Source organism: Sphingomonas sp. S1-29 (assembly GCF_026167545.1).
GTDB lineage: Bacteria > Pseudomonadota > Alphaproteobacteria > Sphingomonadales > Sphingomonadaceae > Sphingomonas.
The window spans coordinates 2519766-2576443 of record NZ_CP110678.1 but is presented as its reverse complement, the minus strand read 5'-3'; the positions used below and the strand labels follow the sequence as shown (position 1 = coordinate 2576443).

Annotated in this window: 55 protein-coding genes and 1 tRNA gene (2 of these 56 cut by a window edge); 29 read left to right on the top strand and 27 right to left on the bottom strand. The window is 61.4% G+C overall.

Going from position 1 to position 56678, the window contains the following annotated elements; translation table 11 throughout:
• On the top strand, positions 1-983 hold the 3' portion of the coding sequence (locus OKW76_RS12285) for a rod shape-determining protein (protein WP_265549166.1). 40 nt of this gene lie to the left of the window's left edge; only the last 983 of its 1023 coding nucleotides appear in the window; the start codon falls outside the window, past its left edge; it ends in the stop codon at positions 981-983.
• Between the two features lie 266 nt (positions 984-1249).
• Here the strand turns inward: OKW76_RS12285 and OKW76_RS12280 are convergent, their stop codons facing one another.
• Positions 1250-2662: a porin gene (locus tag OKW76_RS12280; RefSeq protein ID WP_416221814.1), complete on the bottom strand. Its 1413-nt coding sequence runs from the start codon at positions 2660-2662 to the stop codon at positions 1250-1252.
• A 626-nt stretch (positions 2663-3288) separates the two neighbouring features.
• Between OKW76_RS12280 and OKW76_RS12275 the strand changes: the two genes are divergently transcribed.
• Positions 3289-4887, top strand: coding sequence for an FMN-binding glutamate synthase family protein (locus tag OKW76_RS12275; protein WP_416221864.1), 1599 nt, complete (start codon positions 3289-3291; stop codon positions 4885-4887).
• A gap of 14 nt (positions 4888-4901) precedes the next feature.
• Here OKW76_RS12275 and OKW76_RS12270 read toward each other — a convergent pair whose 3' ends face one another.
• The 6 genes from OKW76_RS12270 to OKW76_RS12245 form a co-directional block, all read right to left on the bottom strand.
• Positions 4902-5306: a hypothetical protein gene (locus OKW76_RS12270; protein WP_265549163.1), complete on the bottom strand. Its 405-nt coding sequence runs from the start codon at positions 5304-5306 to the stop codon at positions 4902-4904.
• A 55-nt stretch (positions 5307-5361) separates the two neighbouring features.
• Positions 5362-6204: a uroporphyrinogen-III synthase gene (locus OKW76_RS12265; RefSeq protein WP_265549161.1), complete on the bottom strand. Its 843-nt coding sequence runs from the start codon at positions 6202-6204 to the stop codon at positions 5362-5364.
• 12 nt (positions 6205-6216) lie between these two features.
• Complete coding sequence (locus OKW76_RS12260; protein ID WP_265549160.1) at positions 6217-6867, bottom strand: hypothetical protein; 651 nt, start codon at positions 6865-6867, stop codon at positions 6217-6219.
• A gap of 153 nt (positions 6868-7020) precedes the next feature.
• Positions 7021-7326, bottom strand: a complete 306-nt coding sequence (locus OKW76_RS12255; protein WP_265549159.1) for a hypothetical protein — start codon at positions 7324-7326, stop codon at positions 7021-7023.
• A gap of 425 nt (positions 7327-7751) precedes the next feature.
• A complete protein-coding gene (gene rnk, locus OKW76_RS12250) occupies positions 7752-8171 on the bottom strand; it encodes a nucleoside diphosphate kinase regulator (RefSeq protein WP_265549158.1) in 420 nt (139 codons plus the stop codon).
• 301 nt (positions 8172-8472) lie between these two features.
• On the bottom strand, positions 8473-8922 hold the full coding sequence (locus tag OKW76_RS12245; RefSeq protein ID WP_265549157.1) for an Lrp/AsnC family transcriptional regulator: 450 nt from the start codon (positions 8920-8922) through the stop codon (positions 8473-8475).
• A 123-nt stretch (positions 8923-9045) separates the two neighbouring features.
• Between OKW76_RS12245 and OKW76_RS12240 the strand changes: the two genes are divergently transcribed.
• From OKW76_RS12240 to OKW76_RS12225, 4 genes are read left to right on the top strand one after another with little or no spacing between them, the layout of a single operon-like run.
• Complete coding sequence (locus OKW76_RS12240) at positions 9046-9900, top strand: alanine racemase (protein WP_265549156.1); 855 nt, start codon at positions 9046-9048, stop codon at positions 9898-9900.
• Entirely contained in the window at positions 9798-10178 is a 381-nt protein-coding gene (locus OKW76_RS12235) for an alanine racemase (protein WP_265549155.1), read from the top strand. Before OKW76_RS12240 ends, OKW76_RS12235 begins: the two co-directional genes overlap by 103 nt.
• Positions 10175-11431 carry a D-amino acid dehydrogenase gene (locus OKW76_RS12230; RefSeq protein WP_265549154.1) on the top strand — a complete coding sequence of 419 codons (1257 nt, stop codon included), beginning with the start codon at positions 10175-10177 and terminating at the stop codon, positions 11429-11431. The genes OKW76_RS12235 and OKW76_RS12230 overlap by 4 nt, the downstream gene beginning before the upstream one ends.
• Before the next feature lie 21 nt (positions 11432-11452).
• Entirely contained in the window at positions 11453-11803 is a 351-nt protein-coding gene (locus OKW76_RS12225) for a RidA family protein (protein ID WP_265549153.1), read from the top strand.
• Between the two features lie 512 nt (positions 11804-12315).
• On the opposite strand, the gene OKW76_RS12220 is transcribed toward OKW76_RS12225, so the two are convergent.
• Entirely contained in the window at positions 12316-13290 is a 975-nt protein-coding gene (locus tag OKW76_RS12220; RefSeq protein WP_265549152.1) for a glucokinase, read from the bottom strand.
• A gap of 300 nt (positions 13291-13590) precedes the next feature.
• On the opposite strand from OKW76_RS12220, the gene OKW76_RS12215 reads away from it, so the two are divergent.
• The 5 genes from OKW76_RS12215 (at position 13591) to OKW76_RS16210 (ending at position 16656) form a co-directional block, all read left to right on the top strand.
• A complete protein-coding gene (locus OKW76_RS12215; RefSeq protein ID WP_265549151.1) occupies positions 13591-13824 on the top strand; it encodes a hypothetical protein in 234 nt (77 codons plus the stop codon).
• 89 nt (positions 13825-13913) lie between these two features.
• Positions 13914-14471 carry a translesion error-prone DNA polymerase V autoproteolytic subunit gene (locus OKW76_RS12210; RefSeq protein WP_322740089.1) on the top strand — a complete coding sequence of 186 codons (558 nt, stop codon included), beginning with the start codon at positions 13914-13916 and terminating at the stop codon, positions 14469-14471.
• Complete coding sequence (locus tag OKW76_RS12205) at positions 14468-15736, top strand: Y-family DNA polymerase (protein ID WP_265549149.1); 1269 nt, start codon at positions 14468-14470, stop codon at positions 15734-15736. The genes OKW76_RS12210 and OKW76_RS12205 overlap by 4 nt, the downstream gene beginning before the upstream one ends.
• Before the next feature lie 465 nt (positions 15737-16201).
• Positions 16202-16471 carry a hypothetical protein gene (locus OKW76_RS12195; RefSeq protein ID WP_265553091.1) on the top strand — a complete coding sequence of 90 codons (270 nt, stop codon included), beginning with the start codon at positions 16202-16204 and terminating at the stop codon, positions 16469-16471.
• Positions 16471-16656, top strand: coding sequence for a DUF6961 family protein (locus tag OKW76_RS16210; protein WP_416221813.1), 186 nt, complete (start codon positions 16471-16473; stop codon positions 16654-16656). The genes OKW76_RS12195 and OKW76_RS16210 overlap by 1 nt, the downstream gene beginning before the upstream one ends.
• A gap of 24 nt (positions 16657-16680) precedes the next feature.
• Here the strand turns inward: OKW76_RS16210 and OKW76_RS12190 are convergent, their stop codons facing one another.
• Positions 16681-16974: an excalibur calcium-binding domain-containing protein gene (locus OKW76_RS12190; protein ID WP_265552953.1), complete on the bottom strand. Its 294-nt coding sequence runs from the start codon at positions 16972-16974 to the stop codon at positions 16681-16683.
• 418 nt (positions 16975-17392) lie between these two features.
• On the opposite strand from OKW76_RS12190, the gene OKW76_RS12185 reads away from it, so the two are divergent.
• Entirely contained in the window at positions 17393-17671 is a 279-nt protein-coding gene (locus OKW76_RS12185; RefSeq protein WP_265549147.1) for a hypothetical protein, read from the top strand.
• A 250-nt stretch (positions 17672-17921) separates the two neighbouring features.
• Here the strand turns inward: OKW76_RS12185 and OKW76_RS12180 are convergent, their stop codons facing one another.
• The 5 genes from OKW76_RS12180 to OKW76_RS12160 all read right to left on the bottom strand — a co-directional run bounded on the left by OKW76_RS12180 (position 17922) and on the right by OKW76_RS12160 (position 24969).
• The gene (locus OKW76_RS12180; protein WP_265549146.1) at positions 17922-20450 is read right to left on the bottom strand and encodes a DEAD/DEAH box helicase; all 2529 of its coding nucleotides are present in this window, start codon (positions 20448-20450) and stop codon (positions 17922-17924) included.
• Positions 20451-20581: 131 nt separating this feature from the next.
• The gene (locus OKW76_RS12175; RefSeq protein WP_265549145.1) at positions 20582-21214 is read right to left on the bottom strand and encodes a hypothetical protein; all 633 of its coding nucleotides are present in this window, start codon (positions 21212-21214) and stop codon (positions 20582-20584) included.
• Between the two features lie 100 nt (positions 21215-21314).
• On the bottom strand, positions 21315-23276 hold the full coding sequence (locus OKW76_RS12170) for a DUF3732 domain-containing protein (RefSeq protein WP_265549144.1): 1962 nt from the start codon (positions 23274-23276) through the stop codon (positions 21315-21317).
• Positions 23273-23758, bottom strand: a complete 486-nt coding sequence (locus tag OKW76_RS12165; protein ID WP_265549143.1) for a three component ABC system middle component — start codon at positions 23756-23758, stop codon at positions 23273-23275. The genes OKW76_RS12170 and OKW76_RS12165 overlap by 4 nt, the downstream gene beginning before the upstream one ends.
• Positions 23755-24969: an ABC-three component system protein gene (locus OKW76_RS12160; RefSeq protein WP_265549142.1), complete on the bottom strand. Its 1215-nt coding sequence runs from the start codon at positions 24967-24969 to the stop codon at positions 23755-23757. Before OKW76_RS12160 ends, OKW76_RS12165 begins: the two co-directional genes overlap by 4 nt.
• A 645-nt stretch (positions 24970-25614) precedes the next feature.
• On the opposite strand from OKW76_RS12160, the gene OKW76_RS12155 reads away from it, so the two are divergent.
• From OKW76_RS12155 to OKW76_RS12135, 5 genes are all read left to right on the top strand, one after another.
• Positions 25615-25983 (top strand): hypothetical protein, encoded by a 369-nt coding sequence (locus OKW76_RS12155; RefSeq protein WP_265549141.1) that lies wholly within the window; start codon positions 25615-25617, stop codon positions 25981-25983.
• Positions 25980-26189 (top strand): helix-turn-helix transcriptional regulator, encoded by a 210-nt coding sequence (locus tag OKW76_RS12150; RefSeq protein WP_265549140.1) that lies wholly within the window; start codon positions 25980-25982, stop codon positions 26187-26189. Before OKW76_RS12155 ends, OKW76_RS12150 begins: the two co-directional genes overlap by 4 nt.
• A complete protein-coding gene (locus OKW76_RS12145; RefSeq protein WP_265549139.1) occupies positions 26186-27079 on the top strand; it encodes an alpha/beta fold hydrolase in 894 nt (297 codons plus the stop codon). The genes OKW76_RS12150 and OKW76_RS12145 overlap by 4 nt, the downstream gene beginning before the upstream one ends.
• 364 nt (positions 27080-27443) lie before the next feature.
• Positions 27444-28079, top strand: a complete 636-nt coding sequence (locus OKW76_RS12140) for a LuxR C-terminal-related transcriptional regulator (RefSeq protein ID WP_265549138.1) — start codon at positions 27444-27446, stop codon at positions 28077-28079.
• A 112-nt stretch (positions 28080-28191) separates the two neighbouring features.
• A complete protein-coding gene (locus OKW76_RS12135; protein ID WP_265549137.1) occupies positions 28192-30510 on the top strand; it encodes a PAS domain S-box protein in 2319 nt (772 codons plus the stop codon).
• A gap of 248 nt (positions 30511-30758) precedes the next feature.
• Here OKW76_RS12135 and OKW76_RS12130 read toward each other — a convergent pair whose 3' ends face one another.
• Positions 30759-31658 (bottom strand): hypothetical protein, encoded by a 900-nt coding sequence (locus OKW76_RS12130; protein WP_265549136.1) that lies wholly within the window; start codon positions 31656-31658, stop codon positions 30759-30761.
• Positions 31659-31772: 114 nt separating this feature from the next.
• Here OKW76_RS12130 and OKW76_RS12125 point away from each other — a divergent pair, with 114 nt between their 5' ends.
• Positions 31773-33434, top strand: a complete 1662-nt coding sequence (locus OKW76_RS12125; RefSeq protein WP_265549135.1) for a carboxylesterase/lipase family protein — start codon at positions 31773-31775, stop codon at positions 33432-33434.
• Positions 33435-33621: 187 nt separating this feature from the next.
• On the opposite strand, the gene OKW76_RS12120 is transcribed toward OKW76_RS12125, so the two are convergent.
• From OKW76_RS12120 to rpsU, 3 genes are all read right to left on the bottom strand, one after another.
• Positions 33622-34164 (bottom strand): DUF1697 domain-containing protein, encoded by a 543-nt coding sequence (locus OKW76_RS12120; protein ID WP_265549134.1) that lies wholly within the window; start codon positions 34162-34164, stop codon positions 33622-33624.
• 270 nt (positions 34165-34434) lie between these two features.
• The gene (locus tag OKW76_RS12115) at positions 34435-34599 is read right to left on the bottom strand and encodes a DUF5818 domain-containing protein (RefSeq protein ID WP_416221812.1); all 165 of its coding nucleotides are present in this window, start codon (positions 34597-34599) and stop codon (positions 34435-34437) included.
• Positions 34600-34674: 75 nt separating this feature from the next.
• Positions 34675-34875, bottom strand: a complete 201-nt coding sequence (gene rpsU, locus OKW76_RS12110; protein WP_265549132.1) for a 30S ribosomal protein S21 — start codon at positions 34873-34875, stop codon at positions 34675-34677.
• Between the two features lie 556 nt (positions 34876-35431).
• Here rpsU and OKW76_RS12105 point away from each other — a divergent pair.
• On the top strand, positions 35432-36349 hold the full coding sequence (locus OKW76_RS12105; RefSeq protein WP_265549131.1) for a hypothetical protein: 918 nt from the start codon (positions 35432-35434) through the stop codon (positions 36347-36349).
• Here OKW76_RS12105 and OKW76_RS12100 read toward each other — a convergent pair.
• Positions 36346-37599 (bottom strand): hypothetical protein, encoded by a 1254-nt coding sequence (locus tag OKW76_RS12100; protein WP_265549130.1) that lies wholly within the window; start codon positions 37597-37599, stop codon positions 36346-36348. The two genes, OKW76_RS12105 and OKW76_RS12100, sit on opposite strands and share 4 nt — an antisense overlap.
• Before the next feature lie 186 nt (positions 37600-37785).
• Between OKW76_RS12100 and OKW76_RS12095 the strand changes: the two genes are divergently transcribed.
• The 5 genes from OKW76_RS12095 to OKW76_RS12075 all read left to right on the top strand — a co-directional run bounded on the left by OKW76_RS12095 (position 37786) and on the right by OKW76_RS12075 (position 44508).
• Positions 37786-38658: a hypothetical protein gene (locus tag OKW76_RS12095; RefSeq protein WP_265549129.1), complete on the top strand. Its 873-nt coding sequence runs from the start codon at positions 37786-37788 to the stop codon at positions 38656-38658.
• Between the two features lie 157 nt (positions 38659-38815).
• Entirely contained in the window at positions 38816-39076 is a 261-nt protein-coding gene (locus tag OKW76_RS12090; RefSeq protein ID WP_265549128.1) for a hypothetical protein, read from the top strand.
• A gap of 156 nt (positions 39077-39232) precedes the next feature.
• Positions 39233-41584: a hypothetical protein gene (locus tag OKW76_RS12085; RefSeq protein ID WP_265549127.1), complete on the top strand. Its 2352-nt coding sequence runs from the start codon at positions 39233-39235 to the stop codon at positions 41582-41584.
• The gene (locus tag OKW76_RS12080) at positions 41577-42632 is read left to right on the top strand and encodes a TniB family NTP-binding protein (RefSeq protein ID WP_265549126.1); all 1056 of its coding nucleotides are present in this window, start codon (positions 41577-41579) and stop codon (positions 42630-42632) included. Before OKW76_RS12085 ends, OKW76_RS12080 begins: the two co-directional genes overlap by 8 nt.
• 76 nt (positions 42633-42708) lie before the next feature.
• Positions 42709-44508: a hypothetical protein gene (locus OKW76_RS12075; RefSeq protein WP_265549125.1), complete on the top strand. Its 1800-nt coding sequence runs from the start codon at positions 42709-42711 to the stop codon at positions 44506-44508.
• Positions 44509-44631: 123 nt separating this feature from the next.
• Here OKW76_RS12075 and OKW76_RS12070 read toward each other — a convergent pair whose 3' ends face one another.
• The 4 genes from OKW76_RS12070 to OKW76_RS12055 all read right to left on the bottom strand — a co-directional run bounded on the left by OKW76_RS12070 (position 44632) and on the right by OKW76_RS12055 (position 47615).
• Entirely contained in the window at positions 44632-45222 is a 591-nt protein-coding gene (locus OKW76_RS12070; RefSeq protein ID WP_265549124.1) for a hypothetical protein, read from the bottom strand.
• A gap of 831 nt (positions 45223-46053) precedes the next feature.
• Positions 46054-46365, bottom strand: coding sequence for a hypothetical protein (locus OKW76_RS12065; protein ID WP_265549123.1), 312 nt, complete (start codon positions 46363-46365; stop codon positions 46054-46056).
• Positions 46362-47408 carry a hypothetical protein gene (locus tag OKW76_RS12060; protein WP_265549122.1) on the bottom strand — a complete coding sequence of 349 codons (1047 nt, stop codon included), beginning with the start codon at positions 47406-47408 and terminating at the stop codon, positions 46362-46364. The genes OKW76_RS12065 and OKW76_RS12060 overlap by 4 nt, the downstream gene beginning before the upstream one ends.
• Before the next feature lie 121 nt (positions 47409-47529).
• Positions 47530-47615, bottom strand: a tRNA-Leu gene (locus OKW76_RS12055).
• Positions 47616-47745: 130 nt separating this feature from the next.
• Here OKW76_RS12055 and OKW76_RS12050 point away from each other — a divergent pair.
• Entirely contained in the window at positions 47746-49134 is a 1389-nt protein-coding gene (locus tag OKW76_RS12050; protein ID WP_416221811.1) for an MATE family efflux transporter, read from the top strand.
• On the opposite strand, the gene OKW76_RS12045 is transcribed toward OKW76_RS12050, so the two are convergent.
• Entirely contained in the window at positions 49106-49927 is an 822-nt protein-coding gene (locus OKW76_RS12045) for an MJ0042-type zinc finger domain-containing protein (protein ID WP_322740088.1), read from the bottom strand. The two genes, OKW76_RS12050 and OKW76_RS12045, sit on opposite strands and share 29 nt — an antisense overlap.
• Before the next feature lie 167 nt (positions 49928-50094).
• On the opposite strand from OKW76_RS12045, the gene ftsE reads away from it, so the two are divergent.
• Genes ftsE through OKW76_RS12025 form a run of 4 tightly spaced genes read left to right on the top strand, consistent with a single transcriptional unit; the run spans position 50095 to position 52962 of the window.
• Positions 50095-50802: a cell division ATP-binding protein FtsE gene (ftsE, locus tag OKW76_RS12040; protein WP_265549121.1), complete on the top strand. Its 708-nt coding sequence runs from the start codon at positions 50095-50097 to the stop codon at positions 50800-50802.
• Positions 50799-51683, top strand: a complete 885-nt coding sequence (locus tag OKW76_RS12035) for a cell division protein FtsX (RefSeq protein WP_265549120.1) — start codon at positions 50799-50801, stop codon at positions 51681-51683. Before ftsE ends, OKW76_RS12035 begins: the two co-directional genes overlap by 4 nt.
• Positions 51680-52216: a YdcF family protein gene (locus OKW76_RS12030; protein WP_256506011.1), complete on the top strand. Its 537-nt coding sequence runs from the start codon at positions 51680-51682 to the stop codon at positions 52214-52216. Before OKW76_RS12035 ends, OKW76_RS12030 begins: the two co-directional genes overlap by 4 nt.
• On the top strand, positions 52213-52962 hold the full coding sequence (locus OKW76_RS12025) for a lysophospholipid acyltransferase family protein (RefSeq protein WP_265549119.1): 750 nt from the start codon (positions 52213-52215) through the stop codon (positions 52960-52962). The genes OKW76_RS12030 and OKW76_RS12025 overlap by 4 nt, the downstream gene beginning before the upstream one ends.
• 360 nt (positions 52963-53322) lie before the next feature.
• Here the strand turns inward: OKW76_RS12025 and OKW76_RS12020 are convergent, their stop codons facing one another.
• From OKW76_RS12020 to hisC, 3 genes are all read right to left on the bottom strand, one after another.
• Positions 53323-55287: a hypothetical protein gene (locus OKW76_RS12020; protein ID WP_265549118.1), complete on the bottom strand. Its 1965-nt coding sequence runs from the start codon at positions 55285-55287 to the stop codon at positions 53323-53325.
• Between the two features lie 116 nt (positions 55288-55403).
• Positions 55404-56312: a prephenate/arogenate dehydrogenase family protein gene (locus tag OKW76_RS12015; RefSeq protein WP_256506006.1), complete on the bottom strand. Its 909-nt coding sequence runs from the start codon at positions 56310-56312 to the stop codon at positions 55404-55406.
• On the bottom strand, positions 56312-56678 hold the 3' portion of the coding sequence (gene hisC, locus OKW76_RS12010) for a histidinol-phosphate transaminase (protein ID WP_265549117.1). Its footprint extends 728 nt past the window's final position; 367 of the gene's 1095 nt are visible here — the last part of the coding sequence; the start codon falls outside the window, past its right edge; it ends in the stop codon at positions 56312-56314. Before hisC ends, OKW76_RS12015 begins: the two co-directional genes overlap by 1 nt.

Genomic DNA, 56678 nt, shown 5'->3' with positions numbered 1-56678 from the left:
ACATCGCCATCGACTTCGGCACCTCGCAGACGACGATCGTCGATCAGGATGGAACGATCGTTTTCAACGAACCGTCCATTTGCTGCTTCAACGGAAACCATCGGGGATCGGCACTTGTTGCCGCAGGGACCGAAGCAAAACGATACCTCGGGCGCGTAGAAAGCGGGCTAACGGTTTCCCGCCCGATGCGGAATGGGGTGCTGAGCGACATTCGCGCCGCAAGCGAGCTTCTGAAATACGCTACGCGCGATCTCGGTCCTTCCTGGACCCTTCGGCGTTTACGCTCACTCATCGGTGTGCCCGCCGATGCCACACAAGCTGAACGGAGAGCCCTCGAGAATGCTGCGCTTGACGCTGGAATGGCGAAGCCCATCCTAATTGCAGAGCCTCTCGTTGCAGCGATTGGCGCCAGCCTCGAGGTTGAAGATGCACACGGTAGAATGGTCGTTGAGTGCGGCGCTGGCATTACAGAGGCAGTCGTGATTTCCCTCGGCGGCATCTGCGTTCGTCGTTCGTCGCGGGGCGGAGGGGAGGAACTTGATCGCGCATTGGCCGACCATCTTCGATCCAAACACAGGTTTAGGATCGGTCCGGCCTCAGCCGAAAGGCTAAAGGTAGCGGTCTCGACGGCTTTCACCGTCGGTGGGGAATGCGTCGTGCGCATCAGCGGCCTGGATTTGGCTTCTGGCCGGCCCAAAACCTTCGAATTTTCGGTATCCGACGCTCTACCCATATGGACAAAATATGTCGATCGCGTCGTCGGCATCGTAAAAGCTGCCATGCGGGACACACCGCCTGAGCTCTCCCGCGATATCCTTAAAGATGGATTGATCTTGACAGGAGGGGCAGCGTTCACCGGTCGCCTTCGCGAAACACTTGCCGCTGCTGTTGGGGTGACAGTGCATGTCGCCCCCCAAGCAACGAGCGCCACTGGTCTCGGCTTAGGACTGGCCCTCAATACCAACCGGTATAAGGCCCTTTGAGCTATCAACGCATAATGGCCCATATCATTCAAACTACCGAAAAACTGCAGCCAGCCTCCAGCTGGGGCAATATGGGCCTCTGACCCGTCATAGGTCTCAGTGCTATACGAACGCGGAAAGCGTCCGGTGATCCCTGCCTTGCGGACAGAGTAGCTGGCAGGCCACAGGTGCGGTACTGGACTGTTAGAAAATCGACAAAGCCGGAGGATGGCAACGGACAGCGGACCATCCACATACCGCGATCGATAGCGCGCCGCTCGCCTGGTCTAATAGCTCCATTGAAGCTGCGTGCGGACCAGATCACCTTCGGCCCGCCCCATCCGACGCTCGTCGGCTTCACGTCGATGCATATTTGCATAAGCGACCGTAAGTTCGAGCGCTTCCATAAACTGCCATTCGAAGCCAATTTCCAACTCATCGGTTTCAAGCTGGGGTGCGTTGACATTCGCTTTCCAGCCACCGCGATAGCGTTGCCAGCGTCCATAGGGGACCAGCCTCCCGCCGCCTGTCTCGCCAAGATCGGCCATCACCTGAACGTAACCGCCGCTCAGTCGCTGTTCAGTGATTGCTTCGAGCGCTGCATCGAACTGCGGCCCGCGACCCCAGGTCCATTCTGCCTGCACCCCGAATGGCTGAGGATACAATATGCCGTGCAGGCCGATCCTATTATCACTGTAGGAATCGGTTGTGGTCCCGCCCCCGCGGACTTCGGGGCTGACTTCGTTGAGCAGCACGGATCCGCCAAGCTCAAGGACCTGACCGCGCAATCCCAAGGCATCGAGCGCAAATGGCCACGTCGCCATAGCCACTTTCATTCGACCGGCATTCTGTTCGGTGCGGTTGATCCCTTGACCGTTGTAGATCCCGACGCCGAAAGCCCCGTAATTACCAAACAGCTTTTGCCCCCGTGCCTCTAACCGGTCCCAGATCGCCTGAACCTGAGAGGGCGTGTAATACGCGACGATCCCGATCTCGCGCTCGCCCGGGACCGCACTGTTGATCGCATCCGAGCGGTCGAGCGTTAGCCGGTCGGATGACGATTGGAGGTTTTCCCATCCGACGGGCACCTTGGACTGTCCAACACGCAGCCGAAATTCCCGATCGGGCGAGAAAATGTCGACATACGCATCGCGTAGCTGGCCGAAATTCTCGCGGCGCTCGGTGCTCGACTGGTTGTTCACAGCGGTGCCGAAATCGTGCTGCAGGTAGAGCTGAATATGATCGGTCACATCGCCCTGCAGAACGAGACGCACGCGCCGAAGCAAGAAGCCGCCATTCTCGTTGATCGAAGCATCATGGACTGAGCGCAACCGTGACACGCCGTCAGGCGCGGTTTCGTCACCAGCAACCACTGCATTGTAACGCATCTGCGTATAGCCACGAAAACGCAGCCGATCGTACCAAGCCGCCTCGTTCAAAGGTAAGCTGGCAACGGGCATGGTCGCCGGCGGCAGCGACGCGACCTGTGGTACGTTCGGCGTACTAACATCGGCTGCAGAGGGCATGGTGGCAGGTGCAGCCAGCGGGGGGATCGCGGCCTTTGCCTGGGTTAGCGCCTGGAGTTGAGCTTTCAGTTCGTCGATCTGGCGCTGAAGCTCTTGCACCGTCTGCGCGCTCGCCGCAGCCGGATGTATCAACACCAATGCTGCTGAAGCCAGCCACATGCATCGTGATGTCATCGTGCTTTTAGCCCTGTCGTAACCGATAGCGTGGAAGCGACGCGCAAGCTCCGCCGCGCGCTCCGTCTACCAGATATCCCCCCGAAGCCTAGACGTCGCACTCCGCAACTCGGTGCGACGAGCCTATTAGCGTCATTCCGTTGGCTTCAGAGCCGTTCTGAGGATGGGTCGAATTACACCACCCTGTTTCAATCCATTCTAAATGGTCTTTAGCAACCGGGATAGCCGAGGCGCGGGCAGAATGGCTCACCGTGCTCGGTCGCTCGTCCGGTGGCGGACTGTTTTATAGGCGTCCAGAGGCCTCGTCACCCGGGCTCGGCCTTGGCTCTCCTCGTCTGGCCAACCAAAGGTATAACAAGTGAGAATAACAGGGTTCGGCGATTTTCGCCGCCTGCAATCCATGCCTTGAATATGGAGCTCGGCAGGCTCATCATACTATTATGCACATGGCCGCATCATCACTAGGCGCTGCTGTACCGTCCGGCAGCAGTACGGCACGCCTGCACCCCTAGGTCGTCAAACGACCTAGGCCCGCGATGCGTGTAGCGTCGCCTTGATGAATGCATCTTCGCCGGTCAGCCGCCATTGCTGCTGCATCCGGCTTCGCCCTGCACCTGGAGATAATTTTGTTTTTTACCCGGTTCACCGCGTTGGCGTTAAGCCTCGCGCTTATTGCTGTTGCCAGCTTTTACCTCCCAAACGCGTGGGCCATTCTCTTCTTTTTCGCAGGCACCGCTTTGTCGACCGTCGGATTGTACGACTTGGCCCAACCCGTCCACTCTGTGCGGCGCAACTATCCTATCCTTGGGCGCCTGCGATGGTTTTTCGAGGAGATACGGCCGGAAATCCGCCAATACCTGATAGAGAATGATCACGAAAAGACGCCATTCTCGCGCAGCCAGAGATCGCTTGTTTATGCGCGGGCTAAGAACGAGAGCAGCGATCGCGCCTTTGGGACCCTCGTCGATGTCTACGAGAATGGATATGAGTTCATTGCGCACTCTACCCGGCCAGCTCCGGTAGCCGACCCGGCCACGTTCCGCATTCCGATTGGTGGCAAGAATGGCACCACTGCCTACATGGCCTCCATTTTTAACATCTCTGCCATGAGCTTTGGCTCCCTGAGCGCAAATGCCATCTTAGCGCTTAACCACGGAGCCCGGCTGGGCGGCTTTGCACACGACACAGGTGAAGGCAGCATCAGTCCGTACCACCGTGTTCACGGAGGCGACCTGATTTGGGAAATAGGCAGCGGCTACTTTGGCTGCCGAACCGCCGACGGAAGATTCGATCCGATCCGGTTTGCGGATCAGGCTGCTGATCCCCAGATCAAAATGATCGAACTGAAGCTTAGCCAAGGGGCAAAGCCAGGCCATGGCGGCATTTTGCCCGGCGAGAAGGTGACGCCTGAAATAGCGGCAACCCGAGACGTGCCGGTCGGCGTCGACTGCATCTCGCCTTCTAGACACCGTGAATTCTCGACCCCGATCGAACTTATGCAATTCCTAGGGGAACTCCGGCGCCTTTCCGGCGGAAAACCGGTAGGCCTAAAACTTTGCGTGGGCCAACCGTGGGAGTTTATGGGCATGGTCAAGGCTATGCTCGAAACCGGCATCGTGCCGGACTTCATTGTCGTCGATGGAGCGGAGGGCGGTACAGGAGCCGCACCAGTGGAATTCGCAGACAACCTTGGCATGCCCATGCGCGAAAGCCTTCTGTTCGTTCATAACACCCTTGTTGGTGCAAATCTTCGCAACCAGATCAAAATTGGCGCTGCGGGAAAAATTGTCAGCGCGTTCGATATAGCTGCGGTTCTTGCGCTAGGGGCCGATTGGACCAACGCGGGACGCGGTTTCATGTTTGCGTTGGGATGCATCCAGTCGCTGACATGCCACACCAACCGCTGTCCAGTGGGTGTTGCCACCCAAGACCCGATGCGGCAACGGGCACTGGTCGTCGCAGATAAATCGGAACGGGTACATAACTTTCATCGCAATACCATGAAGGCCTTGGCGGAGATGACGGCGGCTGCTGGCCTTGATCATCCTTCCCAGTTGGGCCCTCACCACTTGGTACGGCGCGTTTCCCTGACCGACATACGCCTATTCTCTCAGCTCCACATCTTTCTCGAAGATGGCGAGTTGCTTAGAGGGGCGCATAACCGAGATTTTTATAGTGCCGCATGGCGTCTCGCTCGTGCAGAAAGTTTCGAGTTGCCAAATTAAACGGTTCCCAATGCCTACCGCGACGCCGATTGAAGGTGCCAGCTGGCCAGCACTTTCTCCAATGCCATGATTTGGTCTCTGGTCAAAGATGTCTGAAAGCTATTGCCATATTCTTCACCGACTGACTTCAGTCCTTCGACGGGTACATGGACATAGTGGTTTGCCAATATACCGGATACCTTAATAAGAAGAAATGCAGCGGCACCGTCTGCATCAGGCACAATGCCCTCGACATCGCCTAGCTTCGTCCCGGCCAAATCAATCAAATCAGCACGTAATATCTCTTTCTCGGCTAGTCCGAGCACGTCATGTACTTCAACAGGGCTTGCCTCTTGAAAGGTCATGTTTCCGCATGCGCCCGGATGGATATTGCACCCGCCAACCGCGAAAATGCTAACCAATAGTAGATACTGTTTCATGCTATTTTCATCATGACGTTAATAACGGCCATTTATGCACCTATGCGATCCCGACTTATGCCGCGGGCGGATCAAAATCGTTGGTGCCGCCATTCGAGGGTGGCACCGACGGATCAGCATTATCGTTCGCCGACATCTCCGGCGCCGCGTCGAGGTTCCTGCGGATCTCGTTGTGATCGCGGCCTATCGCTAGCGGCGCCCTGAGCGGCACGACGCCATGCCAATGGATCAGTTTAATCAGGTCTTCTTCAGTCGGCCTTCGCGCGATCAGCGATTTTAAATGGGTAAGATCCGCCAGCTCGTGCGCGCAGGCTGCGGAGATGCACCAAGCCCGCCCTGCCCACCCAGTGCCTGTAAGAATGACTGCTACTTGGTGGGCTGCGCGGGGCGAATGAATTACAATCCCGTCCACTGCGTCGAACCGTTTGCGAATATCCAAAAATGACGAGGCGGGTGATGTGTACGACGAATATACAACCTGATGATTCACCGAATATCCGCCCCTCGCCAGGAAACCTTTCATATCGCCCGCCAACTCCTCGGCCCCGAAATGTACGATACGGGCCGGCGGCGGGAGCCTGTCGAGAATGAGGCGCTGCAAGTCGGTGACATCGCCGTCGGCCGAGCAAACATGGAGATAACCTGCTCGCATCGCGGCCTCAGCCGTACTGGTTCCGACGGCGAACACGGGCCGTGACACCAACGCGAGATCCACGCTGTGATGTGCAACACCATTCACGCTGGTGAATACGATAGCGTCGGGAGCAGAACGCAAAGGGTTAGCCTTCACGCCACGCACTGCGAGAACGGGAGCCACCAACACTTGGTGCCCCAGCGCTACTAGCCGCTTCGCAGTTGCGCGGTTTTGCGGAGCCGTTCGGGTTACCCAGATCAGCATGGCTGCACCAAATTACGCATGACGGCGTACTCGTTCCGAGATCGTCGTCACCCTCAACAGGTGTACTTCCACCAACCGACCATCATCATTCGGCCACAGAACCGTCTGCCCCGCCCGCAATCCTAGCAACGCGGTGCCTAATCTAGTTCCAACACCCAGCAGGCCGTCACCTGCCGTGAAGCCGTGAACAAGCCGAGCTTTCCGGGTTTTTTCTTCGGTGAAGTACCATATTTCGGAGCCAGGGCGTGCAAGGCCGCGAATGGAGCCGCGATTTGGAACGCGAGCTATGCCAAGCTTGGCACTGAGCAATCGTGACAGAAGGTCATCTTCTATCTCTAGAACGAGACTGCTGAGGTAACGCGCCTCCGCAGCGTCGATCTGGATATCCAGCCCTTTGTGCAGAGCCAACCAGATGCCGATTAAAGCATCGATGGACGACGGGCAAATCGAATGGGCTGCCGCGACTTCGGTTTCGCTGCCGTTTGTCATCCGAGTAACGTTGAATAATAGCGAGTTGCCGTTCGTTCGCGCACCGGCTTGTCGGAAGGTTCTGCCGTCCATGGTTTTGAGCGCAGCGTTTGCGCGAAGACAGCTCACGCTTCCTCGAACTCGAACCGCAACACCGACCACGCGATTCACGGCTTCGACCGCCAATCGATTCATATCAATTCTCCGCCCCACCGGGCTGAAGCGGCCTTCACGCTTATGCGCCGTCGAAGGCGCTTTAAGTGGGAAGGCCGCTGCGCAGTTGGCGCAATTCAGAGCTTGGACCCGGAGTGCGCCCGGGTGACTGCACCAGCGATCTTTCCGCGGCGCCTACCCAGGAAACGACAGTACGCCGTATACGAGGATTGGTATGCCGACGAAAAAAATCAGCAGTAGCGTTTGCAGATCGATGAAGCCGGTTGGCTTAAAATAAATCTCGTCTTCGCGAGCCAAGCGGGGAAGTTCTGACTGAACAGTCACGCCATTCGACTCAGCATCTTCAAATTCCAATTGGTATTCATTTGAGAAAAAGCTTTTTGGCCGCATTACCAGCGTCCGGTTTATACCCGCATCGCTATCGAGCAAGACGAACGTTTCCGAACGGCGATTCGCCGTTTCAGACTTCGGATCCAACATTAAAAATCTTCCGCATATTCGAGATCACGAGCGCCTTGAACGCTCTTTAAAGATTAAGTCGAATAAGCCCCGAGCCCGATCGGCAAGCCGCCGAACTCGGGCTATTTACGTGCGGCGAGTTGGCCGGCGTGGTCGCGGAAGCGCAAAAATGTAGCGAATGCATACATGAGCCTTAGATGGCCATATAGCGACAGGCTGTCAAGCCGTAGGGCGCGAAGGTTATCTTTCGAGCAACCCCGCTAGATTTCTTTCGCCTGCTGCCTGGCATTCGACGAAACGGGTGATCCGGTGTGCCAAGGGCGACGCCGGGGAAAGGCTTGTTGTCGAAGTGCTAGAATCACTTCCGCAGCAAAAGGGTTACGAGCAAGCGCGCATGCGCCTGCTCGCAGCCAATAGTTCTGCTTCTTTGTTGAACGCATCCTGCCTTAGGCGGCGCGCATTACCCGCTGCTCGACCTTAACAATCACCAATTTGCGTTCATGGCCCTCCCGGTCGGGCCAAAGAATCGATTGCCCCTCACGCAGGCCGATCAGCCCGGCGCCGACGGGCGTAAGGATTGATATCCGTCCCGCAGAAATGTCTGCGTCCGGCGGAAAGACGAGCTGAACCGTCCGACGGGTCCCAGCCCCCTCATCCACGAATTCAACGAATGACTGCATGGTGACGACGTCCGGTGGTATGCTCGCTGCTGTATGCAGCTTTGCCCGCGACGTCTCCCGGATGAGCAGCTCGCTAACCTGTGGAAACCGGCTCTGCATAGTAAGCGCCAGGTCGGAGAGGTTATCGGCCTCTTCCTCAATCATATGAATTTGGGGCCGTGTTGCGGCGGATTTGGTCGTGCTCATCTTCATCTCCTAAGGCTACCGCCCCCGCCGATCCGGCAACCGGGCTGGTCTGATCAATACGAATGCCCCAAGCTCTTCGGGACATGCCGTAGGAGAGCCTGGGGCTAAACGCCCGCGACGAGTCGCCCCGCACGAAGGAGGCTTCGAAAATGAGAACTGCGAATCTGCATCCTCCTAAGATGTGCCTCGGAGCTGCCCGTGTCAAACACGTCGGTCATAATGTCGCCGGTGGCACAAAGCGCCGTTGGCCGAACGTCGTCTGACCCCGGTACGGGTTGGAGTACCTGAAGGGGCCACACGGTCAGGCCTTACGATGACTGCGCATTGCAAAGCTGGACGTGATACGAGTGACGCCCGGCAACCGGGAAAGGACGTCGCGATGAAAATTCGCGTAATCCTCCATGCCTGCCACCTCGAGTCGCAGCAAATAGTCTCCAGCGCCAGTAAGCAAATACCAAGCACGTATCTCTGAGTGCTTTCGCATCGCCGCTTCAAAACGGGCGAGATACTCCTCGCTCTGTCGTTCTAACTCGACCTGCACAATAGCCACCGTGCCTTCATCAGGATCTCCCCCTGAAATGATGGCCGTATACCCTCGGATGACTCTTGATCGTTCAAGAAGCTTCAAACGCCTTAAACAGGCTGATTCCGAAAGACCGACTTCCCGGGCTAGAGCGCTGTTTGTGATGCGCGCATTCAAGCGCATCTGGTTCACGATCCGCCGATCAAGAGCATCAAGGGTGTTTAGCACGTTCTTCCTTCGCATCGCAGATCCTGCCGTTTATCCCAACCGATAGCATTTTCTGACTCAGAACCAGTCGCAAATGCTCACAGGCTTCGCCCATCATGTTGAGGGAGAAGTTTCAGGGCTACGTTGGACTGTCACAGCTATTCGAGCGAACTAGTCATCGATCTGGACGCGATTCGCGCAAATTATAGGTCAATCCAGCGCCATGTAGCAGCGTCGGACTGCGCCGCAGTGGTGAAGGCTGATGCGTACGGCCTTGGAGCGCCCGATGTCGCCAAGGCTCTGTACAATGAAGGATGCCGCATATTTTTCGTCGCTCAGCTGTGCGAAGCGATGGAGGTTCATGGGTCGCTGCCGACGAACGCTTCGATTATCATTCTCAATGGGCTAGACCCTGGCAGCGAGAATATCTGTGCAGATTCTGGCTTTGTTCCGGTGCTTAATTCCGAATCCCAGGTTCAGCATTGGCGTTCGCTAGCTCGCGCGCGGAACACCGCGCTTCCAGCCGCCCTTCAGGTAGACACCGGCATGTCTCGCCTAGGGCTATCTGCGTTGCAGTTGCAGGCGCTGGCGGAGGACGCCTCTCTTTTTGATGACGTACAACTGCGCCTTATTATGACCCATCTGGCATGCGCGGACGACCCGGGTTCACCCGTAAATGCCCGGCAACTTCGTGAATTCCATGACCTAGCCAGATTGCTTCCTACCGTGCCGCGCTCAATAGCAAATAGCTGCGCGATAGGGCTATCGAGCGACTATCACCTAGAAATTTCCCGGGCCGGCATCGGCCTGTACGGGCTACCCCCGCCAAATCCGTGCCCAAAGATATCTCCAGTGATCAAGCTCACGGTCCGGGTGCTGCAAATCCGTGAGCTGAAATGGGATCGGGCGTCGGCTACGGCCTCACCTATCAGGCGCCGGATCTGCGTCGTTTGGCAACACTGGCGATCGGGTACGGTGATGGCTGGCCGCGCAGCTTGAGCAACACCGGCGCAGCTTGGTGTGGCGATATCCGCCTTCCGATTGTCGGACGGCTATCGATGGACAGCATGACGGTTGACGTAACCGCAATGCCTCCCGGATCCCTCCGCGAAAACGACTTCGTGAGCCTGATTGGGCCTAACCAAACGCTAGACGACGTCGCGGCGGATGCAGGCACGATACCCTACGAGATCTTAACGCGCTTGGGCCGCAGGCACGCACGCTTCTACATCGAGAACGGGCAAACCGTACGAGCGGAACGGGGAACCGCGATATGAAGGTCGTCGTCCTAGGTGCCGGCGTTATCGGCGTCTCGACCGCACACTATCTTCGAAGTGCAGGTCATGAAGTCGTGGTCGTCGATCGCCAGCCGGGTGCTGGGCTGGAGACCAGCTTCGCGAACGCAGGAGAAATTTCTCCAGGCTATGCGTCCCCATGGGCCGGGCCCGGCATTCCCCTAAAGGCGATGCGTTGGCTTGCCATGCGTCATGCCCCTTTAATCGTCCGGCCAAAGTTCGACATTTCGATGTTGCGCTGGCTGTCCGCGATGCTTCGAAACTGCACGGAAGCCCGCTATGCGATCAATAAAAGCCGCATGGTGCGCCTCGCAGAATTCAGTCGGGATGAACTCATCTCTCTGCGCGCCGATTTGGGCATCCAGTACGACCAGCGAACCCAGGGCACTCTGCAGCTTTTCCGGACAAGAAAGCAGCTGGACGCGAGCGGGAAGGATGTTGCGGTTCTTCGAGCCTACGGCGTTCCTTTCGAATTGCTCGACCGAGATGACTGCGTTCGAGCTGAACCCGGCCTCGCCGCGTCCCGCCACCAATTTGAGGGCGGACTCGGATTGCCGAACGACGAAACCGGCGACTGCCACCTATTCACTGTCCGGCTGACCGAACGCCTTCGAACCGAAGGCGTGGATTTTCGCTTCTCGACGACCGTCGAAGCGCTCGAAATGTCGGGAAATGAAATTGCTGCGGTTCGTACCGATCGTGGGAGAATAACTGCGGATGCGTATGTTCTTGCCTTAGGGAGCTACTCTGTCGCTTTGGCCAGACCGCTCGGCATCCAAATCCCTGTGTATCCAGTCAAAGGCTACTCTATCACTGTTCCGGTGACCGATCAAAGCCGGGCACCAACGTCTACTATTCTGGATGAGACCTATAAAATTGCAATAACCCGCTTAGGCGATCGGATACGTGTCGGGGGCATGGCGGAGATATCCGGGTTCGATACAACGCTGCCCAAGCGGCGCGAGGCTACTTTATTGCATAGTCTCCATGATCTATTCCCTGGAGCGAGCGCCGCTCTACACACGGGATTTTGGAGCGGTCTGCGACCAATGACGCCAGACGGCCCTCCCATTATAGGTCGGACACGGCTTTCCAACCTATTCCTCAACACAGGACACGGAACACTCGGCTGGACGATGGCGTGTGGATCGGCAGCGGTAATGGCTGCCATAATCGGCGGCCAAGAACCCCCGATCGACATCACAGGACTGGAACTCGACCGGTATGGTCGGTGATTAACACTAAGGAGTTATAGAATGGCTATAATGCGCATTGAGAACGGACCTCGAATGAGCCAAGCCGTGGTCCACGGCGGCATCGTGTATCTAGCGGGTCAGATCGGTGCACCCGGCGAAGACGCCGGCACTCAAACCCGCGCGGTACTCCAGTCTATCGATCACCTTCTTGCACAAGCAGGTACAGACCGAGCACACATTCTTCAGGCTACGATTTGGCTTGCCGACATGGCTGATTTCGAAGCCATGAACGCCGTATGGGACGAGTGGGTTGATACGAAAAACGCACCGGCGAGGGCCACAGGGGAGGTTCGGTTGGCGACGCCGGCGTACAAGGTTGAAATCGTTGTTACTGCTGCCCTACCGGAATAGGCCGAAGCTTAATGCTGAATCACAATAAAGCCGGAAGGGTCATCACATTGTGTGATGCCGAATAGTCGTCGCTTTAGGGCCCGGGCGAATACCAGTTTGGTAAGCGCCCGGCGGTCCCTGACTCGCCGAAAGCCTAGCTGGCAAACCACGCTCACAAAGAAAGCGGGCGGACGGCTTTGGGTCAATGGGAAGCCGGTAACGGTTCGACTGCATCCCGCACAGCTTGCTAAGCCTGACGCATGGATCGAGCAGCAGAAGCGGCGACCGCCCAAGCTGCAGGCGATCCGCGCGCTTGTGCAAAGTACGCTCCCGGTTGGGGATACGGCGATTATTCAGGGCCAGTTCGAATAGCCGCCAGCCCAAGGCTTGGGTCGATACTTCATCGCAACACATGCCGGGCCGGTTAAACCCTTTACATCCAGGAGCCTTACCGACAACGCAGCTTCGCGCCGACCGCATGGAGTGCCTCGCGACGCTCGGTCCTATGGGCACAGCAACGGGATATTTTTGCGCTAACTGGCTCCTCGTAAAGCTTCCGCCACACCGACCAGTTCGGCATGTTCCAGCGTGATCAACGTTCGTGGCACCCCCTCCAGGACCCGTCGATGCTTTGCGGATACCGCAAATAGCGCTTGAGCTGAGGCTTGAGCCAAAATTGGGCGCATCGCGGTTGCAAGCTTTCCAGTTACGATCACGCCGTCCCAGGCGCCAAACGTCATCACGAGATTGCCAGCCTGTGCCCAGAATGCTCGGCTTAGCATCTCGCAGGCAGCGCGTGCGATCGGGTCCGATTGAACCGTTCGGGTGATGTCTTCTGGTGTTCTTGCCCGAGGGCTGGCTCCTCGGCGTTTGGCAATAAGATTATAGATGCTCAGTAGGCCGGGTGCCGATACGATTTCCTCAGTCGCAGCCGGATGTCGGTTGGCAGTCAGATCGCTGACGAGCTGCGCTAGTTCCTCGCTAACCGCAGCGAACGCGCTATGCCCGGCTTCAGTCGGCAGCACGGTGACGGTGCCCGTCTGGCTTCGATTCAGAACCGCGACGCCCAGGCCTGATGTGATCCCCAGCACGACATAGCACCCAGGCGTTTGCAGATTCGGCTTTGCATCGCCGCCGAATGACTCCTGCATACGCGCACCTGCGCTGCACATGCCCCAAGCTTCCGCTGCGAAATCGTTCAGGATCAGGGGTGGCTGCCCGAGCATTGCGTTCAGTCCAGAACGCGACAAAAACCAGCGGGTATGAGTGATAGAAATTGCGTCACCGCGAGCGAGACCAGCGACTGCAATCGCCGAACGCCGCGGCAGGTTTGCTAAGCCGATATCACGCTGAAAGCTCATCAACGCGGCGGACACACCGGTCGTCGTACCTACGTCATAGGTACGAATCGTGCTGGTCTGTAGCAGCCCGTCGATACCCGACAGTGCGAAACAAAGCCGCTTGCGCCCAATCGTGCCTAAAATCGCAGGTTCATCAGTAGCCGCCATCAGTCCTGTCCCGATTCCAGCACCGTTTTTCGGGCTTATTGAGGACCATAGCCGGATGCGAACGACAAAGCATATCGTGTCGATGCGAAAGTGATAACTGCAAAACTCAATCAATCAGACTGAACCGGCGGTCAGCGATAACGAAAGTGATGCGACGCGTGCAGGAGAGCACGCGACCGTACCATCCGCAAAAGCTCACCGCTGGGGACCGTCCTTTGATCGAACATCGATTGTCGGTAGCGGCTGTTGCCTATTCAGCGATCGCAATGGGGCGCGTATTGGCCCGCGTACACCGATTGGATGATGATGCTCGATGTATCTGATGCTGTGGCTGATCAACTATTTGACCATCTAGTATCGTCGTTGGAAGCCAGTGCCCGCCTGGCGGGGGCCCTCGACCTGAGCGCTCTGCAGGCAATGCTCTTCGACGCCTTGAACGAACCCGACTTCGTTCGATCAACAGGAAGGGAATTCGTGCCACCGAGCGTGGTTCTGCCCTTTCCGTCGAAGGCCGGGACTTCTCCTGCCTATTAGTGCCGACATAGATAAGGCCGGATGCGCGAAGGTGGTCGCCCCGACGGGTTGCTGTTCGCTGCCGGGGCGACGCCGCGCTGTAGGCTGGCATGTGTGACCAAAACACCCACCCTCGACCGGGCAAGGTGCACACATACCTTCCACGCACCTATCAGCTTTTATGTTCACCTAATGTTCCTGTTCGCGCTATGCGGGTCGCTAGACGATTCGGGACGCGAGCGATGCTCACACTACGACTGCATGATGTTCCTTATGAGCTGGTACCGCGCGAGGCACCGTTCTTTCTAGCCCGAACGCCCGCTGGATTCCCGTCGCCCGCACAGGACGACATGGAAGAGCCGATCGATCTGGGCGCCTATCTGGTCGAGCACCCGGCCGCCAGTTACATCATGCGCGTCGATGGCGGCTCGATGGCCGGTGCCGGGATCAACGACGGCGACCTGATCGTCGTTAATCGCGCCAAGCGCCCGCGGTCGGGATCCATCGTCGTCGCACTGGTGCATGGGGATCGGACGTTGAAAAGACTGAAGCATCTCGATGGACGGCACTGGCTCGTGCCCGAGGCCGAGGGCTTCCCGCACATCCTGGTCGACGAGTATGTCGAGATCTGGGGAGTGGTCGTGGGAGTGGCGCGCAGGGTGTTATGACGACGCCGATCGCGTTGATCGACTGTAACAACTATTATGTCAGCTGCGAGCGGGCTTTTGATTCGAGTTTGGTCGGTGTGCCGGTCATCGTGCTGTCGAACAACGACGGCTGCGCAATCGCTCGGTCAGCGGAGGCGAAAGCGCTCGGCATCAAGATGGGCGACCCGGCCCATCACCTGCGCGATCTGATTCGGCAGCACGGCATCCAGGTGCGATCGTCGAACTACACGCTGTACGGGGATATGCAGCGGCGGGTGGTCGCCGCGTGCCAAGCGTTCGCCCGCGACTTCGAGATATACTCGATCGACGAAACGTTTCTGGATCTTGCTGGCTTCGAAGATCGCGACCTGGTCGACCATGCACATGCGCTGCGCCGTCAGGTTCAGCGGTGGACGACGATACCGACCTGTGTGGGCATCGCCGACACCAAGACGCTCGCCAAGCTGGCGAACGCTGTTGCAAAGAAGAACGTCGCCTTCGACGGCGTGGCGGATCTTCGCCTTCCCGACATTCGGCACGAGGTAATGCAGCAGTTTCCCGTCGGCGACGTTTGGGGCGTTGGCGGAGCGACGGCGCGAAAGCTGGCCGACTTAGGTATTCACACCGCGAGCGCGCTACGTGACATGCCGATGAAGCAGGCACGCGCTGTGGGCACCGTCGTGCTCGAGCGGCTGGTTGCAGAACTGCGCGGCGTGCCGTCGGGCGCGGTCGAGACGATCGCGCCCCAGCGAAAGGGCATGGCGGTTACCCGATCGTTCGGAACGCCGGTAACCGACTTCGACGGCATGATGGGGGCGCTGTCGCAATATGCCATGCGGGCGGGCGAGAAGCTGCGCCAGCACGGGTTGGTCGCCGCGCGTTTCACGGCGTTCTTCCACACCAACCGCCACAAGCCCGATCGGCCGCAATATTCGGCGTCCCGTTCGACCACGCTGCACCCGATGACCAACGACAGCCTCGAGCTTATCGCGGCCGCCCGCCTGTGCGCTGACCGTGCCTGGCGTGATGGCTATGCCTATACGAAGGCGGGCATCATGCTGGACGATCTGCTGCTGGCAGAAATGCGACCACGCACCCTGTTCGAAGACGACACCGGGCGCCGCGACCGGCTCATGCGGGCGCTCGACGACGTGAATGGTCGGTTCGGGAAGTTCGCTGCGGTAACGGCGTCGCAAGGCTTCAAGCGCCAATGGCGGCTACGATCGGAAATGCGGTCGCCGGCTTGGACGACTCGGATCGACGAGGTTCCACGAGTCAAAGCCTGACCGAGCGCGACGACACCGCCCCGCGCCAAACAATGCACCCCATTTCCCCAGCTGTGAGAATTGAATGATCCTTCCGTTGCTGTTGCTGGCGTCGCTTCAGGTCGAACCTGCCGGCAAAACGTTCATCTGTACCCCGGTGCGTGTCTGGGATGGCGACGGTCCGCTTTGGTGCGCCGAGGGGCCCCGTATCCGCCTCGCCGGCATTGCTGCGCGCGAGATGGACGGCAGCTGTAAGGCCAATCACCCTTGCCCGCCGGCGTCGGCGGAGGCTGCGCGCGACGTGTTGGTTCGGCTGGTCGGTCGCCCCCTAGGACGGTCGCCAGAAGGCCACATACTGGTCACCGGGCCGGCCTTGTCGTGTCGATCGCTTGGGAACGGCAAGGGTAGCCGCACGGCGGCCTGGTGCAGCGGGCCGCGGGTCGGCGATTTATCCTGCGCAATGGCGGCTAGCGGCACCGCGCTGCGATGGGCACGCTACTGGGGCCAGCACCGGTGCTGACCGCCGCGCTACCGGTTCACAGCGATCGGCTTGCATCGTATGATAGCATCATGACGAAGAACGATTTTATGCCTGCCCTTGAGCGCGCCGCCAAAGTTACGGCCGTCCTCAATCCCGCTGATATTCTCGACGAGAAAAGCGGGTTCAGCGTCGCTGACCTTAAAACCATTATGATCGCGGCGGAACCTAAAACGATTGAGGACGAGCTGAATGAGAAGCTCGGCGACGTTGCCTGATGAGCCCTGATGCTGAACGTTGGGCCGAAGCGCTGCATCTCGAACGTGAGCACGGCCCCAGAGCCCCGGCAGTCATAGCCGAACGAATGTCCGCACTGGCGTTGGCGGGTGACGGTCCCGGCGTGCAGCGTTGGAAGGCGATCGCCGAGCGCTACGACCAGCTTCAGGCGGGGCGTCCGCAGTAGCCTGACCAAGCAGGACCAGGCTCGCTACTCGCAGCCTATGCCGTCGCCGTTGCGATCTAGGTGGCTGCTGTACCCCGGATCACCGACACGAACGGGTGCAGCGCCGGCGGCGCGCGCAGCGGCGCAATTGGCGAACGCTCCGCTTCCTTTGGTCAAAGCAGCAAACCCGTGAGCAGCGGCAGGTCGGGTGTGGCAATGGTAACCGGTGCCGCCTTTTCTGTCGGTGTGACAACCTTGGGCGTTGAGCCCGCCCGGACTGGCGACTGATGCCGAGACGGGCACGATCAACGCAATAGCGGCTGAAAGCAGTTTGATCATGATCGACACAGCTATATCCCCCGCCTTACTGCGATGATGAACATAGTGGCCCACAGAGTCCACGCCGCGGCCCCAGATCCTTTCCGGCGGCTTGTTACGGTAAAAGTAGGTCCATTGGGCCGCGTGCCTCGATCCAGAGGCTAGGTGGTCGCGCTCGAGGCAATGCTGTGGGGTTCCCGCACAAGGCGCCGGGTAAGCGAATCGATCCGGTCACCTGCAAGCCGAGGATGCTCGACCGCAAGGTGACTAACGTCCGCAACCTGCATTTGGCGTTCTGGCGATCCGCGCTGACTAACGCCGCGCGGCGCTGCTTGTTGCCGGTCACAATTTTCAGCGAGTACGGGCCCGGGCCGACCGGCAAGAGGCCTCGGCGGTGGTTCGACGTGCCGTCGCGGCCGATCTTCTCGTTTGCCGGGATATGGCGACCAACCGAGAACGGGGCGATGTCGCGTTTCTCACCACCGAACCGAACGCAGTGGTCGAGCCGATCCGCGGGAAAGCCATGCCTACGATTTTGCACGACGCAGACAAAGCGCGCCGGCTGTCAGCACCGATCAATGAGGCACTGGATATGGTGGCTTCGTCCCCGTCGCTGCTGATGTCGGCGACGCTGGCTGATAAGCGGCAGGACGCTGCCAAGCCTAGAAGCGATGCGATGAATCTATTCGGGAGAGAATTGCCATGCAGAACCTTGTAGCGGAAAAATAATGGGGATTGGTTGGCCGCCATTTCCGTAGTTTCCCGACTGACGGATTGCCAGACTTCGGGTGGAGAACGGAACGGCCGCTTTCGGGCGCGGAGATGGCGTAAGCGGCCCTTCGTTAAGCCGTGGTCGACCGGGAGCTACGCGCCCCAATAACGGTCGTTCGATGGGCGGGCCGGCGATCCCGAAAGCCGTCGTTGCTTCATTTTCCCAATCGCTCCAGCGGGAGGCCTTTGTCTTGCCATTAGCCTGCTTTGGTTCTCCCCTTGCCAAACGGCTTCATGTAGGTGTCGCGGAGCGCTGCTGGCTTGAGCTTGGCGTTGGTCAGCGCGGCCTCGCACTGCTCCCGCAACGCGCCGCGGTCGCCGGAGGCTCCGATCAGCTCGACAAAGACGCCTTTGAGCGCGCCCACCACCTTGGTGACGTCAGCGAGCCGAAAGGCGAAGCTGCCGGCCGGGGTGGCTTTCTCGTCGGCGATCGCCTCCGGTAGCGCTGAGACCCTAGCCGCGTCCCGGTCGGGATAGTTCTGCTTGAACCAGTGTTCGGCTTCGAGCAGCTGCGCGTGGTCCTTCTTATAAAGCGGATTGGCATCGTCCTTTTCGCTCTTGGCCTCTATCACGAAGTCGAAGCTCGCATCTGTTCGCCAGAGCACGTCAGGCCCGGTGTCATAGACCTTCTCGGGCCGTTCTGCATCGAAGCCGAGGAACTCTCCGAGCTTTGCGAGCGCCTCTTCGTAGCGGGCGGCCGAGGCTTCGGGCACCAGGTCGCTCATGGCGTCGTCGAAAACCGAGAGGATTGCCGCTCGCTGGTGGAATTCCATTAGCCGCTTCACGATCGCGTTGGCCTGCTTGCCCGGTGCAGAACGCACCACGTAGACGGGTCGCTTGCGCGGCGGGCTGTGGTTGTTGTTGATCGAGAAGGCCGACGTCTGGTGCTTCTGCCCCTTGTTCTCGTCCTCCATCTGATAGGCGATGCGCGCTGCCGACGCGGCAAGCCAGGCGCGGCGTTGCGGATCGCCCTTCAGCGCCTCGCCAGTCATCAGCGTCTCGACGCCGGCGAGCGCTTTCTCGTATTGCCCGAGGCGCTGCCGGCGGAACGCCTTGCGCTCGGCGGCGGCGATCTTGAGCGCGAGCTGGTCGACCGGCGCCGCATGCGCCGCGTCGGCAAGCTCGGAGGCGTGGTAGCTGACCCAGTCAGGATCGCGCTGCAGGCACTTGAGGACGGTTTCCCTGACTTCCTTGCGGGTGGTCACCGCCTCGCTGACCTCCTGTCCCATCTTTAGCTGGACCCGGGTGCTGGCCGTCAGGAAGTCGAGGTTCTTCGTCTTCCCGATCCATCCGACGAGCTTGGTTCCGATGAGGACGATCACGCAATAGTCGGCGCCGCCGCGGGTGCCGCGTCCGATGCCCTGTTCGATCCGCTGGGCGAGCAGTGAATTGACGGCGGCGTCAGCGACGACGTTCATGCGGTAGACGTCATAGTTGGTCGTCCCCTGGGGCAGGTCGTCCATGACCAGGAAGCGGCAAGCGTTGCCCGCGAGGTCGATGCCGTCGTAGCGGTTCGCGAGCACCAGCGGACCGAACGTGTCACCCGCCTGCATCGCGGCGACCTTCTCCGACACGGCGGCGGTGGTCTCGGGATAGTCGGCGATGTCCTCCCATCCCCTGGCTGCTTTGCCAGAGGGCGTCAGGATCGCGACGCCCCGCTTCGCCTCCGCCAGTTTCGTCGCCATTGCCTTGATCATGGGCGTGATCGGCGTACCAAGTTTCATAAGGCCGGGGACGAGGATCATACGCTCGCCAACGCCGGCAAGGGACGTCGACGTTATCGGCTTGCCGATCGCTTCGGCGGATGCACCGAACGTGCGGACGATCTCGCTGTCGTCCGCGATCGTCGCCGACATGTAGATCCGGCGTGGGGAGTCCTCGAACGTCGGCAGCATGTCGACAGGCGGGAACATCGGCGTGATGCTGACGGAAGTCTTGCTGAAGAGGCAGTGGCAGACGCCGAGGTTGTCGCGGAGGAACGGCCAGACGAACCGGTCGATGTCGTCGACCTCGCCGGACAGATACTGCTGCACCTCCTCAAGATGGCGGTACCATGCCCAGCTCGGCACTTCGATGACGCCGTATTCCTTGCCGTTGATGATGTCGGCGAATGAGCCCGCGCGGCCGATGTCTTTGAACGCGGGCCGGAAGCGGTCGGCCAGTTCGGTGTAGACGTCTTTGTGGTGCTTGAGCTGGATTTCGAGAGTGAATGCGTCGCGCACCGATGCCAGCGCAACGTGCGCGTCGTCGAGGATGATCGCGCCCGCCTTGACGACCTCTCGACCCGAACCACGGACGCCGAACTTACTGCGCCCGTTAAACAGAGTTTCATAGGAGCCGACTAGGATCGCCTTGCCGTCGTGGAATTCGGCGGGCAGTGGCTCCCCGCTGGTGTAAGGTAGAGCTCGAATGCCGTATTCCGTGCTTTTCGCGAGCACCTGCGCGACGAGCTGGTTGGTAGGTGCCAAGTAGATCACCGGTTCGCCGGTTTCGTTCATGACGGACTGGGCCATCAGCAATGCGACCAGCGTCTTTCCGCCGCCGGTGTGCAACTTGACGACGACGTCCTTTTCCTCGCGGCGCGGGTACCATGCGTCGAGCACCTCCGCCTGGCTGGCATAGAGGTCATTGATGCCGGGCGGCTTCGGCAATGCATTGAAGATGTCGCGCGGATTCTTGGGCTTGGGCTTTGCCTTGGCTTCCTGCAACTTCTTGAAATCTACCATTTGACGGGCCGCCTTTGTTATCTTTGAGGCCTTGATACGGACTGATCGCCGGCGATGGAACTGGGGCCGTGGCCGAACGGTCGGGTTCGAGTGATCGGCGTCGGATCGGGTTGTGGATGGCGCTTAGGTGTTTAGTGCCTGAAGCCGTCGTCAGGGTTAAATTGGGCGATCCACCCGGCCCAGTTCTTGATGAACCGCAGGAGATGGGTTTCGCGGACAGCGACGAGCCGATATGTCTCACCTCTCGCACGCTGCTCCTGGTTCTCTTCGTATCGGGAGAGGAATCCCAGGAAGGCGACGCGGGCGCCTGCAGTCTCGCGCCCGTCCTCATCGAGGTAGACGATGTTGCCGTGGGCTAGCGCGTTCCGCAACACCCGCACCACATCCATCGAGGTTCGCTTTGCGATGGTGTTGGCCTCCACCGACATTGACGGGCGGCCCGCCTCATCGCGCCAGCCGCCGACTTCGTTCGGATCGCCCATTATGCGGGAGAAACGCCATTCGGCGGGTGAGGCGCCGGCGCACACCACGGCCTCGCACCATGGCCTCTTGAACATTTCGGCCAACGCGCCGGCGAGCCCGCCAGGGTCTTGGAACAGCGGATGGTGGATCCTAAGCCGCTCGAATGGGACGGTGAGCATCGAGGTGGCAAGAAGGACGGTGAAGGTGCCGATGAGGTCGAGCTCGTTCGCCTTGAGCTCGAGCGCGGCGAGCAGCTTGAGGCAGCGCGCCGGATATTCGGTGACGAACCGGTCTGGGATCATGGCTTAGCCTCCGCGGCCCGGGAGTTCTTCGCGCATCAGGATCCGGTATGACGAGATCGACTTGGCGGGCCGCAGCGCCAAGGCGATCCCGCCGCCGCACTCAGGTGTCGTCGCGCATCGGCCAATTGAGCGGGATAAGCGCCTTGCGCGATGCCCTCGTCCAGCGCTCTCGCGTCGCTGCCACGTACCGCGGGTCATCGGCAAAATATGCGTGCTCGATCAGCAGGACCTGCAGGCCTGATCTCGCTGCCACCTGCTCGAACAGGAAGTCGATATGCCGGCGCATCGCTTGGATATCCTCATCCTCGTCACTCGCGGTGATCTGCCGCTCGTCTTCGTCGGCACCGCGTGTTGGGAAATAAGGCCGGCTGATCTGGTCGAGCACCAGCAATCCCGGCACCGGTGCATTTACATCTTCGAGGTAGCGCTGGATGGCAAAAGCCAGTGCAATGTGAATCGCCAGATAATTCTGATCCGACCCGACGTCGGGCATTCGGAGCATCGTGCGGCTGCCGGCCTCGATCACCCGGACTTCCGGAATGCGTGAGGAAAAGAAAAGCTCGGAATCGACGCAAGGGGCCACCGTCGGCAGCGCGCCAAGGATTTCCGACGCATAGGAGGAAATCTTGGCCTCGGCATGCTGCAGCCGGATTTCCTTAGACTCGCGATCCACTTGCGAATCCAACTGAGCTATCTCGGCGCGAAGGACCGAAAGGTCGGCGGTCGGCTTCCGCGGCTCGTCAGCGCTGGTCTGCAGGAAGAAAGAAATGCGGCCTTGAAGATGAGCCTTCGCTTGGGAAATATCCGCTAGGCGGCGCGTCTCGCCGGTTTGCCGGAGCCAGCTTTTGATTTGCTCGTCGACCTCGCGGAGCTGACGATTCAGCGTGCTGATTTCCTTCGCGAGTGCTTCGTCATGCTCGGCGAGCTGTGGGCGGACCCGCTGAACGGCGACTGTTTCGGCCCGCACTTTGGTAAGCGTATCCGCGAGCACTGCCGCAACATCGCGCCCGCGCTCCGAGGGCGCATCGCACAATGGACAGGTGTGTTCGCCGTCGCCGAGCTTGAGATGTTCGGAGAGCATCAGCCGGTCACGTTGCCGGGTAACCGTGTCGCCGAAGCCCGAGGCGTCGATGAGTGCCGCCCTCGCGGCATCCCGCCGACGTCTGGCGCCGGCGAGCGTGCCGAGGATCTCGCGCCGCCGGGCGTGAAGGGCGCCGAGCTCGCTGTCCTTGGGATAACTCGCCGCGTCAATTGCGCTGTCCGCGACACGATTCAGTTCAGCGAGCATATCGTCTTCGCGCCCGTCGGCAGAAGGCGCATCGGTCATTGCAAAGCGATGCGCTTCGACCAGCAATCCGTAAGCCCGTTGCTTCAAGGCGGTCTCAGCCGACTGCCGGGCCCGATCCTTGCTTTCTGCCTGGGCCAGCGCGCGTTGCAGCTGGCGCGAGCGGCGTTCCGCCAACGCACCCACTTCGTCTGTTGCCCGCAGGAAATAGGGCATCGTCGCAATGATGTCCCGCGCCTTGTCCGGCTTCTCCAGGCCGTGCAGCAGTACCGATTCGCTGTCGATGACTTCTTTGGTCACGAACATATAAGGCGTAATGTGCCGCACGCTCGTACGGCCCCGGACGTCGCCATTGGCATCGGGTAGATGCCCCAAATCGCCGATGCCGAAGGCCTTTTCCAGATAGGCTTTGGCTGCATCCACCGTCGTCGCGCCGTCAAATTCGGCGACGGAACTAGGCAGGGGCAGATTCCGGCCTGCGGTCGCGAACATCCTGGTGCTGGTAGCCTGCCCATCGGGAGGAATGAGACGGCCGACGATCATCTCCTGATCCCCGGCTACCCATTTGACTCCGACCGCCATAGCGCGGCGCCGGATATGGACGGGTAGCTCGCATTTGCTCGACCCAAGGCAGTAGTCGATTGCTTTGATTAGCGCGGACTTGCCGGTGCCCGACGCGCCGGTGACGACATTCATACTGTCGGGCTCGAGGACGATGTCTTGGCGCCGCCCTTCGGCACCTAGGAAGAAGATCGTGCGAATGTTCCAGCGGATCATACCGTCAGCCCCAGAATGCCGAATATGTTACGTGTCGAGCCGGCGGTCGCGAACCAGCTGCCCAGCCGCCCGGCTCGGCGGATGGCGCCGATGCTGAGTGAGTCGAGATCGTTCAAGGGTATCTGCTTGAACTTCTTCGATCCCGGCATGAGCCGGCCTTCAATCGACAGCCGCAGTACGTCGGTAAAGCAGCCATATCGCACCGCGTCACCGACGATTTCTAGGGCGGCATTCACTCGGTCGGCCAAGCCGACTGACATCTGCGGGGTTCGTTCGAGCCACTCTAGGAGGCCGGTATTCTTGTTCGTTCCGTCGAATGTTGCCGCGAGATCTCCGGACAAGGCGATGGGGACGGCGAGATAGACGATTGCCAGATCCGCTCCCGCAGGATGGACCGCAGCATGGCCGGTAACGAACGCGCCGGCGACATAGGCGCAGTAAGCAGGATTGTGCTCGGCATAGAGGTCATGGGCCTGCTTCATTCCTCCCCTCCGAGCAGCACCTTGAAATCGGGATGCCATCCCACCTGCAGGCTGATTGCCAAGACTTGATAGCTGCCGCGGACATAATAGGCAGCGGCGAAACCCTCTTGGATTGAACGGACGGCGGTGGGGGCCGAATTGTGCGTCCATCGCAGCAGATCGAGCCCGGACGTGCATTTCGTATCGTCTTCGAGATCGACGCAACTCTCCGACATCTCATCATGCCGATCCTGCCAATGCTCGGTGAGGACCAAGTCATAGTCGTTGATCATCGCGCCGAGTGCCGGATTCTCGTTAGTCCAGCGCGCCCGCTGCGAGCGCGCCCGCCACTCCTCCCGGATTGCCCTATCGACGTCCGAATCGCGGCCTTTGACCAAGGCGATCTGACGGGTCAGCATTCCGTCTGGCAGATATTCGAGCGGCTTTGCGACGGTCTCGAAATGCGCGAGCAGCCTCCCCTGATCGAGCTCACCGACGATTTCGGTCACCTGCGCCTGGAATTCGTAGCGTGCGATGACGCGCTCGCGCTTGCCGCACAGCGAATAGACGATCTGCCGATCCCACCATTCGATCAACCGTCGTGCGACAATCGGTCGCTGCGCCGCGGGAAGGATCAAGAGATGCTGTTCGAGTTCACTTTCGATCCGGTCGATCGTCGGTGCATCGGGCTTAATGACGACCCGGCGCAACAGATTGTGCCTCTCGCCTTCGGAGAGCTTGAGATACGCCTCGCACCCTTTGTAGCGATCTGCGAAGTGGAGCTTCTCGCCCTTGGCCTTGGCCTCCGCCCGCTCATTGAGCACCCGCTGAGCTTCTTTCGCCATCGCGGCCGTTAGCGCCTCGCGATCATCCTCGGGATCGAGCAGCGCCTCTAAAGGGTCCGCTGCAAGGATGCCGCCGACCGTCATCAGATGCAGGCTCGTTTCGGCGAGGCTGATTTTGGGGAGAATATCGACCCAGACCGCAACCGTGCGCCATAGAGCGCGGGACTTGATGCCGACCGCTGCCGGCTTTGCCTTCATCGAGTGCTTAAGCTGGAACAGTAATTTCTGACCGTCTACCTTCAGCTCGATGTCATCGAGTTGCTCGATGGCGATCGCAGCATCGTCGGTCGGTGTGGCCGCAAGTATCAGCAGCGCATAGAGCGACTGATACCAGAAACCCAGCGCGGAAGCCTCAGCTGAGTGACTGGTGTTTTCGTTATCTCCCATGCGCCAGTCTAACCTTCATTTCGCGACGGCGACAACGGGGTATTAGCGCGGCAGTCCGCCGCGCTCTGCGCAGCGTTGAGCCATTTCGCCGGGTATGCGTTGCCCGTCCATTAGCGCCGCGCCGGAACGTTCGCCCGATCAAGGGGCTAGGGTTCGCCGCAGGGCAGCTTGGTGCGATTAGTTTCTCGAAGTTGCTCGTCCGCTGCTGGCCCAGTTTCCGTCGCTCGATTAACCGTCGAAAGGCCAACCGAATGACGGCGGCGTTTCGATCATCGCGCGGCTTAAGCCGGCCGTCCGCTTCTGGCCCAATTCCGGCCGCAGTGTGCCGACTGAACAAGCGTCCGCTTTCAGGACGCGGCCAATCGGCGACGAGCGACCGGATATGGGTCGAAACCGCTTCAAATCACGACGCAGCTAATGAGCAGTTGCAGCGCGGATTCGAGCCTAAGGGGCCTGAAAATGCACTGCCTTGAGGCGAAACAGAAAGCCACGCGCTGGCGGAACACGGGAACCGAGTTCTCACGCTAGGTCCGCTAATGAACGGCAGCCCGCCCTCTTGTATGGAAAGGATGCTTTACGTAAATTGTCCTTGTCATTGCAAGGACCGACTCGATGTCCCGCCATTCTGCCTATCGCCGTTACCTGATGCATTTCATCCCGACGATGATCTCCTATGTCGTGCTGGTGTTCCTCGTGCCCGCCGTGATTGAGGCGAGCGGCGCGTCGGGGCCGGTTCTTTGGCTGTTGGCGGCGTTGCCTGCTTTGCCACTGGTCAGCGTGTTCTGGCTAATCTGTCGCCTGCTTGTCGAACTGGACGATGAGTATCTGCGCATGCTGGAGGTGCGCAAGGCGCTGGTCGCTACAGGCTTCTCCATGGCATTCGCCAGTGTTTGGGGCTTTCTAGAAATCTATGCCGGCGCGGCGCACCTGCCGATGTTTTTCGTGCCGATCGCGTGGTTCGCGGGTCTTGGGTTGGGCAGTCTGGTGAACGCCGTGGTCGAGCCGCAGGCGTGAAATCTAGGCTACGCGATTTGCGCGCCGAGCGCGGTTGGAGCCAACAACATCTCGCCGAGGCGCTCGGGGTCTCGCGCCAGAGCATCAACGCGATCGAAACGGGTCGCTACGACCCCTCTTTACCGCTCGCCTTTCGGATCGCCGACCTGTTCGACCTGCCGATCGAGGCGATTTTCCTCAATCCGTCGAAGGAGACTTTCGCATGATCCGTTTCGCGATTTATCTTGCCCTGGCGACCGTCCCGGCCACCAACGCCACCGCCCAGGTCCGCGCCGCCGCGCCGTCGCCGATGGTTCAGCACCAGCACATCTCGATCCGTGATGAGGGCGGGACAGGGCCGGTCGTGATCCTGATACCAGGGCTCGCCTCCCCGCGCGCTGTGTACGATGGGATCGTACCGACGCTAAGGAAAACGCATCATGTGCTGACCGTGGAGGTCAACGGCTTCGGCGGCAGCGATCCGGGTGCGAACCTGAAGCCGGGCCTGCTCGACGGCATCGTCGCCGATATCGCTGCCCATCTTGCCGATCGCGGCATCGACGCACCCGCGATTGCAGGCCATTCAATGGGGGGGCTGGTCGCGATGATGCTCGCCGTGCGCCATCCCGGTCGCGTGGGGCGGGTGATGATCATCGACGCGCTCCCGTTCATCGGGACGTTGTTCGATCCCGCCGCGACTGCTTCTAACGTGGCTCCGCGTGCGGCTCAAATGCGTAACGGAATCGCCGCCAAGCATGGGGCGACACGCGACGCCCCCGCGGTGACGACAGATCCCGGCGGCATCTGGTCTAATACAGCGGCCGGACGCATCCAGGTGGCGAACTGGTCCGAGCGCGCCGACCAACGCGTGGTGGCGCAGGCGATGTACGAGGATCTCACTACCGACTTGCGCGCCGATTTGCCCAAGATCGCGGTGCGGCCCTTTCATGTTCTTTATGCGACGGGCGCGGGGCCGCAGGCGAAGGCAGTTTGGGAGCGCGACTATGCAGGGAGCGGGGCGACTTTGGTACCCGTTGCCGACAGCTGGCATTTCATTATGCTCGACCAGCCTGCGGCGTTCGAGCGCGCGATGGTGCATTTTCTTGCGGCGAGGTGACGAGAACGGCGCCATTGCGCCTTGAAGCAACGAGCCCAAGCCAGTTCGATATCGGTGCCTCGCAACTTCGGCGGACTCGCTGCGGTTTGCGGCGAATATCGGCTGGTCAGCCTGTCGTAAGGAATTGTCGACTAGCAACCAAATCAGACCTGAATGAATGACAGATTTGGAGTAGCGGATTTGATGCCGCGATCGTCCGCTTCTGGGTCAGCTCCGACGCGAAGCCGGCGGCAGCTCTCGACACAGTCGCCCAACGCGGACGAGAAGCGGTGCCCTGCGTGGAAAGCCAATGCAGCCGAGCTACCATGCGGTCGGCTGTTACGAGTAACGGGATCAGGTTTGCCGTCATCGACCATTTTGTCATATGAACGCTGTCATGTTCACCGCGACCAGATTAGACAGGCGCAGCAGCGACGAGTGGGAGCTCATTCGGTCAATCCGGCTCTCACCGATCGCCTCAATCGTCACAGATGCGAGGGCTGACGACAATTCGATCATAGCGGCCAACCGGCAATTCGAGCAGCTTACCAGATATTCGGAAAGTGAACTCGTCGGTCGCAACTGCCGCATTCTTGCCGGGCCGGAAACCCAGCGGGCACATTCGGCGGCGCTTGCCCAAGCCGTCGCCGCAGCCGCCCCGATCGTGCTTGAGGTTCTCAACTATCGCAAGGACGGTAGCAAGTTCCTGAACGCCGTGATGATCGCTCCTGTCTTCGACGACCAAGCTGAACTTGCCTACTTCGTTGGCAGCCAAATGGAGGTGGCTGCCGGTCAGAGTGACCACCTTCGCGCTTCAGCCGCAGCCCGGGTTGATCAGCTGACACGGCAGCAGCAGGCCGTTCTGCGCCAGATGGCAAAAGGCTTGCGCAATCGGCAGATTGGCGAGCACCTGGGCCTAACCGAGAAGACCATCAAGATGCACCGTGGCGCGCTGATCAAGCGCTTGGGCGTATCCAGCACTGCCGAAGCCATGCGGCTGGCGATTGAAGCTGGGCTCTAGTCGGGCGCACAGCCTCTCTGAACCAGATGCGATTCCTGTTGCGCGAGGGTTTCGGCTCGGTATGGACTTTGGTCTATGTTTGTGGGCCGAGGCGCTAGCGCAGGATCAAATCTTGAACACAGTTGACACTAGTAAGCAGCCTCCAGCCGAGACGTTTCAGCTGCTAGTGGACGCTGTGACAGACTACGCGATTTACATGCTGGATCCCCATGGCAGCATCGTAACCTGGAACTCCGGAGCAGAGCGCTTCAAGGGGTATTCGGCGAACGAGATCATTGGTGAGCATTTCTCCAGATTCTTCTCCCATGAGGATCGAGAAGCGGGCGTGCCAGCTCGAGCTCTGTCGACGGCAGCGCGCGAACGCCGTTTCGAAGCCGAAGGCTGGCGAATCAGGAAGGATGGTAGTCGCTTTTGGGCCCATGCCGTTCTGGACGCGATCTACGGCGAGGATGGATCGCTTAAAGGCTTCGCGAAGATCACTCGCGACATCACCGAGCGAAAGGAGCGCGAGCGGGCGCTGCGCGACAGCGAACGGCGATTCCAGCTGCTTGTCGGCTCGGTCGAAGATTACGCCATCTACATGCTGGACCTAGAGGGTCGCGTGACCACTTGGAACGCTGGCGCCCGCCGCTTTAAGGGATACGAGGCCGACGAGATCATCGGTCGGCATTTTTCAACGTTCTTCCTGCCGGACGACCAACGGGGCGGCCTGCCCGCCCGTATCTTGAAGACCGCCGCGGAGCAGAAGCGGTTCGAGATGGAAGGTTGGCGGCTCCGCAAGGATGGGGCGACGTTCCTCGCACATGTGATCGTGGATGCCGTTCATGATGAGGACGGATCGCTGATCGGCTTCGCCAAGATCACTCGAGACATAACCGAAACGCGGCGTCTCGAGCAGGCCACCTATGACATTGCACTTCAACTCAAGATGCTGGTCGAGGGAGTGCGGGACTACGCCATCTACATGCTCGACCGGCATGGCCGGATCGCGAGCTGGAACTCGGGGGCCCAAACCATAAAGGGGTACGAGGAAGGAGAGGTCCTGGGGCAGCATTTCTCCCTCTTCTACACCGAAGAAGATCGCGAGCGGGGAGCTCCGGACATCGCTTTGGAAACGTCCCTGCGGGCTGGGAAGTTCGAAGCTGAAGCTCAGCGGGTTCGGAAGGACGGCTCGCTGTTCTGGGCGCACGTGCTGATCGACCCGATTTACAATGATGCGGGCGAGCATGTGGGCTTTGCCAAGATCACCCGCGACATAAGCGAGAAAAAGCAGGCGGAGCAGGAGCTGCGCCATACGCAAGAAGCTCTTTTGCAGTCCCAGAAGCTGCAGGCGCTGGGCGAGCTTGCCGGTGGCATTGCCCACGACTTCAACAACCTGATGACGGTTATGCGTGGCTCAGCGGATTTTTTGCTGAAGCAGCCGGACCTGCCACTTGAGAAGCGAAACCGCTATTTGAGCGTCATGCTGGAGACGGCTGAGCGTGCAACTAGTCTGACCTCCCAGCTGCTTGCCTTCGCCCGCCGTCAGCCGCTCGAGCCCGAGGTCATTGACCTCAGCGTCCGGCTGGATGCCATGGGAGAAATGCTTCAGCGCACGCTGGGATGCCTCTATGACCTTCAACTCGATCTCACCCCGGCACTATGGCCGGTGGAGATCGACCCGACTGGCCTTGAAGCCGCGTTGCTGAACGCGGTTCTCAATGCCCGCGATGCCATGCCCAAGGGCGGCCGGATTACGATTTCGACCACAAATGCCACGCGAGAGCAGCGTGATGGGGTTATCTTGTCGATCCGAGATACCGGCGAAGGGATTGCGCCTGAAACGCTCAAGCGCGTTTTCGAGCCCTTTTTCACCACGAAGCCGACCGGCAAAGGCACTGGACTCGGTCTCTCGCAGATCCACGGCTACGCAGTGCAATCGGGCGGATCGGCTCGCATCGAGTCTGAAGTAGGCTACGGCACACTGGTGGAGCTATGGCTGCCCCGAACCGAAAAGCAGCGCGAGAACGAGCACGCTCTTGCGCGTGACGCCGTGCTCCCGAAAGGCCTTAGAGTTCTTCTTGTAGAAGACAGCGAACATGTTCGCTACTTCGCGCGCCAGCTGCTTGAGGATCTCGGCTGCAAGGTGGTTGAGGCGTCCGACGGGGAGGAGGCGCTCCGGTTGATCGAAGAACACGAGGTTGACCTTGTGTTCTCCGATATCGTCATGCCCGGTATGAGCGGGCTTGAACTGGCCACTCAGATAAAGGAGTCGCGCAATGACCTCCCTATCCTGCTTGCCAGCGGCTACAGCAGCGAGCAATTCATCCCCATCAACGAGCGCGCGTTTCCGATATTGCGCAAGCCGTATAAGCTCGAGAATTTGGCCGCCGGCATCAACCAGTTGGTCAACGTGTCCCTATTCACCCGACCGGATACGGAGCCATCTTGACGCGACCGGCCCGAATCCTTTTTGAAACAACACCAGCGCTCTGGGTGCGGCACAGCAATTCTTACCATCTTGCCGCCTTGTAGCGAACCGGCAGCAACGTCCCTATTTAAGCTGTTCCGAGCGCCAGTCTAAGCTGGCCGGAGCGTTCGTTTCAATCTGATGAACGAGCTGCCGGTTTCGGGTGCCGCCCTGACGGTGCTGAATGACCGACAGTGGTCATGCCGGCATAGGGGCAACACCCGCATCTGTCAGAAGTCTTTGCGCTCAAGCGTCAACCGCGGATCGTTGCAGAAGCCGCATTCGGGGCCGGTGAAGCGGGCTTCGGCCGCCTTTTTACCTTTCAGCTTCCAGTCAAGCCATGCCGTCACAACCTCTGCGCCGACGCCGCCGTGCGGCTGCATATAGGTGCCGCCGTGGCCGACCGGGATGTTCACCATTGCCGCCGGGATGTTCTCGAGCCGCCGGTAATCATCGGTGCCGTTGGGATAGGCGATGTCGGTCGGGCCGCCGAGGAGGTAGAGGACCGATCCGTGCAGCGTCTTAAGCAGCGCCTTGGCCGATACCACGCCGCTTAACGGGTTGGTACCGTCGGGAAAAAAGCCGCTGTTCATGATGACCGACGTCGTGACCCGCGGGTCCTGCGCGGCGGTCAGCGCCTGCAACCCGCCGCAGCTCCAGCCCGATGCCGCGATCTTGTCGGTCGCGATCCGGCCTGCGAACTGGCTGCCGGCGCGATTGTTCTCGCGCTGTGCCCAGTCGATCGCATCTATGAGCAGGCGCGTTTCGGTTTCGGTCGTCAGCTTCGCACCGGGCCGAGGCGGAGCGGGGGCCGGGGCCGCTGGAGCGGCAGCGCGCGGGATCGTACCCGACGCGATCACGAGATAGCCGCGCGACGCGATCTCGAGCAGATGGTTGCGCGAGCTGGTGCCGTCGGCGCTGCATCCGCCATTGCCGAACACATAGATCGGCAGTCTGTCCGAGCGCGCCGGCGCAAGATCGCTGGGGCGATAGACGACGTGGTTCGGCAGGTCGGCCCGCTCCTCGAAGATCGCGGGATAGGGACCGCTGCCGCGTTCCACTTCCTGGCTCTGGACGACCGACCCGATCGATGCCGCTGCAACGGCCAGCGCAAAACGCCCGATATGCATGCAATAGTCTCCCAACCTTTCGCACATCTTGTATGAGTATTGACGCGGTGGATAGCCGCTTTTACGCTTTGCTTGCTGAACGCCCGAAACGAGGCGGTTATAGGAGAGCAAGACATGGCCGGACCGCTCATAAACCGTCGGCGTGCACTGATCGCATCGATGGTGGCAGGTGCCGGCCTGGCGCTGCCTCCCGCGCGTGCGCAAAGCGTCCAGCCACCGCCGCGCGGCCCTGCGCGGGGCGGCACGACGCCGCACAGCGCGATTGCCAAGACGCGATATGGTCCGGTGCGCGGCTATGTCGCAGGCGACGTGTTCACCTTCAAGGGCATCCCCTATGGCCAGGATACCGGCGGGGAAAATCGCTGGCTGCCCGCCAAGCCGCCAAAGGCCTGGACCGAGCCGTACAACGCGCTCGTCTATGGCGCGAACAGCCCGCAAACGACGCATAATTTCCGCGCGGTCGAGCATACGTTCCTGCAGCAATGGGACGACGGCTTCCAGGGAGAGGACATGCTCAAGCTCAACGTCTGGACGCCATCGCTGAGCGGCAATCGCCCGGTGATGGTGTATTTCCACGGCGGCGGCTTTGCCTTCGGATCATCGTACGAACTGGCCTCGCACGACGGTGCGCAGATGGCACGGCATCACGACGTGGTGCAGGTGTCGATCAACCATCGGCTGAACGTGCTGGGGTTCCTTGACCTGGTCGAGGTGGGTGGTTCGGCCTATGAAGAATCGGTCAATGTCAGCATGACCGATTGCGTCGCGGCGCTCCGCTGGGTGCAGGAGAACATCGCCGCGTTCGGCGGGGATCCCGACAAGGTGATGATCTATGGCCAGTCGGGCGGTGGCTCGAAGGTCACCACGCTGCTCGGCATGCGATCGGGCAAGGGGCTGATCCACCGCGCGGCGGCGCAATCGGGTGGCGGCGGCGCGCTGCCGACGGCGCAGCAGTCGCGCGAATATTCGCGGCGGCTGGTCAAGCATCTCGGCATCGCCGCCAACGACATCGCAGCGCTCCAGAAGATCGCCTGGGTCGATCTCTCGGCCGCAAGCAACATCGTCGCCGGCGAGATCAACGGACCGATGGTGCGCAGCCTGGGCGGGCCGCCGCCAACGCCGCGGGTGGGCTGGGGGCCGACGCTCGACGGCAAGGTCATCGACGTCCGGTCGTTCGCCGATGTGGCGCCCGAGGTATCCCGCGATGTGCCGATGCTGATCGGCAATACCAGCGAGGAAGGCATGCGCTGGGGCTCGAACCCCAACGAAGCCGAGTGGCGCAAGGACCTGACCGATCAGCTCGGCGCGGCGAAGGGCGACGCGCTGATCGACTCGATGAAGAAAGCGCATCCCGAAAAGGCGGTCCGCACGCTGTCCTACGGGGTACAGAGCATCGCCTATCGCAACCGGGTGCAGGACATGGTGCGCCTCAAGCACGTGCAGGGCGGGGCACCGGTCTACCAATATCTGTTCCAGTGGCAGTCTCCGCAGCTCGATGGACTGGCGGGTGCCTGGCATACCGCCGACCTCGCCTTTTGCTTCGACAACACCGCGCGCTGCGAACAGGGCACGGGCAATACGCCCGAGGCGCAGCGGCTGGCGCGGACGATGGCCGGCGCCTGGGCGACCTTCGCGAGGACGGGCAATCCCAGCCAGCCGGGGCTAGACTGGAGCCCGAGCGACCCAATGCGTTGCCAGACGATGGTGTTCGACGACCAATGCCGCATGGTCGACGATCCCGAGGGCGAATCGCGTCGGATATTGTTGCGCGCTTGACGACCAGCCCATGTTTTTTCCGGAGACCGCGATGCTTGCTCGACGGTCGGTTCCGGAAAGCGCTAATGCGGACGTGACCGTCCGCATATGGGTCGTTGGGGCCAGGATCCTGTCAGTTGCAAGCGCCCTCCTTGCATAGACCCGGCTTGTAAAAAACTTCATGGTATCACGGTTAAAATCGGCGGATTCAGAGCGGCATCGCGGAATGCAACTTAAGAACGGTGTTCCAGTTTCGCGCGGTACCGATGCCGTTCAGCTTGAGCTTCGCTACAGCTGGCCATAGTTTCGAGCGCCCTTGGCCATTTGGAAAATCGATGTACATTTCCCGCCCCCGCACCTCGATCCTTTCAGAGCCGTGATAGATGGCGGCTAGTCTCTGCGGCACATCTACAGGGGCGGTGACCCGGCCAAACGCTACGACAAGTTGGTCGGGCCGCGTATCTCCGACATCAGGGAACGGATTTCCGGTCGCCACGTCGGCTATGTCGTCATCACTGCGAACTAAGAAGTTCGTCCTCAGCTGAATTCGCGCCGCCGCTTCTCGCTCTAGCAAATCTTCGATCGCAGAGGCGTCCAGCCCATCGACTTCGAACACGGCGTTTCCTGAAGCAAGCAGCGTGCGGACACTGCTGAGCCCGATATCAGTCAGAAACTGTCTAAGCTGCGTCATGGGGAGGGCAGTATCACCACCTATGTTCACACCTCGCAGTAACGCTGCCCATATCGACATCGCCCCCTCCCTTTCGAAACAAGATAAGGTCTGTCAATTCGGCCGCCACATCAAGGGAAGGCCCGTGGTCGCTTCGCACCAAAAACAAGCCGTCTGCTCGGCTGGATCGCGTTCGCCGGAAGCAATCGTGCGATCGACATAAACGAAGGTCTCCTGCCGGGTACGCGAGAACCGCGCTAAACGTCCGGCATTCGGCGCTTCTGCAGCTACATTTGCTACCGGCAGGCAGAGTAAGGTCGGTGATTCTGTACCAAATGCCGCACGCTCGCGCTATTCGGGTGCGACGCCGTCGGCGCTGACCAGTTCGGCGCCGACGACTGTGCCGACCAGCCTTACCCGCTTCTCGACCAGGTCCACGGGCGTACGCTGCAATTCAAGCTGATAACGTCCGCCCGCGTCGCGGCGCAGGTAGAAGCCGCAGCCATCGCGTAACAAGGTACCAGTCTCGTCAATTCGGGTCCCAACTTTCACTGCGAGCGTTCCGATCCCGATACCCTGGTGACAAGCGGATCAGCTATCACGTTCTTGGCGCTTGCGCTCGGCTTTCCGGGCGCGGCTGACTGCAGCGGCACGCTCGCGCGCCCGCTTCTCCGATGGCTTTTCATAATGGCGGCGCAGTTTCATTTCGCGATAAACACCCTCGCGCTGCAACTTCTTTTTCAGTGCACGCAAAGCTTGATCAACATTGTTGTCGCGTACGGTAATCAACATGCGCGGTTGCCCTCAGCTGTGTCGGTGATCTCGACTGCGGTCGTTATCGGTGGGCGGGTCGGTTGCCAAGAGAAGGCAACATGTAGCCTCACGTATTCCGAGAGGTAGTTAAGCAGGGCGATTGCATCGCCCCGCCAGCAGCCGCTGGCTTTCGCGCGCTCTCACGCCTTTGCGAAAAAGCAACGAATCCGCTTGCGGCGCTCGGCGTGCGCCACCGTTGGCAAGCAGGCGTCCAACCTACGTACAACCCCGCCCTGATAAGATGCGAGATCGGCCGCGCAGGTGCTCCTTGTTGGACCGCCGCTATCTCGGCCACGCACACCCCGTCTTCGGCAGCGTAAGCCTGCTGGATCACAATAACGCCCCCGCACGGATCGATACCTGATCACCGGTGCAACCCGGGCTGGGGTGGCCTGGGCGGGCCAGGGGAAGCAGCGTTCAGTGGCATCGCCCCAAGCGCCCAGCAGCACCGGAAAATTTCTCACCAGCAGCTCGACGCGAGGCGACATCCCCAGCCGTCAAACACCGTCATGTCATCTATAGAATGGAGGAAAATATGATTGAAGATTTGGATCTTACCGAGATCGATCCGCTAAAATGGGCGGAGGTGAGGCGACGGGCAAAGGCTGTGAGGGACTATCTAGCTCTCGAAAATCAAACCGCTGCCGAGCGGGAACGGTTCGCTGCGATGCTTGACCTCGGTCCGCTTCAGTTTTCGAACCTGGTAAAGGCTTGGCTGGTCCATCGGGATGCGACCGCCCTGGCCCCGGGAATGCGTCGTGCAAATCCTAGCCGAAGCAGACGCGAGGGAGTCGATCCCCGGGCTCGCGAAATTGCGCGGGAAGTGATCGTCGAGCTCGGGGCTACCGCGCCCCTTTCTGATTTGGTTGCTAAAACCGAAGACCGCTGCGAGCGGTCTGGCGTGCAAGCGCCGTCCCGCAGCACGATTTGGCTACTCGCCGTCGAGACACGAGGCATCGATGGAAGTGCAGAGCCCGACGGCATTGTAGTTGCGCGGGTTTATCTGCGCCTCCCCGTCGATATGGGCCGGGGTATCGCCTTTCCCGAGGTGATTGTTGCGGCGGAAACCCCGACTGGGAGAATCATCGAATTGCTCATGACTCGACCGGCAGGAGACTTCGATGCGCGACGAATCGCCGAGGCGATCGAACACGAACGTCCCTTCGGCGCGCTACCAATTATGGCTGGAGAATCGGATGCAAAGGCCCTCACGCGCTATCTGCCACCTGATAGGACGGTCTGCCGGGTGTCGACCAACGAAGCAGCGCGGGCGCTTTCCAATGCACTGGGAAAGCGAATTGGGCTGCTGGTCGTTAGCTACCGTCCGCCGACTGTTCGACCAACGACCGTGATGCGCTCAGGACTCGATCGTCCTCCCAACCTGCAGGATGCCGAACTCGTACTGCGAATGGCGCGCGATCGACACAATGCCGAACTGCAAATGGCAGCCTAAGCGGCGGCGATCATTTCCAGCATCCGGATCAGCTTGCCCGGCGGAGCGGCATCGCCCTCAATTGCAAGCTTCAGCAGCAGCCCTGCGTTGTGTTCAGTGACCGCCACCTCCATCCGAGCAAAGGCGTCGGTCACGTTCAGCTCCCCCCCCTTTGTCATTTTCATGGCCGATGGGGCGGCACCGGTTCGGGACGGCAACATTCGGATTGAACCAAGTTTAAGGCCCGTGTGACGACGAATATATCCGCCCTGCTTATCTTCGGCAGTCAGCTGCGGAGCCGCCCCACCTATCTCGCCCTTGATCCGCGACGACATTGAAGCAATTGCGGGTGCGTCGACCCCTGGTACAATTTGCGATCGCTCCATAGTCTCTGACCAGATTGTCTTGGCACGCAGTGCGGCAAGGATACGACTTAGGGAATTTTGGGCTGCAGCTTGATATCCCGCCCTACTCTCTTCGGCGAGCCCGATGGCATGCCCAAGAATGAGCCCCGTTCCGTCATCGATTGCGAGAAATGCGACATGCGGGCGTCCATCGTCACGCAGCAGCGAAGTGGCAGACAGGTCAAACAGGACTTGGGTGCCTGCCAGTTTGGTGTTGCGACGACGGCGTTGTTCCCGCTCAATAAACGCTCGAAGGGTATTTGCTGACGGTACGTCCTTTGCGGGCAAATTCGAAGCCGCGCCAAGCTTTTTGGCCAGTGTGGCAATCGAGTTGCCCTGATTAGATTGCGCTTCGACTACCTGTTTCACGACTGCCATGAGCGCCTGGTTTACATGGGGTTTCAAACTCGACCTTGGCTTGGTGGCAGACACATACGCGCCGAGACTTTCGAGCGACCGGTTAGCTGACCAAGCCCTCGCCATTTGATAGAAACGCCCAAGCTTCACACCAGCTTCCATCGCTGCCTGCTTGGCCGATAATTCGCTTCCTTCAGCGCGATAACGGTCAAGCGCAGTTATTCGCTGAAGCGCTTTCGCCCGCCTCGGCTCAGGCAGGCCAGCCCAGGTCTTCAACTCGTTAAGCGAAAGTGCGCGACCTAGAGCCTTTGCCAGGCGTGGATCGGCGTCGAGTAATAGCTCGGAAGCAGGGTTGTCGCCGGTAGCCTCCGTTTGGTTATCCCCGATCGTCTTTGCCAACGCTATCTCCACTGTCACCGCCGCGACCGGTAGCGCGCGCGAACAGGCCATGCAAACAAAGTTTATAAAAGAGTGCTTGACCCGAATCGGTCGAATGATCATATCCAGCATCGCTGCTGTATAAACCTTATTTGAATGGACCACTGGTGCTCAAAAATTCTCTCATATTCCCGTGGCGTAGCGCCTCGGATGAAAGGCGCGCTCGGAATTGGCGCCGAAGCGATTGGCGACTGCGCGCTCGCCTAAGGGATCGCCGTATTTCTCCATGCCCCCCCGAACTCGGCAAGGACTGAAACAATGAGAATCAAACACGAGGACAAACAGGTCGTTAAGCGTGCCAAGCCGGCTATCCGGATCGAGCCGCGCCACGCCGACCGACGCATTCCCAACTACTATAATGCCACCGAACCAGCGTCCCGCGGGCGACTGCGTCGCCCCGCGCACCGCTGGCCCGGCATGGAAGAGGCCAGCCGCCTTGCAAAGATTGTGGTCCTTGAACACGGCGGCCACGCCAATCCTGTGATCAAACGCGGCCAGAAACATCTGCGCTCCCGCATGGGGTCGCGTAAGACCGGCAGGCAACAAGTAGTGGAGGGCCGTGGCCACCGCGACCTCACCATGTGGAACGAAGTCAATCCTAAGTGCCTCGACTACGAGGCTCACCCCTTCCACATCCAAGGCCGGATAGAGGATAGTCTCTTCGACTATTTCCCCGACCACATCCGATTGATGCGTGACGGCACGATAGAACTGATCGAGGTGAAGCGGACACCCGCCGATCTGGATGACCCCGCCTACCGCGAAAAACTCGGTGCCGTTGCAGAGATCGCACGCCGCGCCGGCTGGAATTTTCGCATTCTCTACCATGCAGACATCATCGGACCCCGCTGGCGTATGCAAAATGTCGAGGGCGTCTATGCACGCCGCTTCATGTTGGTGTCTCGACGGGAACAAGACGTCATCACCTCGTTCGTACTACGCGGGGAGGACGCAACATGGGCCGACATCCGTGGCCGCATAGCGCCACACGATCATCGTCGCGCTAACGCGGTGATCGAGAACGCAATCGCGCTCGGACGGATCGACGTGGATTTCGACCAGCGCTTCACTGCCGCTACCATCCTGACACCGCTCGAACCCATGTCTCATAACGATCAGATTCGGATCTGATCGTTGTCCAGCCGAACCATCAGCTTGGTCGCCCCCCGCCCGCCGACGTAGGCCCGGCGGTGCCACCGCATCACTCGAACTGACCAATACGAACCTAACGGGTTCAGCCGTGGACACATGTCCGCCGGCATGGACTCCTGCGCCCCGGAGACAACGCATGACCAGCCTGCCAACTCACCCGCCAACCAATGATAGCCCCCACGCGCTGGATCTCGGTATCGTCTGGCTCGGTAGATACCAGCTTGAGCCTCCGATTTACCGCCCGGCCCTCGAACGGGCCCTGTCAGTGATGAAGGAACGCATCGAGCAGGCGCAATGCGCGCGCCGCAGACACAATGGGGATGATCGCGACACCATTGGTGACGCTGTCAGTTTCGGTGACACATCACCGAGCGATAACGGTCAGGCTGCGCCATGAACTACCGGACCATCTGCTTGGTCGCACCACGCCCCCCGACACCGGCGTGCCAGCGCCCGCGAATACCGCAAGACTAACTGAGCATATCACCCATCAGGGTCTTCGGTCGCGGGCGCTTGTCCACGGGCGCGGACTTCTGCGCCTAGGAGGCAGTACATGAAAGAACTTCCAATCAAGCTCGAACCTGGCGATATTGTCGTTATCGATGGTATCGAACACGTATTCGAACGTATCGACCCGGACGGCCTCGTGACCCTGCGCACCCTGCGCAAGAATGTCGAGTTCGAGGTCACCGACCCGGGAACAGGGCGTGGGCGCAAGCCCCACGCCAACGACATAGCCCGCCTGATGGCGAGCGGGAGCTTCTTCAAGCGCGCAAAGGATCTCGAAGAAGGCCCCCGCCGCGCCGCGCGCATGCGCGAACTCGACGCAAAGACCGCCCATGCCGTCGATCCCAGTTCGGAATTCCGCACCATTTTCAACCGCGCCTACGACGTCAACCGAGGTGGGCTTTCTGACCGCGCACTCCGCCAGCTGAACGAGAAGCTGCTGAGCGATCCCGTGATCGCCGCACTGCCCGGTGCCCGAGTCTATGCGGGCTCGACACTGCGCGAATGGATTCACAAGCGCGGCTTTCCAGGCGACCGCCGAGCACGCGACGGCGTGGCCATGACCGGTTACCGCCGTGGCCGCCGCGTACACCACCCCAAAGAAATACTGACTCACCACCTTGCGGCCGCGACCGGTCGGAAAACCACCTCGCGCCCCGGTGCAAAGGCTCGGGCATGGAAAGGCTGGCAGGATTACAAAGGTGAAATCAACCGCATCAATCGCGGCGTTCCAACGGGCCGGGAGGGGGCGGATTACCCGCAGCCCCCCGTCCCCTATAAGAATGTGAGCTACACCACTTTCTGGCGCATGTGCCGGGATCTCGAATCGTCGGCAACGCTGGAAGCGCAGCACGGCCACCAAGCTGTTTATCAGCGCTACGGCGGCGGCGGACGGACCGATCGGCACACCAGGATCGGCGCATTCGGCCAGATGGACGATACCCCGATACCGGGCGTCTTTCTCGTCGACGATGAACTTGGCATTCCGTTGGGGCAGCCTACCTTCACCGTTGTCTACGAAAACGTCAGCAAAACGCTTATTGGCTGGGGGCTGTGCTGGGATGAGGCTTCAAGCGCGACCGCTTTGGAGGCCTACGCCCACGCAAACACGCCAAAGGCGGTCCCTGAGGACATCGACTCGCTGCATCCCGAACTGAAGTGGATTTGCACAAAATTGTCGGGAGTTTTGCTCGATAATTTGTCGGGCCACCATTCTCGACACTTCGAAGATTCGATGATGGATGCGGGCACCGATGTCCATTTTTCGGGTGCTCAGATGCCGCGGGACAAAGCCGAGGTGGAGCGCGTGATCGGAACGATCCTCGATCTCGCATTCAAGGATCTGCCCGCTGCGACGTACGATATAGCCCGCGCACGGGAGTTCGGCTTCGATCCCACGAAAATGGTTATGGTGCCGATCCGTAAGGCTCGCGAGCTGTTGCTGCGCGCCATCTGCGTCTACCACCTCACACCGCATAAAGGATTGGACGGGCGTTCACCCGCGTTGGTTTTCAGCCAGCAGGCGGCCAAGTACGGCATCTCCGTCATCGATGATCTTGACGAGTTCCGTCGCTCTATCGGCAACGTCGAATACGATGCTCAGCTTCGTAACAGCGGCGTCGTCGTGAAAGGCCTGCGCTACTCCGACGCCAAGCTCACCCGCGCCCTCATCGACGATCTGACGAGCCTGCAGCCACCGTCAGCATCGACCACCAAGCAAATCACGCTGACCGTGAAGGTAAAGTATTCGCAGTCGGACATGGGACGTATCCATGTGTGGAACGCGCGTACCAAACGTTACGTCACCCTGCCGGCGGTCAGAGCAGACTATGCCGATGATCTGCCGCTGTGGGCTCACAAGCGCATCGTAAATATTGCCAAGATGGACATGCGGGATTTCACCGGGGAAACCGAGGAAACAGACGGCGATCGCTTGATCGAAATACGCAAACGGCTGTTCGAAGAGGCGCGCAATATCACGCCGGAATCGAGTGAGCACGATCGCGCCACTTTGGCCAAGCTGAAGGATAGCCCGCTTTTCAAACGGATAATGGGCGACATCATCGAGGTGGTCGACGAGGACGTTTCAACTCTGGTCCATCCCCATTCCGCAGACGCGCCGAACTATCAGCTCCCTGACGGTCTGGGTGCCGAGCATCGCTCTGATGCGACCACGCCCACGCCGCGCGCGGGTAACGGCAAAAAGGCAGCGTCGGTACCAGTCGTAAGATCCACGACGGCAGCATCGAACAAGCCCGTGCCCAATCGCCGCAGTCCGCGCGCTTCCACCAAGGAGCACGACCCGCGCGACACCGGACGTCGCAAGACGTCCGCCAAGCCCGCCGACACCAAGTCGGCTCCCACCTCCAATCTGAAATGGGGACATTCGTATGACTGACAATTCCAAAAAACTGGTGCCAAACGCCGCCCCAGTTATCAAAGACCCTGATACGTCGGCGCGGCGCGGTGTTCGCAGCGCTCCCGAACCGGTTCGCGATCGCCGCGACGCTGGTAGAGTGATACCAGATCCCGCAACGCTCCGCCCCGGTTCGCTCGCCCATCGCTCTGCCTTGGTTGGCGCAGCCGTCGCCGGCGTACGCCGTATACGCCTGCCCGAACCCCGTCAGCTCGGCATTCACGCCGAGTTTGACGAGATCCGTATCACAGGGCTGCACATGCAAGGTATGCCCATGCTTGGCATGACTCTCTTCGAGGTCACCGGCGCCGGAAAGACCACGACGGCAGAAGAATACGCCAAGCGCGTAAATGCCGACGCCGAAGATGGCATCGTGCCAGTGCTCCATATCCGGCTCGACAACTCGGGGACGGCGCGCTCGCTTTACGTCGAAATGCTCGCCAAGCTCGGAGACGGATTTGCCCTGAATGGCACTGAGCACAGTCTGCGTCGCCGGACGCTCGAAGCCCTGCGCGATTCTGGAACGCAGCTGGTGATCATCGACGAGAGCAACCACGGCGGCAAAAAGTCGGGATTTGGCGGCGAGATCACCTCGTCGGTCAAACTGCTGCTTGATGGCGGCGTTGTGCCAGTCGCGCTTCTCGGCACCGAAGAGGCAGTGCCGATCTTCTCGAAGGACATGGAACTCAGCGGTCGCCTCACGGCACCGTGTCATCTCGGCCGACTGGAATGGCATGACCCGTATGACCAGGAAATCTGGCGCGGCTTCCTCGCCAATCTCGACCAGCGCTTAGTCGATGACGGCATCCTCGCGAAGACGATTGGACTCGACGACGAGGGGCTGGATCGGGCCCTGAACGAGGCATGTAACGGCATTATCGGCCAGCTGATGGGCACGATCCGCACTGCGGTTCGCAATACCGTACGCGACAGCCGGGATGCGGTCACGCTGCAGGACCTCATTACTGCTGTCGATAGCTGGAACGTTGATCACAAGTTCATCAGCTATAATCCGCTGAGGGACCTTTAAGATGTCGCGGCGGGCCCTCCGTGAAGCCGACCTCTCCCCCGGAGCATCGCTCCGGGGGATCGTGTTCGACGCCTGCTTGAAGAACAACATCCCCAATACGTTCGGCATGCTTCAGCATTTTGGAATGTCAAATCGCAACCGGGTCCTGGTGTCCGAGAGCGCAAACCTTAACACAGCCGGTCTTGCTGCAGCCCTGCGCATTGATGAGTCCGAAGTTATCGCGCGGCGCTACCCGGCACATGGACGGGGACATCGAGGCTTTTTTGGTCTGCATATCATGAAGAGCCGCATCGAAGATAAGGTCAGGCGCTTTTCACCCGCCGCGATTGCTCAGGGCGTCCTCTATCACCCAGCCACCCACGAGCTTCGGGATCTTCCGTTCTCAACGGTAGGCTGGGACCTGCTTCAGGATACATGCCCATGCACAGATGACGGTGTTCGTCAGAACTGGGTCACCGTCAACGGCTCAAGCCGCTGTCACTCGTGCGGTGGAAGCCTTGGTAAGATCCCGCCGGTTCCAGTGCCTCGTGATTTGCGTACCCCGCTCGAGCTGGTTGCTGGCCTCGTAGATCCAAACCCTGGGACGCAGCAGATTGCGCAGCGGATGCTACCCGCTGCGCTTCGCAACGTCAGTCGAAACCTGGTCTACGACATAATCATGAACCTAGCGCGAGCCACCTCGGCCCGGCGCGCTGAAGAGGCCCCTCCCCCCGAGCGAACGCAAGCAATCGCGAGCGCCGCTACGTCACTACTTGATTGGCCTCACGGCCTTGGTGAAATAAGCCGTTCGAACGAATGTCCAGCTTATGTCTGGGAATGGGTGACGCGCAACTATGCAATACTCGATGTTGTAGCGCCATCGACGGTCACAAGCTCGTGCTGCACGCCGTCGACCGCTGGTGCACAGGCGTCCACTCAGCCGGCATATATCCCCTCCGGTGCCGGAGGTCGCGTCCTGACCCATTTCGTCGGGGCCATGGCTGCGGCGCGTTTAGGTGGGGTCGATGAAAGCGCGCTCAAGGCAGCGTGGGACGACGAGAAGTTCACGCAGCACTCTTGGGCGAAAGGCTCGCTACGGGTTCGGGCTTTTGATCCGGCCGAAGTCGTTAAGGTTGCTCCATTCCTTAGAGTGATTGGTGCAAGGGCCCGGGTTGCCAGCCTCCTCGGATTGCCCGTCTATGGCGTAGAGCAGCTGCTCGCCCACTGCCTTCTCACTCCTGAAGCGCCAAGTGGCCAGCTTAAGCAATGCGCCTCTTACAAGGCTACGGCACTTGAACTGGTAGCCGACATAGAAGGTAAGGTGACCGACCTCGCTGACCCGATCCGGTTGGTCGAAGCTATCCGACATATTTCAGGCCGCCCTAAACCCTGGGGTGCGGTCATTGCCGGGATGCTCGACGGCACGTTGCCTTTCTCAGTGTGCGACGGCGGTCCGTACACTGCAATAGTCGACCGACTGCTTATCGAAGCGGACGCAATACCGATGGTTGTTCGATTGTCCGAACCTGACAATCCTAAGGCGATTATCGAAAGGGCGAATACTTGGAGCCAAGGCGACGCGCTCGAATGCCTTAACGGCAATGTCAGCGCCGGACAGTTGCTCACCGGTATCGTATTTACGGGCAGAAAGAAGAAGCGTTTCAAAGTCGAGGACATTCTGGAGCGGGCAGCTCTCGGTGTTACGACCTCCGATGTTGCCCGGCGCTCAGGGATTTCGATTATGCGAACTGCGATGATCCTTGAGGAACAGGCTGTTCCGCAGATTGCGCCTGGTCTCTGGCTCCGCGCCCGCGCTGAACAGGTTTTAGTTGGACCGATTCGGCTGGCGCAACCGTTAACTAACCTGAAGCTGCACGACGCGGTTATGCATTGTTAATTTGTTCAGAATCGCAAGTTGTGGCTTTGTTGATGCAGGAGAATAGATGCACATCTTCATATACATTTTACCGATCTAGATTTAGATAAGTCTTTTAGTTCTGAAGGAAAACCGATTATGGATCTATACTTTAATCTTGCCTTCGTCCTGCTTAACATGGCGAACGGGACTGAACTCCATTCTGAAACGAGCCCAAGCAAAATGCTCTCCTTGCATGTCCCGCGTGTGCACGACGAGCATCACATCATTGACGCCAGCGGCGGCGCTACGAGTGATGGAAATTTCCGAACCGGGCTGAACTCGAAAGTCGTCGATATCAGCCGATCGCGTGATCGCAGTCGCGGATGTTCCTGGGGGGGCTTGAACGACCGTAATATTGTCGATCCGCGCCTCCTCGTTTCCAGCATTGTATATGACCCAACACGGAGGACCGACACCAGTTTGGTAGTTTGGGACAATGATCAAATGCGAGCCGCCGATACGCGTAGCGTTAATACGGTCACTACGTCCTATGGCTGCCTGAGTGACAACGCCCATGGCCGCTATGCTCACGGTTATAGCCGCAAAGATGAATGCAACTTCCGAACCCGCCAAATTTGCCCGTGCGATAGCGTTGGCCTGGCACTCGACAGCGATAGATGGCTGGAGGGGCAGGGCTGGAACATATTGCTTATTCTCGTTGGAGCCATCCTTGCCGGCTTCGGTGCCGCGCATCTTTCCCCGCGCCAGCGTGATTCGGCCTTCCTGTTATACGTTTTTATTATCTCAAGCGGGTACGCCACCGCGATATCCGGGGCTTACCTGTTTATGATACGCTAGCGCTCCAACGATAGGCATCAGAACCGCTAAGAGACCTGCAATCCCAACCAGTATTCTATGTCTAAGCATAAAGAACCCCCCCATACGCCGGTGCTCTACGGAACGAATCCAACCGAACCGTGCATTTTTGAACCCAAGACTTTCGCTGAGGCTCAGGACCACCGCCTAGGTCGAGCAATGGCTCCCGCCGCGGTCCATCCGGACGAAGTACGATCCGACCCAACTTGATAGCCCTTAGCTCTGGTTGTCAGACCCACATCCCAAAGCGAATCGCGAATCATTGACGGCAAAGACGGCGGTTTAACCTAGCGGCCGGCGCTCGAGGCACCGGCGTCGCGGCTGAGCGGGTTGAATGAAATAAAAGGCGCTTTTGAGCGGCTAGAGTGAAAAATGGCTAACCGCTCATTTTGAAAAAAGTGTTCAATATCAACGTCGGTTTGAGCAGCTTATGTTGAAGCCTGACACTTTCTGCCTAGTTCAGCGCGAGTCGCGCCGCATCGACGGCTCGGAAAGCTACAAAAGCTACACTACGTACCCCCCCGGTTGCCCCTCTCCCCGGGTCGCAACGCGATTGCGGTCGAGCTTGGCGCGGGGGCGGTCATGGAATGAGCGTAGCAGGGCCGGTGCTTGTAGGACAGCGATGGGCGGCAGGGCTGTCGTGCGTCGCCGGGGCAGGATGCGGCGGAGTATGGCGTTGCATCCGGCGACCGCTGCCGCGCCTGGGGTTCAATCCCTCGCGTCGCGTATCGCTTCCAATTCGGCCAGCCGCACCGGATCGTCGGCAGCGAGCGCCTCTTCGAGGTAAAAGCTATATGCGAAATTGCGCACGACCTCCTGCGCTTCGCCGCTATATTCCGACGCAATTGCTTCGAAAGCATCGACCAGTTCGCGGAGAAGTTGTTTATCGAGTGCCTGAAGGTCGCCACCCAACCCCTCCATCATCTTGATCGCGACGTCGGCATCGAGCACGTCTTCATCTGCAAGATTGAAGAATACCAAAAAGTCTGCGATGATTCGTACAATTGGTAAAGCTATCATGGCTCAACAACCCTGACCTTGATCCTGGTGATTTTCATCTTCCTCAGCAGCTTGAGAGCAGCGGCTCGCTGTTTAAGGTTCGGAACCTCCCAGATTCCGATTTGACGATGCTCCGCCAATGCCTGGGCCTGCCGCAACACTTGCGCTCGCGCTCGCGGCGTAGTCCAGATACTCCATTTACGGTCGATCACATAGTCGCCGTCGATACCGTCGAATTTCACGGGCCGCTTCGTGCCGTCGGGCATGGTTCGCACCAATACTGGCGCCTGGCCGGGCCTTCCGCCGGTCGCGGAGTCGTTATACGCTTTCCACGGTTTGTCTGACGTGACGGTTTCCCTTACCCAGCCAATCTTGGGCGGGTCGAAAGTCGGGCGCAGCTGGGCTTGCCGCAGCCGGCGCGCCGACGAAATCCTGCCGAGCGCGGCCCCCGGTGCGGCTATCAACGCGGCGTTCGCTGCGACCGACCCAGTGGCACGGCCAATCTCGCGCGGCGTCGCATTGGCGATCGCATCGGCCGCGCGGGAGATTTGGACCCGGGCCGGCGTGTCTTCGGCGGCGATCGCGGTATCGATCGTCTCGGCGATCGCGCGCCCGGCGTTGCCGAGGGTGGTGAGCGGATTGGTCGTCAGCGCGGCATATGCCCCCGTCACCGTTCCTTCGGCGACATCGTACACGCCCTCGCCGACACCGGCGGCGAATTCAGTCACCGGGTTGGGCCGGTCCTCGCGCCGCGAGGCCGATCGGTAACTTGCCCCTCGCACCGGGCGCGGCGCTTCGGCCCGCGGCTTGGTTGCGGCTCTTGGCTTCTCAGGCTGATCGCGGTCGATCCTCGATCCGCGACCGCTCTGGCGGTTGCTTGGGCTCGTGCCTCCCGCGCCATAATAGCGTCCGGCACCGGCAAAGGTAAAACGGCCGTCGGCCGGATCATGCCAGGGATTGAACTTCAGCTCGATCCCGTCGGGACCCCGCACGGCCGGCATCCTGCCGGTGCGCAGCCAGTGTGAAAACGCGTGTCGCCGCTCACCGTCCGCTATCTGGATCATGCCGCCTCACCCCTGCTGCGGTGAGAACATTTGAGCAACATTTACCAACAAGTCAAGACGACGCAAAGCAGCCTCCTGGGCTGGCCGCCCGGCGTCTTGCATCAACCGATTTTCAGGAAAGTGGTGCGGTCGAGAAGACTCGAACTTCCACGGGCTTTCGCCCACAACGACCTCAACGTTGCGCGTCTACCATTCCGCCACGACCGCACGTGCATACCACCGGTGCGTCGCACCTGCAGTTGGTAGGCGCAGGCCCCTAGCAGCGCCGGACGGGCTGCGCAACATGCTATCGTGCGGCCTATCGCCGGAGCGGCGCAGCCAGTAGGGAAGCGCGACCATGGCCGCCCCCTCCCCCACCCTGCCGCCCGCCGACTCCGCGGCCAGCACATCGCGATCGGTGACGCACGAAACGCGGCGGCTGCTGGCGCTGGCGTGGCCGGTGATGCTCACCAGCCTCAACTGGACGATCCTCCACGTCACCGACGTGATCGTCGTCGGGCTGACGGGTACGCAGGAGGTGGCGGCGCTGGGGGCCAGCCGCGCGCTGACCTATATCGGCATCGTCGTGGTGCTCGGCTGGCTGTCCGGCGTGCTGGTGTTCGTCTCGCGCGCCGATGGCGCGGGCGATTTGCCCGAGACCGGGCGGGTGCTGCACGAGGGGCTGGTGCTCGGCCTGGTGCTGGGACTGGCGAGCGGAGGGATCCTGTTCGCCTTTGCGCATCCGCTGCTGCTGATGGTGGGGGTCGAGCCGGGCATCGCGCCGGCTGGTGCGCGCGTCGTGCAGGTGATGGCGCTCGCCTATCCGTTCCAGTTGCTGAGCATCGCCGCCAGCTTCTTCCTCGAAGGGGTGAGCCGGCCGCGGCGGGTGATGGTGGTGCAACTCTCGGTGCTGCCGCTCAACGCCGTCCTAGCCTGGGCATGGTCGGGGGGCCATCTGGGGTTTCCCGCCTGGGGCGCGGTGGGGGCGGCGGCGGCGACCGCGACCGCATCGGCCTTTGGCGCGGTGGCGATGCTCTACGCCGCCTGGACGCTGCCGCGCGCGCACGAACGCGGGGTGCGGCGGCTGCGCGACTGGCGGCCCGACGGGATGATCCGGTTGCTGCGCTTTGGGCTGGTGCCCGCGATCGCCTCGGGGCTCGAGCTCGCGGGATTCTCGATCCTGATCGCGCTGTCGACGCAATTGGGCGAGGCGAGCGCGCATGCCTTCCAGATCGTGTTCTCGGTCCACAACATCACCTTCGGCGTCGCGCTGGGGCTGGGGTCGGCGGCGGGGGTGCGCGTGGGCAATGCGATCGGCGAGGGACGGCCCGAACAGGCGGCGTGGCGCGCGGGCCTCGCGGCGGGGCTGGCGGCGCTCGCCACCGGGGCGATGGCGTTGGGCATCCTGATCGCCGCGCCGGGGATCGTCGGCGCGTTTCCGGCGATCAACGCGGTCGAGGCGATCGGCGTCGGGATGCTCGTCGCCTGGGCGCCGTTCATCCTGTTCGACGGGGTGCAGGTGGTGTTCGTCTATGCGCTGCGGTCGATGGGCGACCAGGTGGCGGCGGGGCTGAACGGGATCGCCAGCTTCTTCGTCGTCACCGGTGGGCTCGGCTGGTGGCTGGTGCACACCGGCTGGGGGTCGCTCGGGCTGGTCTATGCCTCGGGCGCGGGCATGGTCGCCGCGGCGTTGCTCAACGGCGCGCGGCTGTGGTGGGTCAGCGCGCGCTCTCGCCCGCGAAGCTGAGTTCGAGCCGCTTGGAATTGGCGGGCACGTCGAGCTTGCCGCTGCTGAACGCCAGCGCGCCGTTGGGGGCGAGGGTGCGAAGCTCGGGGGTGATGGTCCAGCTATAGACGATGCGCCCCTGCGGATCGCGCAGTTCGGCGCGGATGTCGGGGACGCGCTGCGCCGCGGTGCTGGGGTTGTTGATCTTGCCCGACACCACGAACAATTCGTTGCCGCTCGACAGATAGCGCCGCTCGATCGAGCGATCGACGAAGCGGAGCGGGGTCTCGGTGGTGCCGATCGGCAGCCCGAGCTGGCCGGCGATCCCGGGCGCGCCCGAATAGACGATCGCGCCGATGCCGAGCAGCATCGAGACGCCAGCGACCACCGCGGCGGCGGTCCAGCGGCGCGCGGGGTTGCGGCGCGGCTGGAAGGGCGGCTTGTGCGCGAAGGCATCGTAATGCGGCTTGTCGAGATCGGGATCGACATAGGAATAGATCGGGGCAGCGGCGGCGGGTGCTGCAGCGGCCGGGGCGGCAGTCGCGGGCGCAGGGGCCGTAGGCGCAGCGGCCGGGATCGGTTTGGGCGCGGGAACCGGCGCGGGCGCGGGCGCAGGCTCGGCGGGCGTTTCTGCAGCGGGCACCGGCGCGGGCTTGGGCGCCAGGTTCATCACCGTCGGCGGCTGGAACCAGCTATGCTTGCACTTGGCGCAGCGCACCGTCCGCCCGTCGCCGCCGATCGAGCTGTCGGGGACCAGATAGCGGGTGCGGCATTGGGTGCATTCGAGGATCATGTGGCGGGCGTCTTCGGACAAGCAAACGACCGGATTGGCCTGGGGCGAATCTAAACATGCAAATGGGTTCGCTGGCAAGAGTCTTGGGGCGCGGCGGCGGGCGCATCGGGCCACCGTCTTGAGCGCATATCGCGGACGTGCGATGGCAATTGCCGGGTGCAACGAAGGACAGGCCGCCGCCGGCACGAATGGCCAATATCGTACAGTTCGAGAATGTTGGCCTGCGCTACGGCACCGGGCCCGAAACGCTGTCCGACGTGTCGTTCACGTTGCAGGCGGGGGCGTTCTATTTCATGACCGGCACCTCGGGCGCGGGGAAGACCTCGCTGCTCAAGCTGCTGTACCTGGCGCAGCGGCCGAGCCGCGGGGTGATCCGGCTGTTCGGCGAGGATGCGGTGACGCTGCCGCGCAGCCGCTTGCCGGGGTTTCGCCGACGGATCGGCGTGGTGTTCCAGGATTTCCGGCTGGTGCCGCACCTCTCGGCGTTCGACAACATCGCGCTGCCCTTGCGCGTCGCCGGCATGCCCGAGGACGAGATCGACGAGCCGGTGCGCGAGATGCTCGCCTGGGTTGGGCTGAAGGACCGCACCGATGCGCGCCCGCCGACGCTGTCGGGCGGCGAGCAGCAGCGGATCGCGATCGCGCGCGCGGTGATCACGCGGCCCGAGATCCTGGTCGCCGACGAGCCGACGGGCAATGTCGACGCCGACATGGCCGAACGGCTGCTCCATCTGTTCGAGAGCCTCAACCGGCTGGGCACCACCGTCGTCGTTGCGACGCATGATTTCCATTTGCTCAACCGGATTCCCAACGCGCACATGATGCGGATCGAGGGCGGGCGGCTGCAGGATCCGACCGGATCGCTGCGCAACCCGCCACGGGAATTCGAGGGTTGAGCCTGCTCGCGCCGCACACCCCCGATCGCCGGCTGCTCGACGACGGCCGGGCGACGCGCGCGATGCGCTGGATCATGGCGATCATGCTGTTCCTGACGGTGCTCGCCGGCGCGCTGGGGCTTGCGACCTGGGCGGCGACGCGCGCGCTCGACAGCGACCTTGCCGGGCGGGTGACGGTGCAGATCGTCGAGGGCGACGCCGCGGTGCGCGACCGCAGCGTCGCGGCGATCGTGCGCGCGCTGCGCGGGCGTGCCGGGGTGCGCGCGGTCGCCGAGGTCGATCGCGCGCGGCTGGCGCAACTGCTCGAGCCGTGGCTCGGCGAGGCGGGGCTCGACGCCGACCTGCCGATGCCCGCGATGATCGATGTCGATCTGGCCGACCCCGGCGCCGCGCCGGGGATCGAGCGGCTGGTGCGCGGTATCGCACCGCAAGCGCGCGTCGATGCGCATGCGCAGTGGCTGGCGCCGGTGCGCGGTTTCATCGCGACGCTGGCGCTGCTGGCGGGCGGGCTGGTGCTGCTGGTGGCGAGCGCGACGACCTTCGTCGTGCTGCTGGCGGCACGATCGGGGCTGGACACGCACCGCGACACGATCGAAGTGCTGCACATGCTCGGCTCCACCGATGTCCAGGTTGCGCGACTGTTCCAGCGCCGGATCGCGATCGACACGCTGGTGGGCGGGGCGATCGGCACGCTGCTGGCGCTGGTGTTCCTGGTGTTCCTCGGCAGCCAGATCGACCGGCTGGGTGCCGAGATCGTCGGCGGGGTCGCGCTGCGACCGGGCGACTGGGCGATCCTGACGCTGCTGCCGCTGGGCTTCACGCTGATGGCGACGATCGCCGCGCGGGTGACGGTGCTGGCCGCGCTGGGGCGGCGGCTGTGATCCTGCGCGCTTTGTCCTTCCTGGCGCTGGCCTATGCGCTGGGCTTCGTCGTGTTCATGCTCGGGCTCGGCCAGCCGCTCGACGATCGGCGCACCGATGCGATCGTCGTGCCGACCGGCGGCGCGGGGCGGATCGACCGCGGCCTTGCGCTGATGGAAGACAAGCGCGCCGATCGCATGCTGATCTCGGGCGTCGACCCGAGCGTCCGCCCGATCGAGCTCGCGCTCGAATATCGCGTGCGCCCCGCCTTGTTCGAATGCTGCATCGACCTGGGGCAAGAAGCGATCGACACGCGATCGAACGGCGACGAGACCGCCGACTGGGTGCGCAAGCGCGGCTATAAGAGCGTTCGGCTGGTCACCGCCGACTGGCACATGGCGCGCGCGCGGCTCGAGCTCGACAATGCGCTCGATGGCGCAGTCGAAGTGGTGGGCGATCCGGTGCGCACCAATGCGCGCTTCGCGACCTTGTTCGACGAATATAACAAGCTGCTGATCCGCCGGGTCGCGCTGTGGGTGGGGTTTGCCGGATGATTGCCAGGCTGCGTGCGATCGCGTTCGACGTGCTGTTCTATGCAGGATCGGTGCCGCTGGTGCTGTTCGCCTGCGCCTGTGGCCTTGTGGGCGGCGCCACGATGCGGCGCGGGGTGCTGCTATGGTTCCAATATCATCGGCTGGTGTCGCGCTACGTGCTCGGCATCGAAACCCGGATCACCGGCGCACCGCGGCCCGAGGGCCCTGCCCTGTACGTCGCCAAGCACCAGTCCTTCTACGAAACCTTCGAGCTGACGCGGATCCTGGGCGCGCCGGTGGTGGTGATGAAGCGCGAGCTGGGCGACATCCCGTTCTGGGGCTGGATCGCCAAACGCTATGGCGCGATCATGGTCGATCGCGATGCCTCTTCGCAGGCATTGCGCGAGATGATGCGCCAGGCGCAGGCGGCGCGCGCGGCGGGCCGCCCGGTGCTGCTGTTCCCCGAGGGCACGCGGATCGAGCCCGGACAGACGCCGGCGCTGAAATCGGGCTTTGCCGGATTGTACCGTGCGCTCGGCCTGCCCGCAGTGCCGATCGCGCTCGAGACCGCGAAGGTGTGGCCGCGCAAGGGGATGAAGCGCGCCGGCGTGGTCGAGTTCCGCTTCGGCGAAGCGCTGCCGCCGGGGATGAAGCGCGAGGCGATCGAGGCGGCGGCGCATGCGGGGATCAACGTGTTCGAGGACGAGCGGTTGGTGGGGGGTGAGGCTGTTGGCGGGGGCGGGGACGGGGACGGGGACGGGCGATAGCGCTTATTGCGGGCATAGAGGCAAAGCGGCACTTTCCCATTATGCGGTTCATTAGGTTGATATATCGGGCATTCGTCGCAGCGCTGCTGGGCAGTCTCGCAGGAGCTGCCATTTCTGTTATGATCGAACCGCCCTCGGGAAAGACACTCACGATCTTGCTGGGGCTAACTTTGCTGATGGCGCTCATCGGGTTTTTCGTCAGTTTGGTTGCCCTTGTAACGATCGGCATTCCACTTAGCTGGCCATTCCGTGAAGCTATTTACCGGCACCCGCTGCCATTTGCTGTGCTTTACGGCTGTCTCGGCTCCTTCCTTGGCCTATGGATTGCAGTATTGATAGGATTAGCAGATCAAGCCACAGTTATCCCGGCGCTGTCGATCGGAGGAGCGACAGCTGTTGCGTGGATAGGGGTGATGTGTCGCAATCGGCCCGGCACCTTTTAGGTTGGCGCTGTTCGTGCCTGAAGAACGCCCGCTTTCCACCAAATTGCGGTAGCACGCGGTCGCTCGCTGGACCCCGGATCAAGTCCGGGGTGACGACGGGAGCATGGGGGCGACCGCCTACCCCCCCGGCCCCCACCGCTGCCTTCGGAAGCAGCGCGGCGGCGGCGGGTTTTTCGGGGGTTTCGAAGGGGCCTTTGGCGACCGGCAGCAAAGTCTTGCGCGCTTCGGCGCCGAGGTCGCGCGCGACCAGTTCCTCGCCGAGCTTGAGCCTTGGGCCGGGCGCGGCGGGGGCGGACTGCACGATCTTGTACAGCCCCTCGACCGCGACATCGGGGGCTTGTTCGCCGGCGGTGGCGAAGCTTTCGTGATAGGCGATCAGCGGCAGGCTGCTTTCGGGGTCCTGCCGGTTGGCCTTGACGATGAAGCTCCTCGCCACCTCGAGCCGCTGCCGGCGTTCGGCTTGGGGCGCGCGTGCGGCGAGCTGGGTCAGCGCGGTGCCTTTCCAGACCAGCGCGCGGGTTTCGGTCGGCGCCTGCGCGATCACGCGGTCGGCGGCGCCGAGACAGGCTTCGGGATTGCCGGTGCGGCATTCGGCTTCGGCCAAGAGCAATTGGTGTTCGATGAGGTCGGGGAACTGCCGCGCATTGCCGCGCAGCCGCTCGAGCCAGGCCGTGCGTCGGGCAAGTGCCCTCTCGCGGTCGGGGCCAGCGGCGGGCACCTCGATCCGCGCGCCGAGCTCGAGCCGGCCGCGGATCAGGCCGGCCTCGGCCCGGGTGAGGCGGCGGACGGTCGGTGGCGGCGCCCGCTCGGCGGGGAAGGTCATTCGCTCGCCCTGTAGCTTGCGTCCCTTGTAGCCGATCACGGCCCGTTGGAGCTCGGCGGGGTCGCCAAGCGCGGTCGCGGCGCTCTCCAGGTCGGCACCCCCTGCCAGGGCATCCAGATACTTGCCCAATCGCGGCTTCCATTCGTCCGAGAAATACAGAAGATGGGCGAGCCGCCACGCGTGATAGGGCGTCCAGGATCGCTTGCCGGAAAGATAGCGGCCGTCGAGGATGTGCGTTACCGGATAAGCGTTGTAATGCTCCATCACCTTGAAGAAGCCGCTCGGAAGGTGGCCGTATTCGACAAAGTCGTCGCCGGCGACCATCGTCGCGAACATCTCGCCGAAGCCCTGCAGGAACCAGCGCGGGTACGCAGCCGGCGAATAGGTCATCAGGTAGTTCTGCGCGAAGCCCGCATAGAGGCGCGATTCGGCCGACTGACAGAAGGCGAGCTCGTTCACGGGCATTTGCATATAGGCGTCGTTGGCATCTACCCCGCCCTGCTCGCCGCGCGGGGCCACGACGATCTGCGTCACCGGTGGAAAGCCGCCGTCGCCACCGTCGCAATTGCGGTTCGTCGGACGGCCGACCGACGGGCGAAGCACCAAATTCACGCCGTCCTGCGTGGTTGCGAGCACCGACCCTTCGTCGCGCGGATCATAGTAGATCGTCTTTGCGAACGCGCGGGGGAACGGGCCATATTGCCAGCGCAGATCGGTCAATCGCAGCTGCTCGAAGGTCCCGACATCGCCGATCATCGTCACCGCGACCTTAATCGTCTCGTCGGGCGCATCGACTTTCCCGGTCAGCGCCGAGAGGAGGAAGTGCAGCTTCTCGAGATTGTGTGCGGTGCGAACCAGATCCTTTTCGCTGCCCTGGCTGAACACGACGACGTGCGGCGTCTCCGCCATCCGCCAGTCGCTCATCTCGACCTTCGCGTCGCGGATCTTGGTGCCGGTGACGGTGATGGTCGTCTCGCCATTCTTCACCGGCGCGGTCAGCTGGGCGTACGCGGGGAGGCTGAGGGCGGTGCCGACGACGAAAAGCAACCATCGCATCATTTTTCGAAGCTCCACATCGCGCCAAAGCATTCGGAGCAACATGAAGCGCCCGATCGGACTCAAAATCAAGTCACGCCGAAGCAACGCCCGAACCGGCGACCGAGCGAGCCTCCTGCCTATTCGTGCGAGCGGCCGAAATCGGGGGCGGCGTCGTCCTGGCCTTCCTCGACGATCGAGCGGCGGACCGCGCGGGTGCGTTCGAACAGCTCGAACAATTCATCGCCCTTGCCCCAGCGGATCGCGCGCTGGAGCGCCGACAGGTCCTCGGAAAAGCGCTGGAGCATGTCGAGCACCGCCTCGCGGTTCGACAGGAACACGTCGCGCCACATCGTCGGGTCCGACGCGGCGATTCGGGTGAAGTCACGGAAGCCGCCCGCCGAATATTTGATCACCTCCGACCGGGTGACTTCCTCGAGGTCCGAAGCGGTGCCGACGATCGTATAGGCGATGAGATGCGGCAAATGGCTGGTGACCGCGAGGACGCGATCATGGTGTTCGGGGGCCATCGTCTCGATCTCGGCGCCGAGGTTGCGCCAGAACGAAGCGACGCGCTCGATCGCGACCGGGTCGGTGCCCTCGGGCGGGGTGAGGATGCACCAGCGATGGTTGAAGAGGGTGGCGAAGCCCGCCTCGGGGCCGCTCTGCTCGGTGCCCGCCACCGGGTGCGCGGGGACGATCGTCGTGCCGGGCAGCGCCGCCTGGAGCGCCTCGACCACGCTGGCCTTGCACGATCCGACATCGGTGACGATCGCGTCGGCGGGCAGGTCGGCGGCGAGCTCGGCGGCGACCGCGCCCATCGCGCCGACGGGGACGCACAGCACCACCAGGTCGGCATCGATCACCGACGCGCCCGCGGTGTCGGTCACGTCGTCGCACAGCTCGATCGCGCGCGCGGTGTCGCGCACCGAGGGATCGGCATCATAGCCGGTCAGCCGCACCGTGGGCATCCGCGCGCGCACCGCGCGGGTGACCGACGACCCGATCAGCCCGAGCCCGATGACGGTAACGCGCGCGAAGGGCAGCATCAGCCCGCGACGATCTCGCGCAGCGCCGCGGCGACGCCCTGCGTCTCCTGCGCGGTGCCAATCGAGATTCGCAGCGCGTTGGGCAGCCCCTGCCCCGGCAGCCAGCGCACGATGTACCCGCGGTCCATCAAGCCGTGATAGGCCTGCTCGGCGGTCACCTGGCCTTCGAACAGCACCAGCACGAAGTTCGCCTTCGACGGCACCGCGCGCAGCCCGGCATTGCCGAGCTTCTCGATCTCGCCCGCGAACCATTCGCGCCACTGCGCATTATGCGCGCGGCTGGCATCGACGAAATCGGTCGCGGCGAGCGCGGCGATCGCGGCGGCCTGGCCGGCAGTGGTGACGTTGAACGGCGCGCGGATGCGG

Excerpts from the sequence above, each read along its gene's own strand:
- OKW76_RS12105 (WP_265549131.1), top strand. The coding sequence starts at position 35,432 with ATGATTGAAGATTTGGATCTTACCGAGATCGATCCGCTAAAATGGGCG.
- OKW76_RS12145 (WP_265549139.1), top strand. The coding sequence starts at position 26,186 with ATGATCCGTTTCGCGATTTATCTTGCCCTGGCGACCGTCCCGGCCACC.
- OKW76_RS12160 (WP_265549142.1), bottom strand. The coding sequence starts at position 24,969 with ATGGGAGATAACGAAAACACCAGTCACTCAGCTGAGGCTTCCGCGCTG.
- OKW76_RS12180 (WP_265549146.1), bottom strand. The coding sequence starts at position 20,450 with ATGGTAGATTTCAAGAAGTTGCAGGAAGCCAAGGCAAAGCCCAAGCCC.
- ftsE (WP_265549121.1), top strand. The coding sequence starts at position 50,095 with ATGGCCAATATCGTACAGTTCGAGAATGTTGGCCTGCGCTACGGCACC.
- OKW76_RS12210 (WP_322740089.1), top strand. The coding sequence starts at position 13,914 with ATGTGTGACCAAAACACCCACCCTCGACCGGGCAAGGTGCACACATAC.
- OKW76_RS12060 (WP_265549122.1), bottom strand. The coding sequence starts at position 47,408 with ATGATCCAGATAGCGGACGGTGAGCGGCGACACGCGTTTTCACACTGG.
- OKW76_RS12130 (WP_265549136.1), bottom strand. The coding sequence starts at position 31,658 with ATGCATATCGGGCGTTTTGCGCTGGCCGTTGCAGCGGCATCGATCGGG.
- OKW76_RS12260 (WP_265549160.1), bottom strand. The coding sequence starts at position 6,867 with ATGAATCGATTGGCGGTCGAAGCCGTGAATCGCGTGGTCGGTGTTGCG.
- OKW76_RS12065 (WP_265549123.1), bottom strand. The coding sequence starts at position 46,365 with ATGATAGCTTTACCAATTGTACGAATCATCGCAGACTTTTTGGTATTC.
- OKW76_RS12140 (WP_265549138.1), top strand. The coding sequence starts at position 27,444 with ATGAACGCTGTCATGTTCACCGCGACCAGATTAGACAGGCGCAGCAGC.
- OKW76_RS12070 (WP_265549124.1), bottom strand. The coding sequence starts at position 45,222 with ATGCGCGGCACCGAAGCCGGCAAGGATGGCTCCAACGAGAATAAGCAA.
- OKW76_RS12080 (WP_265549126.1), top strand. The coding sequence starts at position 41,577 with ATGACTGACAATTCCAAAAAACTGGTGCCAAACGCCGCCCCAGTTATC.
- rpsU (WP_265549132.1), bottom strand. The coding sequence starts at position 34,875 with ATGTTGATTACCGTACGCGACAACAATGTTGATCAAGCTTTGCGTGCA.
- OKW76_RS12165 (WP_265549143.1), bottom strand. The coding sequence starts at position 23,758 with ATGAAGCAGGCCCATGACCTCTATGCCGAGCACAATCCTGCTTACTGC.
- OKW76_RS12190 (WP_265552953.1), bottom strand. The coding sequence starts at position 16,974 with ATGATCAAACTGCTTTCAGCCGCTATTGCGTTGATCGTGCCCGTCTCG.
- OKW76_RS12255 (WP_265549159.1), bottom strand. The coding sequence starts at position 7,326 with ATGTTGGATCCGAAGTCTGAAACGGCGAATCGCCGTTCGGAAACGTTC.
- OKW76_RS12270 (WP_265549163.1), bottom strand. The coding sequence starts at position 5,306 with ATGAAACAGTATCTACTATTGGTTAGCATTTTCGCGGTTGGCGGGTGC.
- OKW76_RS12230 (WP_265549154.1), top strand. The coding sequence starts at position 10,175 with ATGAAGGTCGTCGTCCTAGGTGCCGGCGTTATCGGCGTCTCGACCGCA.
- OKW76_RS12205 (WP_265549149.1), top strand. The coding sequence starts at position 14,468 with ATGACGACGCCGATCGCGTTGATCGACTGTAACAACTATTATGTCAGC.
- OKW76_RS12280 (WP_416221814.1), bottom strand. The coding sequence starts at position 2,662 with ATGACATCACGATGCATGTGGCTGGCTTCAGCAGCATTGGTGTTGATA.
- OKW76_RS12185 (WP_265549147.1), top strand. The coding sequence starts at position 17,393 with ATGGCGACCAACCGAGAACGGGGCGATGTCGCGTTTCTCACCACCGAA.
- OKW76_RS12020 (WP_265549118.1), bottom strand. The coding sequence starts at position 55,287 with ATGATGCGATGGTTGCTTTTCGTCGTCGGCACCGCCCTCAGCCTCCCC.
- OKW76_RS12170 (WP_265549144.1), bottom strand. The coding sequence starts at position 23,276 with ATGATCCGCTGGAACATTCGCACGATCTTCTTCCTAGGTGCCGAAGGG.
- OKW76_RS12195 (WP_265553091.1), top strand. The coding sequence starts at position 16,202 with ATGGGCACGCTACTGGGGCCAGCACCGGTGCTGACCGCCGCGCTACCG.
- OKW76_RS12215 (WP_265549151.1), top strand. The coding sequence starts at position 13,591 with ATGATGATGCTCGATGTATCTGATGCTGTGGCTGATCAACTATTTGAC.
- OKW76_RS16210 (WP_416221813.1), top strand. The coding sequence starts at position 16,471 with ATGAGCCCTGATGCTGAACGTTGGGCCGAAGCGCTGCATCTCGAACGT.
- OKW76_RS12225 (WP_265549153.1), top strand. The coding sequence starts at position 11,453 with ATGGCTATAATGCGCATTGAGAACGGACCTCGAATGAGCCAAGCCGTG.
- OKW76_RS12235 (WP_265549155.1), top strand. The coding sequence starts at position 9,798 with ATGGGATCGGGCGTCGGCTACGGCCTCACCTATCAGGCGCCGGATCTG.
- OKW76_RS12120 (WP_265549134.1), bottom strand. The coding sequence starts at position 34,164 with ATGTCGATATGGGCAGCGTTACTGCGAGGTGTGAACATAGGTGGTGAT.
- OKW76_RS12125 (WP_265549135.1), top strand. The coding sequence starts at position 31,773 with ATGGCCGGACCGCTCATAAACCGTCGGCGTGCACTGATCGCATCGATG.
- OKW76_RS12100 (WP_265549130.1), bottom strand. The coding sequence starts at position 37,599 with ATGCTGGATATGATCATTCGACCGATTCGGGTCAAGCACTCTTTTATA.
- OKW76_RS12155 (WP_265549141.1), top strand. The coding sequence starts at position 25,615 with ATGCATTTCATCCCGACGATGATCTCCTATGTCGTGCTGGTGTTCCTC.
- OKW76_RS12085 (WP_265549127.1), top strand. The coding sequence starts at position 39,233 with ATGAAAGAACTTCCAATCAAGCTCGAACCTGGCGATATTGTCGTTATC.
- OKW76_RS12265 (WP_265549161.1), bottom strand. The coding sequence starts at position 6,204 with ATGCTGATCTGGGTAACCCGAACGGCTCCGCAAAACCGCGCAACTGCG.
- OKW76_RS12025 (WP_265549119.1), top strand. The coding sequence starts at position 52,213 with ATGATTGCCAGGCTGCGTGCGATCGCGTTCGACGTGCTGTTCTATGCA.
- rnk (WP_265549158.1), bottom strand. The coding sequence starts at position 8,171 with ATGAGCACGACCAAATCCGCCGCAACACGGCCCCAAATTCATATGATT.
- OKW76_RS12015 (WP_256506006.1), bottom strand. The coding sequence starts at position 56,312 with ATGCTGCCCTTCGCGCGCGTTACCGTCATCGGGCTCGGGCTGATCGGG.
- OKW76_RS12095 (WP_265549129.1), top strand. The coding sequence starts at position 37,786 with ATGAGAATCAAACACGAGGACAAACAGGTCGTTAAGCGTGCCAAGCCG.
- OKW76_RS12090 (WP_265549128.1), top strand. The coding sequence starts at position 38,816 with ATGACCAGCCTGCCAACTCACCCGCCAACCAATGATAGCCCCCACGCG.
- OKW76_RS12220 (WP_265549152.1), bottom strand. The coding sequence starts at position 13,290 with ATGGCGGCTACTGATGAACCTGCGATTTTAGGCACGATTGGGCGCAAG.
- OKW76_RS12175 (WP_265549145.1), bottom strand. The coding sequence starts at position 21,214 with ATGATCCCAGACCGGTTCGTCACCGAATATCCGGCGCGCTGCCTCAAG.
- OKW76_RS12050 (WP_416221811.1), top strand. The coding sequence starts at position 47,746 with ATGGCCGCCCCCTCCCCCACCCTGCCGCCCGCCGACTCCGCGGCCAGC.